Annotated in this window: 46 protein-coding genes (2 of these 46 only partly in view); 19 read left to right on the forward strand and 27 right to left on the reverse strand. The window is 72.4% G+C overall.

Features of this window, described 5'->3' with window-relative positions; all coding sequences use genetic code 11:
- Positions 1-258: the 3' portion of a chitinase gene (locus FHX40_RS08780; RefSeq protein ID WP_142259146.1), read on the forward strand. Its footprint begins 1,353 nt before the window's first position; the window shows 258 of its 1,611 coding nt (coding positions 1,354-1,611); its start codon lies off the left edge, out of view; the stop codon is at positions 256-258.
- A gap of 83 nt (positions 259-341) precedes the next feature.
- On the opposite strand, the gene FHX40_RS08785 is transcribed toward FHX40_RS08780, so the two are convergent.
- On the reverse strand, positions 342-809 hold the full coding sequence (locus FHX40_RS08785; protein ID WP_142259147.1) for a flavodoxin family protein: 468 nt from the start codon (positions 807-809) through the stop codon (positions 342-344).
- A gap of 210 nt (positions 810-1,019) precedes the next feature.
- Between FHX40_RS08785 and FHX40_RS08790 the strand changes: the two genes are divergently transcribed.
- Positions 1,020-1,469, forward strand: a complete 450-nt coding sequence (locus tag FHX40_RS08790; RefSeq protein ID WP_142259148.1) for a lamin tail domain-containing protein — start codon at positions 1,020-1,022, stop codon at positions 1,467-1,469.
- Between the two features lie 205 nt (positions 1,470-1,674).
- Positions 1,675-2,421, forward strand: a complete 747-nt coding sequence (locus tag FHX40_RS08795; protein WP_142259149.1) for a maleylpyruvate isomerase family mycothiol-dependent enzyme — start codon at positions 1,675-1,677, stop codon at positions 2,419-2,421.
- Between the two features lie 12 nt (positions 2,422-2,433).
- Here the strand turns inward: FHX40_RS08795 and FHX40_RS08800 are convergent, their stop codons facing one another.
- Both FHX40_RS08800 and cyaB read right to left on the reverse strand, forming a co-directional pair.
- Entirely contained in the window at positions 2,434-3,195 is a 762-nt protein-coding gene (locus FHX40_RS08800; protein WP_170198774.1) for a glycoside hydrolase family 25 protein, read from the reverse strand.
- Positions 3,196-3,744: 549 nt separating this feature from the next.
- On the reverse strand, positions 3,745-4,299 hold the full coding sequence (gene cyaB / locus FHX40_RS08805; RefSeq protein ID WP_229789132.1) for a class IV adenylate cyclase: 555 nt from the start codon (positions 4,297-4,299) through the stop codon (positions 3,745-3,747).
- Positions 4,300-5,214: 915 nt separating this feature from the next.
- On the opposite strand from cyaB, the gene FHX40_RS08810 reads away from it, so the two are divergent.
- From FHX40_RS08810 to FHX40_RS08840, 7 genes are all read left to right on the forward strand, one after another.
- Positions 5,215-5,499, forward strand: a complete 285-nt coding sequence (locus tag FHX40_RS08810) for a hypothetical protein (protein WP_211350215.1) — start codon at positions 5,215-5,217, stop codon at positions 5,497-5,499.
- 480 nt (positions 5,500-5,979) lie between these two features.
- Complete coding sequence (locus FHX40_RS08815) at positions 5,980-6,702, forward strand: ABC transporter ATP-binding protein (RefSeq protein ID WP_229789131.1); 723 nt, start codon at positions 5,980-5,982, stop codon at positions 6,700-6,702.
- Entirely contained in the window at positions 6,699-7,601 is a 903-nt protein-coding gene (locus FHX40_RS08820) for an ABC transporter ATP-binding protein (protein WP_142259153.1), read from the forward strand. Before FHX40_RS08815 ends, FHX40_RS08820 begins: the two co-directional genes overlap by 4 nt.
- Positions 7,598-8,488: a branched-chain amino acid ABC transporter permease gene (locus tag FHX40_RS08825; RefSeq protein WP_142259154.1), complete on the forward strand. Its 891-nt coding sequence runs from the start codon at positions 7,598-7,600 to the stop codon at positions 8,486-8,488. The genes FHX40_RS08820 and FHX40_RS08825 overlap by 4 nt, the downstream gene beginning before the upstream one ends.
- Positions 8,488-9,615: a branched-chain amino acid ABC transporter permease gene (locus tag FHX40_RS08830; RefSeq protein ID WP_142259155.1), complete on the forward strand. Its 1,128-nt coding sequence runs from the start codon at positions 8,488-8,490 to the stop codon at positions 9,613-9,615. The genes FHX40_RS08825 and FHX40_RS08830 overlap by 1 nt, the downstream gene beginning before the upstream one ends.
- 80 nt (positions 9,616-9,695) lie before the next feature.
- On the forward strand, positions 9,696-10,967 hold the full coding sequence (locus tag FHX40_RS08835; RefSeq protein WP_142259156.1) for an ABC transporter substrate-binding protein: 1,272 nt from the start codon (positions 9,696-9,698) through the stop codon (positions 10,965-10,967).
- A gap of 310 nt (positions 10,968-11,277) precedes the next feature.
- Positions 11,278-11,481 carry a hypothetical protein gene (locus tag FHX40_RS08840; RefSeq protein WP_189136282.1) on the forward strand — a complete coding sequence of 68 codons (204 nt, stop codon included), beginning with the start codon at positions 11,278-11,280 and terminating at the stop codon, positions 11,479-11,481.
- 5 nt (positions 11,482-11,486) lie between these two features.
- Here FHX40_RS08840 and FHX40_RS08845 read toward each other — a convergent pair whose 3' ends face one another.
- From FHX40_RS08845 to FHX40_RS08880, 8 genes are all read right to left on the reverse strand, one after another.
- Entirely contained in the window at positions 11,487-12,308 is an 822-nt protein-coding gene (locus FHX40_RS08845; protein ID WP_170198775.1) for an MMPL family transporter, read from the reverse strand.
- Positions 12,309-12,416: 108 nt separating this feature from the next.
- Entirely contained in the window at positions 12,417-13,067 is a 651-nt protein-coding gene (locus FHX40_RS08850) for a response regulator (RefSeq protein ID WP_142259158.1), read from the reverse strand.
- Positions 13,064-14,158, reverse strand: coding sequence for a sensor histidine kinase (locus tag FHX40_RS08855; RefSeq protein WP_142259159.1), 1,095 nt, complete (start codon positions 14,156-14,158; stop codon positions 13,064-13,066). Before FHX40_RS08855 ends, FHX40_RS08850 begins: the two co-directional genes overlap by 4 nt.
- A gap of 232 nt (positions 14,159-14,390) precedes the next feature.
- Positions 14,391-14,963, reverse strand: a complete 573-nt coding sequence (locus tag FHX40_RS08860; protein ID WP_211350216.1) for a bactofilin family protein — start codon at positions 14,961-14,963, stop codon at positions 14,391-14,393.
- 844 nt (positions 14,964-15,807) lie between these two features.
- Complete coding sequence (locus FHX40_RS08865; protein ID WP_142259160.1) at positions 15,808-16,191, reverse strand: CBS domain-containing protein; 384 nt, start codon at positions 16,189-16,191, stop codon at positions 15,808-15,810.
- A 169-nt stretch (positions 16,192-16,360) separates the two neighbouring features.
- Positions 16,361-17,353 (reverse strand): BtrH N-terminal domain-containing protein, encoded by a 993-nt coding sequence (locus FHX40_RS08870; RefSeq protein WP_142259161.1) that lies wholly within the window; start codon positions 17,351-17,353, stop codon positions 16,361-16,363.
- A 347-nt stretch (positions 17,354-17,700) separates the two neighbouring features.
- Positions 17,701-18,279: a dihydrofolate reductase family protein gene (locus FHX40_RS08875; protein WP_142259162.1), complete on the reverse strand. Its 579-nt coding sequence runs from the start codon at positions 18,277-18,279 to the stop codon at positions 17,701-17,703.
- A gap of 107 nt (positions 18,280-18,386) precedes the next feature.
- Positions 18,387-19,622 (reverse strand): serine hydrolase domain-containing protein, encoded by a 1,236-nt coding sequence (locus FHX40_RS08880; protein ID WP_229789130.1) that lies wholly within the window; start codon positions 19,620-19,622, stop codon positions 18,387-18,389.
- Between the two features lie 507 nt (positions 19,623-20,129).
- On the opposite strand from FHX40_RS08880, the gene FHX40_RS08885 reads away from it, so the two are divergent.
- Positions 20,130-20,456: a hypothetical protein gene (locus tag FHX40_RS08885; protein WP_142259163.1), complete on the forward strand. Its 327-nt coding sequence runs from the start codon at positions 20,130-20,132 to the stop codon at positions 20,454-20,456.
- 6 nt (positions 20,457-20,462) lie between these two features.
- On the opposite strand, the gene FHX40_RS08890 is transcribed toward FHX40_RS08885, so the two are convergent.
- The 6 genes from FHX40_RS08890 to FHX40_RS08915 all read right to left on the reverse strand — a co-directional run bounded on the left by FHX40_RS08890 (position 20,463) and on the right by FHX40_RS08915 (position 27,146).
- Complete coding sequence (locus tag FHX40_RS08890; protein ID WP_142259164.1) at positions 20,463-21,038, reverse strand: GNAT family N-acetyltransferase; 576 nt, start codon at positions 21,036-21,038, stop codon at positions 20,463-20,465.
- 309 nt (positions 21,039-21,347) lie between these two features.
- Positions 21,348-22,862: an aldehyde dehydrogenase gene (locus tag FHX40_RS08895; protein WP_142259165.1), complete on the reverse strand. Its 1,515-nt coding sequence runs from the start codon at positions 22,860-22,862 to the stop codon at positions 21,348-21,350.
- A 37-nt stretch (positions 22,863-22,899) separates the two neighbouring features.
- On the reverse strand, positions 22,900-24,285 hold the full coding sequence (locus FHX40_RS08900) for an MFS transporter (RefSeq protein WP_142259166.1): 1,386 nt from the start codon (positions 24,283-24,285) through the stop codon (positions 22,900-22,902).
- A gap of 5 nt (positions 24,286-24,290) precedes the next feature.
- A complete protein-coding gene (gene hisD, locus FHX40_RS08905) occupies positions 24,291-25,565 on the reverse strand; it encodes a histidinol dehydrogenase (RefSeq protein ID WP_142259167.1) in 1,275 nt (424 codons plus the stop codon).
- Between the two features lie 88 nt (positions 25,566-25,653).
- Entirely contained in the window at positions 25,654-26,343 is a 690-nt protein-coding gene (locus tag FHX40_RS08910; protein ID WP_142259168.1) for a cyclase family protein, read from the reverse strand.
- An 11-nt stretch (positions 26,344-26,354) separates the two neighbouring features.
- Positions 26,355-27,146 (reverse strand): SDR family NAD(P)-dependent oxidoreductase, encoded by a 792-nt coding sequence (locus tag FHX40_RS08915; protein ID WP_142259169.1) that lies wholly within the window; start codon positions 27,144-27,146, stop codon positions 26,355-26,357.
- Positions 27,147-27,308: 162 nt separating this feature from the next.
- On the opposite strand from FHX40_RS08915, the gene FHX40_RS08920 reads away from it, so the two are divergent.
- Positions 27,309-28,943: a PucR family transcriptional regulator gene (locus FHX40_RS08920; RefSeq protein WP_142259170.1), complete on the forward strand. Its 1,635-nt coding sequence runs from the start codon at positions 27,309-27,311 to the stop codon at positions 28,941-28,943.
- Here FHX40_RS08920 and FHX40_RS08925 read toward each other — a convergent pair.
- A complete protein-coding gene (locus FHX40_RS08925) occupies positions 28,918-29,910 on the reverse strand; it encodes an amidohydrolase family protein (RefSeq protein WP_142259171.1) in 993 nt (330 codons plus the stop codon). The two genes, FHX40_RS08920 and FHX40_RS08925, sit on opposite strands and share 26 nt — an antisense overlap.
- Before the next feature lie 629 nt (positions 29,911-30,539).
- Here FHX40_RS08925 and FHX40_RS08930 point away from each other — a divergent pair.
- Positions 30,540-31,523: a DUF2804 domain-containing protein gene (locus tag FHX40_RS08930; protein ID WP_142259172.1), complete on the forward strand. Its 984-nt coding sequence runs from the start codon at positions 30,540-30,542 to the stop codon at positions 31,521-31,523.
- A 55-nt stretch (positions 31,524-31,578) separates the two neighbouring features.
- Here FHX40_RS08930 and FHX40_RS08935 read toward each other — a convergent pair whose 3' ends face one another.
- A complete protein-coding gene (locus FHX40_RS08935) occupies positions 31,579-32,778 on the reverse strand; it encodes an MFS transporter (protein ID WP_142259173.1) in 1,200 nt (399 codons plus the stop codon).
- Between the two features lie 1,196 nt (positions 32,779-33,974).
- Here FHX40_RS08935 and FHX40_RS08940 point away from each other — a divergent pair.
- From FHX40_RS08940 to FHX40_RS08955, 4 genes are all read left to right on the forward strand, one after another.
- Positions 33,975-35,612, forward strand: coding sequence for a flavin-containing monooxygenase (locus FHX40_RS08940; protein WP_142259174.1), 1,638 nt, complete (start codon positions 33,975-33,977; stop codon positions 35,610-35,612).
- Positions 35,613-35,706: 94 nt separating this feature from the next.
- Positions 35,707-36,657, forward strand: coding sequence for an alpha/beta hydrolase (locus FHX40_RS08945; RefSeq protein ID WP_142259175.1), 951 nt, complete (start codon positions 35,707-35,709; stop codon positions 36,655-36,657).
- Positions 36,658-36,993: 336 nt separating this feature from the next.
- Positions 36,994-37,668: a GntR family transcriptional regulator gene (locus FHX40_RS08950; RefSeq protein WP_142259176.1), complete on the forward strand. Its 675-nt coding sequence runs from the start codon at positions 36,994-36,996 to the stop codon at positions 37,666-37,668.
- 768 nt (positions 37,669-38,436) lie between these two features.
- Positions 38,437-39,177 (forward strand): CPBP family intramembrane glutamic endopeptidase, encoded by a 741-nt coding sequence (locus tag FHX40_RS08955; RefSeq protein ID WP_229789129.1) that lies wholly within the window; start codon positions 38,437-38,439, stop codon positions 39,175-39,177.
- A gap of 165 nt (positions 39,178-39,342) precedes the next feature.
- Here FHX40_RS08955 and FHX40_RS08960 read toward each other — a convergent pair whose 3' ends face one another.
- From FHX40_RS08960 to FHX40_RS08975, 4 genes are all read right to left on the reverse strand, one after another.
- Complete coding sequence (locus FHX40_RS08960) at positions 39,343-44,097, reverse strand: AAA domain-containing protein (RefSeq protein WP_142259177.1); 4,755 nt, start codon at positions 44,095-44,097, stop codon at positions 39,343-39,345.
- 325 nt (positions 44,098-44,422) lie between these two features.
- A complete protein-coding gene (locus tag FHX40_RS08965; protein ID WP_170198776.1) occupies positions 44,423-47,731 on the reverse strand; it encodes an AAA domain-containing protein in 3,309 nt (1,102 codons plus the stop codon).
- A gap of 215 nt (positions 47,732-47,946) precedes the next feature.
- Positions 47,947-48,573 (reverse strand): NAD(P)-dependent oxidoreductase, encoded by a 627-nt coding sequence (locus tag FHX40_RS08970; protein ID WP_170198777.1) that lies wholly within the window; start codon positions 48,571-48,573, stop codon positions 47,947-47,949.
- A gap of 30 nt (positions 48,574-48,603) precedes the next feature.
- On the reverse strand, positions 48,604-49,872 hold the full coding sequence (locus tag FHX40_RS08975; protein WP_142259180.1) for an FAD-dependent oxidoreductase: 1,269 nt from the start codon (positions 49,870-49,872) through the stop codon (positions 48,604-48,606).
- Between the two features lie 94 nt (positions 49,873-49,966).
- Between FHX40_RS08975 and FHX40_RS08980 the strand changes: the two genes are divergently transcribed.
- A complete protein-coding gene (locus tag FHX40_RS08980) occupies positions 49,967-50,470 on the forward strand; it encodes a MarR family winged helix-turn-helix transcriptional regulator (RefSeq protein ID WP_170198778.1) in 504 nt (167 codons plus the stop codon).
- Between the two features lie 315 nt (positions 50,471-50,785).
- Positions 50,786-51,730, forward strand: coding sequence for a threonine/serine dehydratase (locus tag FHX40_RS08985; RefSeq protein WP_142259182.1), 945 nt, complete (start codon positions 50,786-50,788; stop codon positions 51,728-51,730).
- 331 nt (positions 51,731-52,061) lie between these two features.
- Here the strand turns inward: FHX40_RS08985 and FHX40_RS08990 are convergent, their stop codons facing one another.
- The 4 genes from FHX40_RS08990 to FHX40_RS09005 form a co-directional block, all read right to left on the reverse strand.
- The gene (locus FHX40_RS08990) at positions 52,062-54,353 is read right to left on the reverse strand and encodes an outer membrane protein assembly factor BamB family protein (protein ID WP_142259183.1); all 2,292 of its coding nucleotides are present in this window, start codon (positions 54,351-54,353) and stop codon (positions 52,062-52,064) included.
- A 214-nt stretch (positions 54,354-54,567) separates the two neighbouring features.
- The gene (locus tag FHX40_RS08995) at positions 54,568-55,590 is read right to left on the reverse strand and encodes an LLM class flavin-dependent oxidoreductase (protein ID WP_142259184.1); all 1,023 of its coding nucleotides are present in this window, start codon (positions 55,588-55,590) and stop codon (positions 54,568-54,570) included.
- Between the two features lie 242 nt (positions 55,591-55,832).
- The gene (locus tag FHX40_RS09000; RefSeq protein ID WP_142261647.1) at positions 55,833-56,312 is read right to left on the reverse strand and encodes a hypothetical protein; all 480 of its coding nucleotides are present in this window, start codon (positions 56,310-56,312) and stop codon (positions 55,833-55,835) included.
- 372 nt (positions 56,313-56,684) lie between these two features.
- Positions 56,685-57,671, reverse strand: partial view of a hypothetical protein gene (locus tag FHX40_RS09005; RefSeq protein ID WP_142259185.1) — the 3' portion only. It continues 147 nt past the right edge of the window; 987 of the gene's 1,134 nt are visible here — the last part of the coding sequence; the start codon falls outside the window, past its right edge; the stop codon is at positions 56,685-56,687.

Raw genomic sequence — 57,671 nt, forward strand, 5'->3', positions numbered from 1 at the left:
AACGTGTTCCCGCCGCTGCGGCAGGACCAGGTCGCCATCGGCCTGCCCGCCGCGCCGTACGCGGGCAACGGCTTCACCACGGTGGCGGAGGTCCAGAAGGCCGTCACGTGCCTGGTGAAGGGCACCGGCTGCGGAGGCTACCGGCCGCGCGGCGTCTACCCGAACCTGCGCGGCCTGATGGCCTGGTCGATCAACTGGGACCGGTTCAACTCGTACGAGTTCTCCCGCGGCCATCGCCGTTTCCTCGACGGGCTCTGACCCGCCGAGCCCCGGGCGGATCGCCGGCCCAAGCCTCCCTGCCCGGCGATCCGCCCGGCCTTTTCCGCCCGCGGACGCGGCGATCACGCGGGGCTGATCGTGGCGGCGACCGTGGCGCCGAGCTCCCAGCACGCCTCCAGGTCGTCCTTGCCGGGCGTGCCCAGCACGACCACCGGCTCGCGCACGCGCTCCCAGCCGAGCCCGGTGGCGATCGACTCCACCGCGCGGACCGCGCCGGTCGCGTCGTTGTTGCCGTGCACGTACAGCCCGTACGGCAGGCGCCGGGTCTCCTCCAGACACGGGTAGTAGATCGTGTCGAAGAAGTGCTTGAGCGCGCCGCTCATGTAGCCGATGTTCGCGGGCGTGCCGAGGACGATGCCGTGGGCCTCGAGCACGTCGACCGGCCCGGCGCGCAGCGCGGCGCGCGTGACCACCTCCACACCCTCGATCTCGTCGGTGGTGGCGCCCCGCCGTACCGCCTCGAAGAGCTCCTGGAGCGTGGGCGAGGGCGTGTGGTGCACGATCAACAGTCGCCGAACGTTACCCGCCACGCCGCCGATCCTCTCACGCCGGGCGGCGGGAGGACCGCGGCCGGTGGCCGTGGCGGCGCGGGCGGCGCCGGGGGAGCCGGCGGCCACGGATACCGGATCGATACGCGAACGCTGATCGGCCGGATCATGCCGTGAATACGATCAATCCGGTCATATCCCCCAAATGTTCGGAGTGGCTCTGTGCGTATCCGATGCCTGCTGACGGCAGCGATGCTGACCGCCGGCGTGGTCGTCGTCTCTTCGCCCGCTCACGCGGCGGCGCCGGCCGTCCGCATCATCAAGATCTACTACGACTCGCCGGGCTCGCCGGACTACGGCGGGAACCGCAGCCTGAACGGCGAGTACATCCAGCTCAGGAACATGACGCGGAAGGCGATCAACCTGAAGGGGTGGACCGTCCGGGACGACACGAAGCGGAAGGACCACATCTACACCTTCAAGAACTTCATCCTGAAGCCCGGCAAGATCGTCACGCTGCGGACCGGCAAGGGCAAGGACACCTCCACCACGGTCTACTGGGGCAGGAGCGGGGGGACCTTCGCCTACATCTGGAACCAGGTGCGGGACACCGCGTACCTGCGCGACCCCTCCGGCAGGCTCGTGGACAAGTGCTCGTACAACTCGGCCCGGCACGACTACAAGATCTGCTGGCCGCGCTGACCTACCCGGCCCCGGCGGATTCCGGCCGGGGCCCTATTTCTTGTACGGCATTTCTTGTACGGCGGAGCCGGGCCGGGTGACCTGCGCCGTTGCAGGGCCGCGCGTGTCGGCGACCGCCCGCCGCCCGGGTGGCGGTGCGCCGAGTTGTCCACAGGTCGCGAGTCGCTCACGTGTGCGGGGAAGCGGCCGGTGAGATGATCCCCTTATGGACCACACCGCCGCCCTGCTAGAGCAGACCGAACTGTTCGGGGAGACCGTCCGGGACGCCGACTGGTCGGCGCCGGTGCCGACCTGCCCCGGCTGGACCGTCACACAGCTGTTCCGGCACCTCGGCCGCGGCCACCGCTGGGCGGCCCAGATCATCACCGACCGGGTGGACCGGATGCTCGACCCGCGCGAGGTCCGCGACGGCAAGCCGCCGAGCGACATCGAGGGCGCCATCGAGTGGCTGCACGCCGGCGCGCGCGCCGTGATCGACGCGGTCGCCGGCGCCGGTCCGGAGACCCCGGTGTGGACGTTCCTCGGCCCGCGCCCCGCCGCCTGGTGGATCCGCCGCAGGCTGCACGAGGCGACCGTGCACCGCGCGGACGCCGCGCTCGCCCTCAACGCGCCGTACGAGCTCGAGCCGGAGGTGGCCGCGGACGGGGTGAGCGAGTGGCTCGACCTGGTCGCCGCCCGGGCGACGGGGGAGACGTCCCCGCTGGAGCCCGGCGTCACCCTCCACCTGCACGCCACCGAGGACCTTGGACCGACCGGCGAGTGGATGATCCACGGTGACCCCGACGGCGTGCGCTGGGAGCACGGCCACGGCAAGGGCACCGCGGCCGCGCGCGGCCGGGCGTCCGACCTGCTGCTCACCCTGGTACGCCGCCGCACCGCCGCCGAGGCGGGGGTGCGGCTCTTCGGCGAGGAGAAGGTCTGGGCGGACTGGCTGAGCCGTACGCCGTACTGACGGCCTTCCGGGTCAGCGGCCGGGGCGGCCGAGGGCGCGGAGCCGGTCCGGGGAGAGCGCCGAGACGTTCTGGTCGATGGGCGTCTCGGAGTACTGGTGGATCGCCCAGCTCGTCCAGTCGGCGGGCGGGGTGACGGTGCCCTTGGGCTTGCTGTAGTGGGCGACCCAGAGCGGGTACTCGCCGAGACCCTTGAGGTTGGTGTCGGCGAACGCCCAGCCGCTGTAGATCATCGGCTTGATCCCGGTCTTCGCCCGCACGTGCGCGAGCCAGGCCTTCGCCCAGGCGTTGACCTCCTCGGGGCTCTTGCCGTCGGTGACCTCTAGGTCGAGGACGAGCAGGTCGCCGGCCTTGGCGGGGTGGGCGTTCACCATGGCGAGGAAGTGCTCGGCCTCGGCGATCGGGTCGTTGGCCGGGTGCGCGAAGTGGTAGGCGCCGCGCACGATGCCCTTCTTCGCCAGCTCCGCCCAGTGGCGGGCGAAGGTGGCGTCCCGGAAGTCGGTGCCCTCGGTCGCCTTGATGATGCCGAACTGGGCCGGGCTCGCCTGCCAGTCGTGGTCGGGCTGATGGTTGGAGATGTCTTCGCCGTAGATGAGTCGCGTCGTCTGCTGCTGCGCCGCTGCGTGCGTCCGGCCGTGGTCGGCGGGGGCGGCAAGGACCTCGCCGGCGAACCCCGCGACGACGGTGGTGGTCGCGAGGGCCGCGCTCGCCAGGGCGTACGAGGCGGCCTTACCGGGATGGCGCAGGCGGTCACGGAGAGCGGTGGCGAACGACATACGAGATGGGCTCCTTGGTCGGGTGCAGTGTCCGCCGGGGCCCGGCCGGGCGCCGGGCACGATGGTGCCCCGGGCATGGCGTGGAATGGCCGGCCGGTCGTCGGCCGGAGCGGGACCCCGGCTCCGCGAGACGCGGAGGACGGTCATGCGCCGCTTGCGCAAGGGCAAGGACGAGGAGGGGCATGACCGATCGATCAGATGGCAAGCGCCGCGTCATGAATCGGTCAAACGTGCGCTGCGACTTCAAAGGTACGCACACGACCTCAAAGGTCACAAGTGGGTAACGTGCATGTCCTGTCGGTGCGCCCGCTGAAAGGCCGCGCATCCCCTGTCCCAGGGGGATTCAGTGGGGGGTAGATCTTTCCGCCGCTGTGCCGGAAGGCGTGATCGCGACCACATCCATGGAGATCCGGCCGGGACGGTTGTATACGGGCATGCGCCACTGCCCATGAGACGCGGAAGCGGGGATCAATCGATCGCGCCGCGATCCGGCTTCACCTCGATCTGGCCCTCCTGTGAGGCCTGCGGAGCTGCGATCGGCTGGTCGGCTCAAGCCGAGGTCGTCGCGGCGTACACCAGGGAGTCGTAGGTATCGGTGATGCGCTCCAGGTCCACCCCGAGTGAGAGCGCGAAGGAATCGAGTCGTTGCTGTACGACAACACCGGACTCCCCGGCACGCGCCGTCCGTTCAAGCTCGAGGAACACCCCGAGGTGCTCGATCTCATCGACGCAGATGGACGTGCCGTTCAGCGTCCCGGTTCGCCGCGTCTTCACGACGCGAACGGTCGGGCGGAAGCCCATCGCGATGACAGCCTGATGCATCTGTTCCCGGTCGGCGACCTCCGTCTCGTGTTCCAGGCAGGCCATTTCGTTGTCGAGTGGCTTTTTCACGGTAAACAGGTGCCTGCCCTCCTGGGTGCGCAGACGGGCGAAGACCACTCCGATCTTGCTGTGGCCGTGGCTCCAGCCCGCCTGTGCATACGCTTGGTCGTCCTGCCGTACCGGGGTTGACAAGGTCACACCGCGCCGGCTCAGCGCGGCTTCCAGCGCCGCCAGGTCTTTCACGCGGTATTTGACCTCGACTTCCTGTGCCTCATGAGACACCTGTCCGCCTCCCGGATATCCCCTTGGGCAAGGCAGCTTATCGACACCATGAACGGCCATTGATGTCGTTTCGCTGGAATCCACATGGAGGCCGTGGCGAAGAACCACGTCCGAGCATTCATAGGGAGGACGTGGACAATAGATCACCTTTTTGCGAAAAGGCACCGTTCCCGTGCTTTGCAGCGTGGTGGACGCGTGCAGTGGTCGTCGCGGTCGATCGCATGCGATCGGATCGCCACCCTTCCCCAGGGCTGCTCCCCTGGGTGCGCTGCCGAGACCGGTGACGAGTACGGCCGACACCCCCGCTATGGCTTCTGGGCTGCTCCGTTGACCCGCTCCCGATCGACGTGCCCGCAGACGCCCCTCGGCGGCAGGCCGGGAGCGAGGGCCGACCGGGTACCCGGCAGCCGACGACACCGTGACGCGCGCGTCCGGCCCTTCACCCGCCGACGGCGGTGCCGAGGGGTGGCTTGTGCTGAGGCGAGGTCATCAGGCCCGCAGCGGGGAGCCCCGGGCATCGGCGGGCCCTGGGCCGTACCGGCGATCCCGCGATGAAACGTAGGGTCCGCCGCATGACGCCACATCACGACACCGACGGAGGTAGCGGCTCGTCGCGATGGCGACCCGGCGCATCGGCCGCCGGGTGGTGCCGGTCTCGGGCCCACGGCGCCCCGTCCCGTTGGCGGGTGGTCACGTGACGGTGGCCCGACGCCGGTCCTTTCCGGTGTCCGGCGGCGCGCAGGCGACCGCGGCCACGCCGCGGCCCGGCGCCCATACGTATTTATGTATACGCTAGGACGTCCAGCCATTCCGGCGCCGACGCCTGCCCGGCGCATAGGCGCCTCGGGTGTCCGGCCGGACCGTCCGCGTCACGCCGGAGCGGGAGGGCGGAGCATGCCGCGAGGGGAGCCGAGGGTGGCCGCGTCGGGGGAGTGGCGCGACGAGCGGAGCGGGGAACGGCTTCCCGCGGGGGAGGCGCACGCCTGGCAGCCGGGCGCGAACCAGACGCTGTGCGGGCTGCCGCTGAGCCGGGCCGGGCTGCACCGGTTTCACCACGTGGTGTGGCCGGACGTGTTCCCCGAGTCCGGCGGGGCGGCGGAGCGGGTACGCCGGGTCTGCCGCAGGTGCCTGGCGGCCTCGGGGCGGCGGTCGGCGCGCGGGTGGAGCAGGCCGTGGGTCAGGCGGTCGCCCCGCCCCTGAAGGCCCGCCTCCGGCCCGGGCCGTACCGCGCACTGGCGCGCGATATGGCCGGACATGTCCGACACTGTTCCATTACGGTCTGATGACGGTTCCGTCGCCAACACCACTGCCGTGAGGCGAAAACCCCACTTGACCTGATACGCCGGAGGAATGCAAGATCATCCCGACTCCAGGCTGGTCGGTGGTTGGCCAAACGTCCGGTCAAGAGTGACATCCTTGTATCAAACCGGTCGGCCACCGCCGAACTGACGACAAGTCTCACCTGCGTCATTTGTCGTAGGTGAGGGGCTGCACATTGTCCTGTCCGCGCGGTCATTCGGCCGTCGTCGGGTGCGGCGTGACTTGGGTAACGTCGCCGACACGCCTTGTCGAACCAGCCTAGCGAGGAGTCTTTTTGTGACAGGTGGGGAAACCGGGTCCCAGTCATCCGAGGGGCTCGTCGTCCGAGATCTCACGGTCCGGTACGGACCTGCCATCACTGTGCTGAGATCCATCGACGTCGAGGTCCGTCCCCGCACCGTGGTCGCGTTCTTGGGCGTGAACGGTGCAGGCAAGACGACTCTGACCCGAGCGGTGACCGGCATGCTGTCCTTCCACGGCGGTTCGGTGATCTCCGGGGACATCAGGTGGAAGGGACGCTCGATCGTCGGCCTCAACCCCCGGCGCATCGTGCGTGCCGGCATCAGCCAGGTGTTGGAGGGGCGGCGGATCTTCGCCGAGCTCACCGTGGACCAGAATCTGTCCGTCGGTGGCATTACCAAGCGCAATGACAACGCCCTCAAGGAGCGGCGCGACTGGATTTACGACATGTTCCCGCGGCTGCGCGAGCGCCAGAACCAGATGGCCGGCTATCTGTCCGGTGGTGAGCAGCAGATGCTCGCGATCGGACGCGCGCTCATGCAGTCGCCCGAACTGCTCGTGCTGGACGAGCCCTCCCTGGGTCTCGCGCCGAGCATCGTCGAGCACATCCGGGACACGATCGCCGGCATCCGCGAGGCCGGGACGAGCGTCCTGCTCATCGAGCAGAACGCCACCATGGCGCTCTCCGTCGCCGACTACGGATACATCCTCTCGCACGGAACCGTGACGAAAGAGGGACCGGCCAAGGAACTGCTCGCCGATCCGCACATCCAGTCCTTCTACCTCGGCCTGGACGAGGACACCGGCGAGCTCGACGCCGTCAAGCACGGAGCGACCGCATGACCACCGGCAAGCCGCTGCTCGCGGTTCGTAACGTCAAGCTCACCTTCGGTGGCATCACCGCGATCAAGGACGTGTCGTTCGAGGTCGAGAAGGGTGAGTTCTTCGCCATCATCGGCCCCAACGGGGCGGGCAAGACCTCGATGCTCAACGTGCTGAACGGGGTGTACAAGCCCACGTCCGGCACCGTCGAGTTCGAGGGCCAGCCCCTGCTCGGCCGCAAGCCGGCCGACATCGCCCGCCTCGGCATCGCCCGCACGTTCCAGAACCTCGCGCTGTTCGAGGAGATGACGGTCCTCGACAACGTGGTGCTGGGCCGCCACCACTTCATGAAGGCGGGCGTGCTCAGCGGCATGCTCTGGTTCGGCCGGGCCCGCCGCGAGGAGTACGAGGCCCGGCGCGACTGCATGCCGCTGATCGAGCTGATGGGCCTCTCCGACATCCGGAACGAGCTCGTCCGGGACCTGCCGTACGGCGTGAAGAAGCGCATCGAGCTGGCCCGGGCGCTCGCGATGCGGCCCAAGCTGCTCCTGCTCGACGAGCCGGTGGCCGGCATGAACGGGCCGGAGACCGCGGAGCTCGCGAGCTGGGTGCTCAACGCCAAGCGCGAGCTCGACCTGACGATCATTATGATCGAGCACGACATGGCGCTGGTGACCAAGGTCGCTGACAGGGTGCTGGTACTCGACTTCGGCGAGGTCATCTGCTGCGACAAGCCCTCCGTCGCGGTCAACGACCCCCGCGTCATCCGCGCCTACATCGGCGGCACCGACGAGAAGGTCATCAACCAGGCGACGGCGGGTCTCAAGGAAGGGTCGGCCTCCACGGACACGACGGAGAAGTCGGCCTCCGACGCCAAGAAGGAGTCGGTCTCCACCGCCACCTCGGAGGACGCCTCATGACGGAGAACCTGCAGATCCTCGCGGGCGGCATCTCGCTCGGCTGCGTGTTCGCGCTGCTCGCCCTCGGCTTCGTGATCGTGTCGAAGGCGACCGGCGTGTTCAACCTCGCCCAGGGCGGGTTCGTGGTCTGGGGCGCGTACTCGACGTACTTCCTCCACCAGCAGGTGGGCCTGCCGTTCTACGTGGCGGCGGTGCTGTCGATCCTGTTCGTCGCGCTCGTCGCGGCCGTGATGGAGGCCGTCGCCGTCCACAAGGTGGCGAGCAAGAACCTGTACACCCCGATCCTCGTCACCTTCGGCCTGCTGATGATGATGCCCCCGGTGGTGTCGGCGTTCTGGGGCACGGGCCAGCTCACCATCGGTGACCCGTGGGGCCTCAAGGTGATCCGCATCGGCGAGGTCGCCATCACCGAGCGGAACGTCGCGGTGATCGTGGTGACGCTCATCGTGGTCGCCGTGTTCGGCCTCTTCTTCCGGTACACCCGGCTCGGCCTCGCCATGCAGGCGACCGCGCTCGACCCCGAGGCCGCCCTCGCCCAGGGCGTGAGCGACAAGCTCGTGCACCGGCTCTCCTGGGCGATCGCGGGTGCGCTCGGCGCGTTCGGCGGCATCATGCTCGCCACCGCCGGCGGTGTCGGTCTCGGCCCCGGCCTGGAGGAGTACGCGCTGCTCGCCCTGCCGGTGATCATCCTCGGCGGCATCGAGTCCCCGCTCGGCGCCGTGGTCGGCGGCCTGATCGTCGGCATCATCCAGCAGTTCGCCGTGGTGTACGCGGCCGAGGACTTCGGGGTCGGCTTCGAGGAGGTCGTGCCCTACCTGCTTATGATCGCAGTCATGCTCGTGCGTCCCCAGGGCCTCTTCGGGACCAGGAAGGTCAGGCGAATCTGATGGCGGTCGACGTCTCCCCCGGTGTCGCCGAGAAGAACTCCGCGAGCAAGCACGCGGCGCCCAAGCTGCGCCTGGTGAACAGCCGCGCCGGCCGGATCGGCGTCGCCGTGTTCATCGTCCTCATCGTGGCGTTCCCCCTCAACTTCGGCGACACGTACTGGCTGGGTGTGCTGAACTCGGCGGGCATCGCCGCGATCGCCGCCATGGGCCTGAACGTCCTCACCGGCTACGCCGGTCAGCTCTCCCTCGGCCACGCGGCGTTCGTGAGCATCGGTGCCTTCACCGCCCAGTACGTGGGCGGCCAGCTCGGCCTGCCGATGATCGTGTGGCTGCCGGCCGCGGGCATCGCCGCCGCGGTCGTCGGCGCGGCGGTGGCGCCGTTCGCGCTCCGGCTGCACGGGCCGTACCTGGCGATCGTGTCGCTCGCCCTGGTCGCGATCGTCGTCTGGGTGGCCCGGAACATCCCGTCGATCACCGGCGGTAACGAGGGAACCTTCGTCACCGCGGAGGCCACGCTCGGGCCGATCAACTTCGCGGAGCTCTCCATCGGCCCGCTCTCGTTCGTGCGCGAGCAGGGCATGTTCATCCTCATCTGGTCGATGGTGGGGCTGTTCCTGCTGCTCACGGCGAACGTGATGCGTACCCGCGCGGGCCGGGCGATGCAGGCGGTCCGGGACCACGACATCGCCGCCGAGGTGCTCGGCGTGCGCATGATGCGGACCCAGGCCAACGCCTTCGTCCTGTCCACCTTCATCGCGGGCGTCGCCGGCGGCCTGCTCGCGGTGAACCTCGAGTACATCCGGCCGGACGAGTTCGGCGTCCACCTGTCGGTGGAGTACCTGGCGATCATCGTCATCGGCGGCCTGGCGTCGCTGTGGGGCCCGGTCCTCGGCGCCCTCTTCGTGACCATGGTGCCGGTGATCGTCGACATCTTCTCGGACTCCCTGCCGTTCATCCAGCACGGCGGAACGGACGGGATGAGCACCACCGACATGAGCCTGCTGCTCTACGGCCTCCTGATCGTCATCTTCCTGCTCGCCGAGCCCAAGGGCCTGGTCGCCGTGATCCGGCGGATCCGGGACCGGGTTCGGCCGCCCCGCAAGGCCGCGGTGAACTCACCCGCCTAGGCCGACGGGGCACCTCATGTGGCACCATCTTCCCCGCGTCTAACCCTCCCTTGGGCGTACCACCGAGAGGAAAAAACACGATGAAGTTCCCCAATAAGAGAGCAGGTGTCTCCGTTGCCGCCCTGCTTCTCAGCGCCGCCCTCACGGCGACCGGCTGCGCGGCCCAGAACAGCGGTGGCGGCAGCGGTGGCAGCGGTGAGCTGAAGGCCGGTCCGGGCTTCGACGCGAAGACCAACACCATCACGGTCGGCAACATCCTCGCGCTCAGCGGCCCGATCGCCGCGACCGCCCGTGAGCAGCTCGCCGGCCAGCAGGCGTGGTACGACAAGATCAACGCGGCCGGCGGTATCGCGGGCAAGTACAAGATCAACCTGATCACCGCGGACAACGCGTACGAGGCGCAGAAGGCCGTCCAGGCCTACAACGAGATCAAGGACAAGGTCGCCCTGCTGTCCGGCGTGCTGGGCACCCCGTCGGTGAAGGCGCTGATCCCGATCGCCAACCGCGACAAGATGGTCGTCATCCCCAGCGCCCAGGACGCCAGCATCAAGGACGAGCCGCAGCTCCTGCCCACGTTCTCCACCTACCAGTCGGAGGTGGCGAACGGCGTGTCCTACCTCGTCAACAAGGACCCCGACCTCAAGAAGGCCAAGTTCTGCGTCCTCGGGTACAACAACCAGTGGGGTGAGGACATCAACGAGGGTCTGACCTACATCACCTCCAAGTGGGGCGCCAAGGTCGAGACCTTCGCCAAGTACGGTCCGACCGACACCCAGCTCACCGCGCAGATGCAGCAGCTGAAGTCGGCCGGCTGCGAGATCATCGGCTTCAGCGGCGCGGCGAACAACGTGCCCGCCGTGGTCTCCGCGGCCACCCAGCTCGACTACAAGCCGAAGTGGGTCATGGGGTTCATGGCGAACGCCACCGCGTTCTCCGAGTCGCCGATCGCCGACTACCTCAAGGAGAACATGATCTTCACCGGCCCCGGCGGTGACCTGAAGGGCGACGAGAACCAGACCCTCAAGGAGCTGCGGGAGTCGAAGGCCCTCAACGGCGCCGAGCTCACCGTTCAGCACATCTACGGCCACATCCAGGCGATCGCGGTCACCACGCTTCTGGAGAAGGCCATCCAGAACGGTGACATCACCCGCGAGGGCCTGACCAAGGCGCTGTCCGAGCTGGAGAAGGTCAGCTTCAACGGCATCAACGGTGACGTCATCCTCACCCCGGGCAACCGTACGCTGCCGCACTCCACGACCATCTACGAGTACGACAAGGAGTACTCGCCGTACGGCCTGAAGGCGGTCGAGAGCAACTTCACCGCCCCCGAGGGCATCGACCCCAAGTTCTGATCCACCGCACCGACAGCGGCTGAACCGCGGTCCCGTGCCGGGCGACCGGCGCGGGACCGCGTTCCCTTTTCGCCCGGTTTTCCGGGCGAACGCCTGGCGGTGCTGGGAGACGTGTCGGTACGGGCGCGGGTCAGGCGTGCTGGCCTGCGGCGGTGCGGGCCGCGGTGACCACGACGGTGGTGTAGGGCACGGTGAACCGGCCGCCCAGTGTGTCGATCGCCGCGCCGACGGACTCGAGGATCAGGGCCAGGGACTCGGCCGGCAGCCGGGTGAGGATGCCGGCGTTCCCCTGCTGGCCGAGGCGGTGAACATGACCGCCGCCTATCTCGCCGCCGAGCGCGAGCTCGGCCGCGTCACCGCCGAGGCCGACCTCGACACGCTCGCCACCGCCCTGGTCGGCGCCGTGCACCTGCTGTTCGCCGACCGCACCGGCGCCCCGCCGGCACCGGAGGCGGTGGAACGCACGGTGGCCACGGTGCTGTCCGGGGCCCTCGCGCAGCGGCCGCTGTTCTGACCCGCTCAGGCGGCGCGCGGCCGGGACGGCCACCAGGCGCGGGGGCCGACGTCGAGCAGGAGCGCGGGCACGAGCACGGCCCGGACGAGGAAGGTGTCGAGCAGGACGCCGAGCGCGACGAGCACGCCGAACTGCACGGCCCACACGAGCGGCAGCACGGTCAGCGCCGAGAACGTCGCCGCCAGCACGAGCCCGGCGCCGGTGATCACCGATCCGGTGAGCGCGAGCCCGCCCAGGACGCCGTCGGCGTGACGGCCGGTCCGGTCGATCTCCTCGCGGATGCGGCTCGCGAGGAAGATGTTGTAGTCGACCCCGAGGGCGACGAGGAAGACGAAGCCGAGCAGGATCGCGTCGTGGCCGAGCGCGGGAAAGCCGAGCAGGTGGCGTGAGACGAGCCAGGTCAGCCCGAGCGCCGCGCCGTACGAGACCACCACGGTGGCAACGAGCAGCAGCGGGGCGATGAGCGACCGGAGCAGGACCACGAGTACGGCCAGGGTGACGAGCAGCGCGAGCGGCACCACCCGCAGCAGGTCGCGGCGGTGCGCCTCGGCCGTGTCGACGGCGGTGGCGGTGGGGCCGCCGACGAGCGTGCCCGGGGTGCCGGCGAGGGCGGCGCGCAGCCGTACCACCGTGCGCTCGGCCGCGGCGCTGTCCGGTGCGTCGGCGAGCAGGACACGGATCCTCGCCCGGCCACCGGCCTCGACGGGCGGCTGCACCCGGGACACCCCCGCGGTGGCGCGGGCGATCGCCGCCGCCTTCTCCCGGTCCGGCCAGGCCGTGATCACGTCGACGGGGGCGGAGGCGCCGCCGGGATAGTGGGCCGACACGAGGCGCTGCCCGACGGCGGACTCCGGCGGGGAGGTGTACGCCTCAGCGCCGGGGATGCCCAGGCGGGCGGTGGCGAGGGAGAGGCACAGCGCGCCGAGGAGGCCGGCTCAGCGCACCAGGCCGGACTGGTAGGCGATCACCACGAGCTGCGCCCGGTCCCGGGCGCCGAGCTTCGTCATCGCCCGGCTGACGTGGGTGCGCACGGTCGCCGGGCTCACCACCAGGTGGCGGGCGATCTCGTCGTTCGACATGCCCCTGCCGACGAGGCCGAGGATCTCCACCTCGCGGGCGGTCAGCGCGTCGAGCCGGTGCCGTGCCGACGCCGGGGCCGGGCGGCCCGCGAACTCCTGGATCACCCGCCGGGTCACGGAGGGCGACATCAGCGAGCCGCCCTCCACGGCGACCCGGATCGCGCGCAGCACGTCGGCGGGGTCCCCGTCCTTGACCAGGAAGCCGCTCGCGCCCTCGCGCAGCGCCTCGAAGATGTACTCGTCGATCTCGAACGTGGTGAGCATGATGACGCGGGTGTCCCGCAGCGCCGGGTCGGCGGTGATCTCGCGCAGCGCGGCGAGCCCGTCCATGCGCGGCATGCGGACGTCCATCAGCACCACGTCCGGCCGCTTGGCGCGCGCCAGCCGTACCGCCTCCTGGCCGTCGGCCGCCTCCCCGGCCACCTCGAGGCCCTCCTCGCTCTCGATCAGCACCCGCAGCCCGATCCGGACCAGTGCCTGGTCGTCGGCGATCAGTACCCGAATCACCCGTCAGCCCTCTCGTCGCCGTGCCCGCGTCGTCGGGTGGGCAGCCAGGCCCGTACGGCGAAGCCGCCGCCGGGCTCCGGCCCGCAGTGGAACCGGCCGTGCAGCGCCTCGACCCGCTCCCGCATGCCGATGATCCCGTTGCCGGGCTCGCCCGGGGTGGTGCGCCCGTCGTCGACCACGCTCACCGCGACCTCGTCGGGTGTGTAGTCGAGGCGCACCGTCGCCGAGGCGCCCCCGGCGTGGCGCAGCACGTTGGTGAGCGCCTCCTGCACGATGCGGTGGATCGCGTGGGCGGTCGCGGCGCCGACGTGGGACGGCTCGCCGGTGACGATCAGCTCGACGGGGTGGCCCGCCGCGCTGAGCGAGGCGACGAGGTCCTTGACCGCGTCGAGGTCCGCTCCCGGGCGCCGGTCCCGGATCACGTCGAGGGTACGGCGGAGCTCGTCGAGCGCCTGCCTGCCGGTCTCGCGGATCGCGGTGAGCGCCTCGATCGCCTGGCTCGGGTCGCGGTCGGCGACGTGCAGGGCGATGCCGGCGCGCATGCTGATCACGCTCAGACTGTGCCCGAGCACGTCGTGGATCTCACGGGCGATGGCGAGCCGTTCCTCGTGCGCCCGGGCGCGGGCGCGTTCGGCCGCGGCCTCGGCCTCGGCCGCGCGGCGGCGGCGCTGCAGCAGCGTCACCGCGGCCGTGCCGTACGCGGTCAGGGCGGCGGCGAACCAGGCGAAGCCGACCAGGAACGGGCTCGCCTCCGCCGGTACGGGGCCGATCAGGTCGGAGGCGAGCAGCGCGGCGCCGGTCAGCGCGGCCGCCGCCGCGCCGGCGGGCAGGCCGTACCGGAGGGTGAGGTGGAACAGGCAGAGGAGGGGCGCGAGCAGGACGGGGCCGGGGGCGTGCCCGCGTGCCAGCATGACCGCGGCGCAGGCCAGGGTGATCGCGAAGGCCGTACCCGGGCGGGCCCGCCACAGGGCGAGGGCGAGCCCGGCGACGACGAGGAGGCCGTAGGCGATCGCGTCGAGTGCCCGGTACGGCGGCATGCGGTTCAGGGTGGCGACGTGGGTGCCCGCGACGAAGAGCGGAGCGGCCGCCACGCCGATCAGGAGGTCACGTCCCGGAAGCCTGAGACTGGCCACAAGGCCCACCCTAGGCGTGGGGGAGCGGCGCGGTCGTCAGCGCGGCGACGTATTCGGTACCGCGATCCGCGTACATCGGGCCGCGGCGTTCCGTCCGGAAGCGCATGCGCGGTGGGCGAATGCGGCCCGGCGCGCCGAGGGCGGGCGCCGCCCGGTGGCGCCGCCCGCCCAGGAGCGTCGCGTCATGACCTCAGAAGCGCCGGCACTGGTCTTCCTTGTTGCCCTGCACCCGGTTGCCGCCGCCGACCGGCCTGGGGCGGTTCTCCTTGCACTGCAGGTTGCCCTTGACCCGGTTGCGGTAGATCGCCGCGCCGCCGCCCTTGTTCTCGAACACCTGGATGTTGCCGCCCACCCGGTTGCGGTCCACGCGCAGGCCGCCCCGGTTGGCCTCGAGCTGGATGTCGCCGTTGACGCGCGAGGAGAGCACCGCGGCCGACCGCCCCTGCTTCACCTGCACGCTGCCGATCACCACCGAGCCGCCGGCCACCGTGACCGAGCGGGCCCCCTCCGCCTGCACGTTGCCCTTCACCCGCACCCCGCGGGCGACGAGCACCGCGCCGTCCTCCACCTTGATGTTGCCCTTCACCCGGGTGCCGAGCAGCGCGCACCGCGCCCCGTCCGGCACCCGCACGTTGTCCAGCGTCACCGCCCGGATCGTGCCCCGGCACACCCGCTCGTCCGCGAACGCCGGGCTCGCCACCACCAGCCCGCCCACAACGGCCCCGAGCACCGCTCCGCCCGCGACCACCTTGATCATCCGCATCGCATTTCCCTCCCTCGCAGCGGCCGTGCCGTACGGCCGGACGATGCGAGCCTCTCGGGCGGCGGTGAGGATCCGGTGAGGCACGTATTAGAGCGTTCTCATCGAACCCGCCCCGCACCGGTGCGCGACCGCCGTCACGGGCCCGTCCGGGCCGGCTGTGCTCCGCCGGCACGATCGAGGGCCGCGCCCGGTAGCTGTGATCTACGTTGTAAAGGTCGCCACCGAAATGAGCAAACGCCCTCATATCGGGCAAACCCCACTGTCGCCTCCCTCTCAACGACCACAGGGGGACGCGGATGACGTCGGCGGGCGGCGGATCGAATTGACCTCAACCATGCTTGAGGTTCTAGCCTGCTTACGTCCGTTGTCATGGCGGATGGGGCGTACGTCGAAGGCGGTGGCCGAGCTACGGCTCGGCCACCGTCGGCCGCTTTCTCATGCCCGGGTTCGGGCTCGTTTCTCGGGGAGCACGAGGTCGCGCCACCGGCCTCCCGACCGAGCCGGCGGTACTCGTCGAACCGGGGCCGGGCGACGTCCAGACGCTCCTGTCCCCGATCGGCGGACCGTGTCCGGCTCAGCCGAGACGTATGCCCGCGAGATCGTTGGGGGTCCCATCTCCCTTTCGGCACTGGCTCCCGCTGCGGCGCCGTCTTTTCGGATGGCGTTGAGGCCACCGTCGAAGGGCGCGGGCCGTCGGTCCCGGTAAGCCATCGGGCACGGCGCGGATAACTCACCGAGGGGGCTCGCTCCAGCCCCACCCGCCGCCGTGTGGGGGCCCGATTCCGAGCCTGCGACGGCTGTTCAACGCGCTGTGCGGGGGTTCGGTATCGGCCCCATCGCGCGGTCAGGTAGCCCAGGTCTCCAGGGCCAGCAGGTCGCGCATGGACACCATGCCGACCATGCGCCCGTCCTCCTCGACGGGGAGGTGGCGGATGCCCTCGTCGAGCATGCGCTTGGCGACGTCCCGCGAGTCCTCGTCGGGGTGCGCGGTCTTGATCGTGGTCGAGGCGTAGGCGGCGGCGGTCATCGCCGCCGGGTCGCCCGGCTCCTGGGGGTCGGCGAGGGCCGCCACGAGGTCGCGTTCGGTGATGATGCCGATGACCCGGTCGCCGTCGAGGACGGCGAGGGAGCCGACGTTCTTCTCGATCATCCGCTGCGCGACCTCGGTCAGCCGGTCGTCCGCGTCGCAGCCGAAGACCTCCGGCCGGTACACGTTTCCGATACGCATGGCTCCCCATCCGGTTAGCTCGATCCCTCGCCTACGGTTATTCCGCGTCGCCGGCCCGTCACACCGGTAGGGCGGGTTATCCCTGGCCATGCCGTACAAATCTGGCGATCGGGGCTAACCATGGCGCAGGCTCCAGAGTGACTCCGGACGGCTCATTCCGGGTGAGGCGTCAGCGGTCCCCGCAGGCGCTCAGGGCGCGCATCGCCTCGGCCTCGATGCGGGAGATGTCCTCCAGTACGGCGCCGGCCCGGTCGAGGAGGGCCGGGTCGCCGGTCTCGCCCGCCTTGGCGATCAGAGCGGCGGTCTGCGTCCAGAGCTCGGCGGCCTCGCCGTACCGGGTGTGGCCGGTACGCAGGGCGGGGTCGTCGAGCCACTGGGTGCACTCGGCGAGGAAGTCGCGGTAGATGTTGCGGAACAGCGCGCCACCGGTGCCGCCCTGCTCCATGAGGCGGGCGGCCTGTGGCAGGTCCTCGTGCGGCCGGTCGGTACGGCGCAGCCAGCCGCGTACCTCCCGGGCGGCCTTGGCGATGCCGCGGTGGCCGAGGTTCGCGATGGGGGCGGTGAGGAACGCGTCGGCGCAGGACCTGATCGCGGACACGATGTGGTCCCGGGTCACCTGCACCGGGCCGGGCGCGGTGATGGTGAAGGACCGGTTCCGGGCCGTCATCGGGCCTCGCTCGGCCCGCGCCCTGGCGAGGCTCGCCAGCGAGGTGCGCAAGGCCTCGCCCTGCTGGGCGGTGTCCACCAGGTAGGCGTACTCGTCGTCGTAGCCGTACATCGCGACCATGTGGCCGCCGAAGTGCACCCGCGAGGTGAAGTACTCCAGGTGGTAGCTGTCGAGCTGGAGGCCGACCGGGCGCCCGGCGTCGATCTGGGCCACCACGTTCTGCCACGCCTTGCGCTCCGAGGCGGTCTCCGCCACCTGCAGGGTCAGCCCCAGCCGGGCGGCGAGGTTCCTGGTCAGCTCGAAGGGCCTGACCCGGCCCCCGAGGAACGGGAAGGCCATGTTCCTGCCGTCCCAGTAGATGAACGACAGGCCCGCGCCGAGCCCGAACAGCATCGGCTCGGACAGGTCGATGCCCTCGTGCCGCAGCAGCACGCCCAGCGTGGTCGTCTCACAGTGCCGCATGCCGCGGGGTTCGATGCCCTCCACCACCGTCATCGTCCGTCCCTCCGATGTGCCTCGTCTCGGCCGCCGACCGGCCCACGATGCCGGTCGGACACCGGGTCGCTCTCGTGTCGCGGTGGCCAGGATGGACCCTCACACCGTGGCAGAGTCCAGCCCGCACGAGGACACATCGGACGGCCCGGCGGCCGTCCCACGAGGGGACGTCGCATCCGCCGCGTGGGACGACGCCGAAGCGGACCGGGCGCCGCACTCTCCGGGCCGGCGCCGTCGTCGTGGATGCGCGAGCCCGTGGCGTCGTGTTGGTCCACGAAGCCCCGGCCTGCCCGGAGAGGTACGGCGGGTACCCGGTCACCCGGACCCAAAGGATGTCCGAGTGCTCGTTACGCGCCCGCCGCGGCGGTCTGGGCCGGGCCGTACACGAGGTACACCACCCCGGTGGTGAACGGCTTGGCGCTGATCAGCCGCAGCGGGATCGGCGGCTCGCCCTCGTCGAACAGGCGCATGCCCTTGCGCACGGCGACCGGGTGGACCAGCAGGTGCAGCTCGTCGAGCAGCCCGGCGGCGAGCAGCTGCCGGACGACGGAGACCGAGCCGCTCATCGCGATGTCCCCTTCGCCCGGCTCGTTCTTCAGGGCGGCGACCGCCTCGATCAGGTCACCCTGCAGCCGTTCGGAGTTCCGCCAGGTGAAGGTGAGGTCCTGGCGGGTGACCACGATCTTCCGCATGTCGCCGAGCACCTTGGCGAACTCGGCGTCCTCGCCACCCTCGGCCTCGCGCTGCGGCCACGCCCCGGCGAAGGTCTCGTAGGTCCGGCGCCCGAGCAGCAGGGTGTCCGCCGAGGTGAGCTGCGCGTCGACGGCCGCTCCCATCTCGTCGTTGAAGTACGGCATGTGCCATTCCTGCGGTTCCCCGACCACGCCGTCGAGCGAGATGAACAGGCCCGCGGTGAGCTTTCGCATGTATGGCTCCTTGTCGATGAGTGATCTGGATGTCACTTCCTCTGACCGGCGAGGGAGCGGAAACTCATCGCGGGATACGGGGCGAATTTCGCAAGAAGTTTCGGCCGTCAGTCGACGAGGGCGCTGTAGACGAGCCGGCGCAGCTGCGCGCGGGTCGGGTACGTTCCCGCCCCCGCCAGCCGGGAGCCGCCGCGCAGCGGCAGCGACTGGGTCATGAACACGACGGTCAGATCCTCCACCGGGTCGACCGAGAACATCGTGCCGGCCGCACCGCCCCAGTAGTACTCGCCGGCGCCCGCCACGCTGAGCGACTTCACCGGGTCGAGCACGACGGCGAACCCGAGGCCGAAGCCGACGCCGCGCAGGTCCGTCTGGGTGAAGGCGCTCGTCGACAGCGTGGCGAGGTCGGCGTCGAGGTGGTTGGCGGTCATCAGCCGCAGCGTCCGGGGGGAGAGGATGCGGACGCCGTCGAGCTCGCCGCCGCCCGCGAGCATCAGGGTGAACCGCACGTAGTCCGAGATCGTCGACAGCATGCCCCCGCCCGCGGACAGCACCGACGGCGGGGTGAGCGCCCGGTCGCCGACGGTGTCGTCCCGTACCGCGAGGCCGGTCTCGGGGTCCGAGACGTAGAGCGCGGCGAGCCGTTCCTTGCGGCCGTCGTCGGCGTACCAGACGGTGTCGCGCATGCCGAGCGGCCCGGTGACGCGCTCGGCGATCGCCACGTCGAGGCTCTGCCCGGTCCAGATCTCGATGAGCCGCCCGAGCACGTCGGTGGAGACGCCGTAGCCCCAGGAGCTGCCCGGCTGGAACAGCAGCGGCAGCCGGGCGAGGTCGGCGCAGACGGACGCCAGGGTCGGGCCCTCGGGAAAGCCGAAGCCGTAGCCGGCCCGCCGGTACAGGGCGTCGACCACGCCGGCGTGCTGGAATCCGGCGGTGAGACCGGAGGTGTGGGTGAGCAGGTGCCACACCCGGATCGGCTCGGCCGCCGGGACGGTCACCACGTCGTCGACCGGGCCCTCGGCGTACACCCGGACGTCGGCGAACTCGGGCAGCCAGCGGCTGATGGGGTCGGTGAGCTCGAACGCGCCCTCCTCCCACAGCGTCATCGCGGCCACCGTGGCGATCGGCTTCGTCATCGAGTAGATACGCCAGATCGTGTCGTCGGTGACCGGGAGCCCGGCCTCGCGGTCGCGGTGGCCGTACGCGGAGAGGTGGACGATTCGCCCGTGCCGGGTGATGGCGAGCTGCCACCCGGCGAGCCGTCCCTCGTCGACGTGACATGCCAGCTGGCGGTCGATGCGGTCGAGCCGCGTGCGGTCGAAACCCATGATCGTGTCGGTCACAGTGCGCCTGCCCCCGTCGGTCGTTCCAGGCGGTACCCGGGCGGAGTCGATCTTGCCTCCGGCATTATCCGTCACTCGGGCGGTGCCGCCGCACCGGCCGGCGCCGGCAGGGGCACCGGTGCGACGGCGGCCGCCGGGATGGCGAGGGGCGCTCTTCAGGCCGAGCGGCTCGATCGCCGCCTGATTGCTGCGGCGTCGGTACGGCTCAGCCGGACCGGCCCAGGCGGGCGCCGGGTGCCTCACCCGGCCGGAGCCGCCGGTGGGCCTTGCCCGCTTGGCGCAGGTCGCGGAGGGTCCAGGTGCGGCCGGCCGGGTCGAGGGGGCGGGTGGCCTCGGTGAAGACTCGGCGGCGCGGCGGTAGGAGAGGCGGCCCTTCCCGGTCACCGGGCAGACGTCGGCGGGCGGGGCCGAGCGGGAGGCGCGGCGTTCGGTGAGGAACAGCGGGCCCGCGGTGCGGCCGACCAGGAGCTCCCGCCGGCCGCCCTCGCCTTCACCGCGCCGGTCGCCGTGATCACGGCCGCCGCCCTGGCCGCGGGCGTGGGCTCGGCCGTGTCCCAGGCGCTGTACGCCACCACGAACCAGCAGCACATCCCGCCGGAGGCGCTCGGCCGGGTGCTGTCGGTGGCGAGCGTGGGCGCGTTCGCGTTCGGCCCGATCGGGCCGGCCGGCGCGGGCCCGGTCGCCGCCGCGGCGGGCATCCCCGCCGTGCTCGGCGCGGCCACGGCGATCCAGGTCGCCATGTGCCTCGCGGTGCTCGCCGTACCGGCGGTGCGCCGCCTCACCCCGCCGGCGCCGCAGCGGCCCGCGGACGAGGTGGCCGAGGGCGCGCGGTGAGGCCGGTCAGCCGTCGCGTGGCCCGGCGCCGGGCCATGGGCCGGGGGTGCCGCCCTCGACCCGCACCGCCTCGACCTTGGTGTCGTAGATGCGGAAGCCGCGGGCCTGGTAGTTGGCGAGGGCCACCGGGCTGTCGAGCGAGCAGGTGTGCAGCCAGACCCGCCGGGTCGGGGCGAGGCCGGGCCAGCGTTCGGCGAGGTCCCAGGCGCGCAGCGTGCCGACGGTGAGCAGGTGGCCGCCGATGCCCTGCCCGATCGCGTACGGCAGCAGCCCGAAGTAGGCGATCTCGACGTCGCCGGTGCCGTCGCCCGCGCTGAGCTCGACGTACCCGGCGGGGGTGCCGCGCAGCCAGGCCACCCAGGTCTCGGTGCCGGGGCGGTCGAGCCACTCCTTCCACTGCCGCCAGCTCCACGGCAGCCGGTCGGTCCACCGCCAGTCGCCGCCGACCGCGGTGTAGAGGAAGCGGCTGAACTCGGGGCTGGGGATCTCGGCGCGGACGATCCGCACGTCCTGCGCCGGGGGCCGCGCGGGCCGCAGGTCGTCCGGGTGGGTCTGTTCCAGGTACCAGGTGGTCACGTCCATGGTCCGCCCATCCAACCACGCCGCCCGGGCCGTGCCGAGGGCCGGATGCGCCGAAGCGGAGGCCGGCGCCCGGTCCGGCCCGGCGGCCCGCCGGGGTACGGCCGGGCGGGCGTGGCGGCAGGCGGCCCCGGACCTGCGCGGGGCGGCCGCGCGACCGGTCCCGCCGCCCCCGTGAGGCGGGCCCGGCCGCGCGGCGCAGGGGAAGGGGTGGTGGTGAAAAGAGGCGGAAGGGGCGGGTGGAAGCGGGGCGGGCGGCCGATGGACGGGCCCGCCCGCCCCGCGCCGGGGGAGGCCGAGCTCAGCGAGAGCTCAGGAGTAGCGGATCACCTCGTCGGTGCCGAACCAGTCGAACCGGCCCGTGCCGTGGTTGAGGATGATGCTGCGGGTCTGGGTCCACTGGTGGTAGGCCTCCCTGCCGTTCTCCCGGCCCAGCCCGCTCGCGCCCCGGCCGCCCCAGGGCGAGGCCGGGTCGAGCCGGTGGTGGTCGTTGACCCACACGGTGCCGACGTTGAGCCGGTTGACCACCCGCAGCGCGCGGCCCACGTCGCGGGTCCACACGCTCGCGGCCAGGCCGTACGGCGAGTCGTTGGCGAGCTCGATCGCGTGCGCCTCGTCGTCGAACGGCTTGACCAGGGTGACCGGGCCGAAGATCTCCTCCCGCCAGGCGATGCCGGTGGTCTCCACGTCGGCGAGCACGGTCGGCAGGTAGAAGTAGCCGTTCCCGAGCGCCGGGTCGTCGGGCGTGCCGCCGCCGCACAGCACGGTCGCCCCCTCGGCCCTGGCCTTCTCCACCAGCGTCACCACCCGCTCCAGCTGCCGGGCCGAGGCGACCGGGCCGACCTGGGTGCGCTGGTCGAGCGGGTCGCCGAGCCGCAGCGTCCGCACCCGGGTGACGAGCCGGTCGACGAACTCGTCGTACACCCCGCGCTGGACGAGCAGCCGCGCGCCCTGCACGCAGGTCTGCCCGGCGGCGATGTACGCGGCGAACATCGCCCCGGCCACCGCCTGGTCCAGGTCGGCGTCGTCGAACACCACCACGGGCGCCTTGCCGCCCAGCTCGGCGCTGAGCGGGATGAGCCGGTCCGCGATCGCGCGGGCCACCGCCCGGCCGGTGGGCGTGCCGCCGGTGACGTCCACCTTGGCGATCAGGGGGTGCTGCACGAGCGCGGCGCCCGCCACCGGGCCCTGGCCCGGCACCACGTTGAGCACGCCGGGCGGCAGTCCCGCCTCGTGCAGCAACCGGGCGAGGATGTGCGGGGTGATCGGCGCCACCTCGGAGGTCTTGAGCACCACCGAGTTCCCCGCCGCGAGCGCGGCGGCGAGCTTCTTCAGCGCCACGTGCAGCGGGTGGTTCCACGGGGTGATCAGCGCGCCGACGCCGAGCGGCACCCGCTGCACCACGTTCATGTGGTCGGTGTCGACGTCGGGCAGCGTGCCCTCCTCGGTCTGCGCGAGCGCGCCGAAGTACTCCAGCCACTCCGGCTGGCGGCGGAGCTGGGCGGTCATCTCGCGGATCGGGCGGCCGGTCTGCCGGCACTCGATCGGGATGAGCTCGGGCAGCGCGTCGGCGAGCAGCCCGGCGGCACGCTGCAGCACGCGGGCCCGGTCCCGGCCGCGCAGCCGCGACCAGCGGCCGTCCTCGAAGGCGGCGTGCGCGGACCGCACGGCCTCCTCCACGTCCGCGGGCTGGGCGTCGGCCACCTGGCAGATCACCGAGCGGTCGTAGGGGTTCTCCACGTCGAAGGTCGCACCGCCCTGCGCCGGGCGCTCGGTGCCGTCGACGAGCACGCCGTACGGCGGGGCGGTGACGCTGCTGTCGGTCATGGCTGGCTCCTGTTCGGGAAGGTCGGCGTACGCGGGATCAGGCGGTGCCGGCCGGAGGGACGAGCCCGGGAGCGGAGCCGCGGGCCGGCAGGGGAGCGGGGGTGCTCGCCTCCTCCTCGTAGAGGAAGCGGCCGCGGCTCTCCGGGCTGAGGAGGACACCGAGGAACGCGATGACGGTGGCACCGGACACGGCCACCACCGCCAGGCCGGTGTTGCCGCCGAAGTACACGGTGGCGATGGTCCCGGCCACCAGCGGACCCGGGACGGTGAGGAACCGGCCCGCAGAGTTGGTGACGGCGATCGCGGTCGCGCGCACCGCCGGCCCGAACAGCTCGGGGAAGTACACGCTCGGGCCGGCCAGCACGCCGAGCACCCCGAACCCGACCAGCGGCAGCAGCCACAGGTAGGTGGTGTAGGAGTGCTCGAACGGGTACAGCACGCCCAGGCCGATCGCGGAGCAGAGGAAGCTCACCAGGAACGCGCCGCGGCGGCCGATCCAGTCGGCGATGAACCCCCAGCTCGCGTACCCGGCCACGCCGCCCAGGTTGAGCAGCGCGGTGGCGAGCGCCACCCGGCCGACCGCGTCGGTGCCGGTGACGCCCTCGCGGGCGAGGACCTGACGGATGATGTCGGGGGTCCAGGTGGTGACCGACCAGAACGCCAGCAGCACGCCCGTGAAGATCATGGAGCAGACGACGGTGCGGGACAGCAGCGGCGGGGTGAGCACCCGGGCCAGCACGAACCGGTCCTCGGCGGTGCGGATCCCGGCCGCCTTCCGGGCCCGGCGCCGCTCGGCGATCTCCACCATCGCCTGCGGCTCGTGCAGCACCCGCCGCACGAAGATCCCGGCGAACGCGGGCAGGATGGCCGCGGCGATCGTCACGCGCCAGCCGTACCCGCCGAGCAGGCCGTAGGTGAGCGAGGCGAGGAAGAAACCGGCGGCGAAGCCGGACATCATCACGCTGATCGCCTTGCCGCGGTACCTGCCGCTCCACGTCTCGGCGATCAGCGCCGCGCCCACCGGGACCTCCACTCCGGAGCCGAGGCCGGCGAGGAAACGCAGCGTCGCGAGCTGCCAGTACTCCTGGACCAGGGCGGTGGCGGCGGTGCAGACCGCGTACAGCAGGATGCAGGCGCTCAGCACCCGCACCCGGCCGTGGTAGTCGGCGAGCGTGCCGAAGATGATCGCGCCGATCGCCCAGCCGGCGAGGAACAGGCTGATGGCGAGCCCGGCGTGCACGCCGATCGCGGTGGGGGTGGCGGCCGGGCCGAGCAGCTCGGTGACGGCCGGGCCGACGATGAGCGCGTACAGGCTGGTGTCGTAGCCCTCCAGCCCCCACCCGAGGGTGGTGCCGATGAGCACGAGCCACTGGTAGCGGGTGATGGAGCGCAGGCCTGCGCCGTGGGGGGTGCCGGTCGTCATGGCGCTCACCCGACCGTGACGGACGCGGACGACCGGACGGTCGCGGTACGGGCGTGCGCGACCATGCCCTCGGCGAGCGACTCGGTCGCGCAGTGCTCGGCGAGCTCGCGGGAGGCGGCCGGGGTGGCGTACTGGTAGGTGACGGTCTTGAGGTACTTGCCGACCCACTGGCCGCCGGTGAACCGGGCGGCGCGCAGGGTGGGCAGCACGTGGTTGGGGCCGGCCACCTTGTCGCCGTAGGCCACGGTGGTCTCCGGGCCGACGAACAGCGAGCCGTAGTTGCGCAGCAGGTGGATCATCCGCTGCGGCTCGCGCACGTGCACCTCGACGTGCTCCAGCGCGTAGTCGTCGCACACCTTGATCAGCTCGTCCTCGTCGGCCACCACGACCACCTCCCCGCCGGCCTCCCACGCGGCGCGGGCCACCTCCTCGGTGGACACCGCGCGCAGGTGCTCGTCCAGCTGCGCGAGCACGTCCCGGGCGAGCCGCTCGGAGGTGGTGATGAGCACGCCGCGGGAGCGCGGGTCGTGCTCGAGCTGGCCGACCAGGTCGCAGGCGACGAGGAACGGGTCGGCGGTGTCGTCGGCGATGATCCCGATCTCGGTGGGCCCGGCGAGCAGGTCGATGCCGACCCGGCCGAACACCTGCCGCTTGGCCTCCACGACGTACGCGTTGCCCGGGCCGACCACCATGTCGACCGCCGCCAGGCCGGGCAGTACGCCGAAGGCCATCGCGGCGATCGCCTGCACGCCGCCGAGCGCGTACACCGCGTCCGCGCCCGCGAGGTGCGCGGCGTACAGCACGGCCGGGTGCACGCGGCCGTCCCTGGGCGGGGTGCACACCACGACGCGGTCCACGCCCGCCACCCGGGCCGGGACCACGTTCATGTAGGTGGAGGCGATCAGCGTGTACCGGCCGCCGGGCACGTACGCGCCCACCGACTCCACCGGGACGTGGCGGTGGCCCAGGGTGAGGCCGGGCAGCGTCTCCACCTCCAGGTCGAGCAGGGTACGGCGCTGGTGCTCGGCGAAGCCGCGCACCTGCTCCACCGCGAACCGGAGCGATCGCTTGAGCTTCTCATCGAGTTCGTTCCCGGCCGAGCGGACGACCGAGTCGGGGACGCGGAAATCGTCGGGATCCCAGCCGTCGAAACGCCGGGAATACTCGCGGACCGCCGCTTCCCCGCGCCGCTCGATATCGGCGAGGATTTCACGGACGCGGGAACTGATCTCGGAGAGGTTCTCCGCCCGCCCCGGTGCGGGTTCCTTGAGACGGTACATGGTGTCTCCTGGCGATTATCGGGATTTTCCTGCCGAGGCGATCAGGCATTCCTGTCGATATCTCAGAGATCGATGGCGTTGCCGGGTGTCAGGGAAGGATGGCGACGGCGCGGGTGGGGCCGCCGTGGCCGCCGCGGATCTTCAGCGGGAAGCCGACGAAGGTGAAGCGCCTGCCGACCAGGAGGTGGAGGTTGGTGAGGTTCTCGTAGTGGGTGATGTGGTGGGCCCGGCACATCATGTGGCACGGGTAGGTCTTGCTCGCCGGGTTGTCGGGCGTGGGGCTGTCCACGCCGAACGTCTTGACCCGGCGGTCCACGATCCACTTGCTGCCGGACTCGCCAAGGCCCGGGAAGTCGGTCAGGTAGCGGCGCTCGTCCGCGTACCGGCGGTGCGTGCCGGTGTACAGCAGCAGGATGTCCCCGGGCCGCACCGGCTCGCCGCCCGCCGCCTCGGCGGCGTCCAGGTGCTCGGCGGTGATGTCGGTGCGCGGCGGCACGTGCGACACGTCGAGGCAGACCGCCGGGCCGTAGAACAGGTCGAGCGGCATCCGGTCGATGGTGAGCGCCTCGGGATCGGGGTCGAGGTGGGAGAACGAGTCCACGTGGGTGGGCCCGTTGTCGTTGATCATCACGCCCTTGGTCTGGAACGAGAAGCCGCCCACGAACCGCTCGGCGGTCTCCTCGTGGGTGGCGTGGTCGAACACCACGGTCTTGAGGTGGCCCGGGTAGACCTGCATCCCCTCGTAGATCTCCTGGGACAGGTCGACAAGCTGGGGCATGAGGGGACCTCCTAGTACATGACCAGCCCGGCGGAGACGTTGACGTCCTCTCCGGTGATCGCCGCCGCCCCGTCCCCGGCGAGGAACGCCACCACGGCGGCCACGTCGGCGGGCCGTACCAGCCGGCCGAGCGGCGTGGCGTCGAGCATCTCGGCGCGGGCCTGCTCGGCGGTGATGCCGCGGGCCGCCGCCTGGGCGGCGAAGACGCGCTCGATGCGCTCGCCCGCCACGGGGCCGGGGGAGACGAGGTTGACGCGCACGCCGTACGGCCCGGCCTCGACCGCGAGCGTGCGGACCAGCCCGATCAGCGCGGTCTTGCTCGCCGCGTAGGACGTGCGGCCCCACAGCGGGCGCTTGCCGGTCATCGAGCCGACGAACACGATCGAGCCGGACCGGCGGGCGATCATGTGGGGCAGCACCGCGCGGGCGCACAGCGCCGCGCCGATCAGGTTGGTCTCGATCGCCTGCCGCCACCGCTCCGGCGGCGTCTCCCACAGCGGGGCGGTGGGCCCGGCGATGCCGGAGTTGGCGACCAGCACGTCGATCCGCCCGTACGCGCGGAGCGTGCGCCCGACCGCCTCGTCGATCGCGTCCGGCTCGCGCACGTCGCAGACGGCGGTGAGCACCCGCCGCCCCGACGGGTCGAGCGCGGCCGCGGCGTCCTTCAGGGCGGTGGCGTCCCGGCCGAGGACGGCCACCCGGGCGCCGGAGGCGAGCAGGGCCCGGGCGATCTCCAGGCCGATCCCGCGGCCTCCGCCGGTGACCATGGCGACGCGGTCGCGTGCGTCCCGAGCAGCCTCCACGACACGCTCCTTGATCGCGGGAACAAGCGTCTGAGCTGCGGCTTCATCTGCGTGTAACCGCGCTGTGTCGAGTCACGATAACCCGGGGGACGCGGCCGCATCTTCCGCGTGAAAGAGGAATTCCACTCCTGATTCTCCGTGAATCCGAGTAATGTCGGAGGCATGTCGGCGGCGCAGAGCGGGCTGGCGTTGCTCGTCGACGAGCTCGGCGAGCAGATCCGGGTCGTGGTGCCCCCGCCGGAGCCGGGCGGGCGGGTCGGCACCGTGGTCGCGTGGGAGCCCTCCGTCACCGGCAGGCTCGTGCCCGGCGCCCTCGTGCTCGGCATCAACCTCACCGAGCCCGCCGAGATCCGGCAGGTCCTGGTCCGGGCCGGCGAGGCGGGATGCGCCGCGGTACTGCTGCGCGACCCGGGCGGCGCCGTGGCCGAGCTGGCCGACGTGGCGCAGGAGGCGCGGGTCGGCCTGCTCCTGCTCGGGCCCGCCGTCCCCTGGACGCTGGTGCTGCGGCTCGCCGACGACGTGGTCCGCGGCCGGTCGGGGGACGCCGAGGGCGGGGAGGTGCCGCTCGGCGACCTGTTCGCGCTCGCCGACGCGATCGCCGCGATGGTCGGCGGGCCGGCCACGCTGGAGGACGCCGACTTCCGCGTGCTCGCGTACTCGCGGTTCGTCGGCCACATGGACCCGGGGCGTGCCCGGGCGATCCTGGGCCGCCGCATGCCCGCCGAGTGGGCCGAGTACCTGGGGCGCATCGGCGCCCTGGAACGGCTGCGCACCACCGGCGAGGTCGTGGACGTCACCGGCGGCCCGCACAACGCCAACCGGCGCCTGATCGTGTCCGTGCGCGACGGCGGGCGGCTGCTCGGCATCATCTGGATCGCCGAGGTGGACCGCCCGCTGCCGGACACCGCGGCCGACGCGCTCCGCCGGGCGGCCGAGCTCGCCGTACCGCACTACCGGCGGCACCTGGAGATGCTCACCGCGCGGCGACGCCGCCGCCAGGAGCTGGTCCGCGCCATCCTCGACGGGCAGGGGCCGGTACGGCGGTACGCCGACGAGCTCGACCTGCCCCGCGGCGGCCGGCTGGCGGTGCTGGCGTTCACCGTGGCGACCGAGGCCGACCTGGCGGCGGAGGCCTGGGAACGCATCGTCGACCACGTCGCCCTCACCACCGAGGCGTGGCGGTGGACCGCGGTGGTGACCCGCATCGGGCGCACCGTGTTCGTCATCGCGCACCTGCCGCGCGCCTCCGATCCGGAGGCGGTGGTCCGGCTGGGCCGCGACATCGTGGCGCACGCGCCCGCCGTCACCGGGCAGCGGCTGTACGGCGCGGCGAGCACCCCGTGCACCGGCGTGCAGCCGGTGGCCGCGCGCCGTGTCGAGGCCGAGCTGGCGCTGGCGGTCTGCGGGGAACACGCCGGGTTCGTCCGGTACGACGAGGTCCGCGCCCAGGTGATCCTGCACGAGGTCACCGCGCTGCTGCGCGACCGGCCCGAGCTGCGGCTCCCCGGACTGGAGCGGCTGTACGCCGAGGACGAGCGCCGCGGGACCCTGACGCCCACGCTCCGCGCCTACCTGGACAGCGGAGGGAACGTCGCGGAGGCCGCGAACCGCCTGGGCGTACACCCCACGACGCTGCGGTACCGCCTCGACCGCATCCGGTCCCTCACCGGGCTGGAACCGGACGATCCCGACACCCGGCTCGCCTGCGCGCTGCTGCTCCGCCTCGCCGCCCCTCCCGAGGGCGCCTCCCGGCCGAGGGGTGCCGATCCGGTCAGTGGGCGGCGCCGAGGCCGATGAACGCGCGGGCGTTCGCCTCCAGCACGGCCGGATCGAGCCCGTTGCCGGTCGCGAAGCGCACCGGGTCCCGGTCGGCCATGTCGAACGGGTAGTCGCTGCCGCAGACCAGCCGGTCCGGGTGGGCCTTGGCGATGAGCAGCCGCAACGCGTCCGGATCGTGGGTCAGCGTGTCCACGTAGAGGGAGCGGAATCCCTCGGAGGGCGGCTTCGCGGTGGCGGCGCGCACGTCGCGGCGGTGCCGCCAGCCGTGGTCCCAGCGGCCGAGCAGCCCGGGCGCGCATCCACCGCCGTGGACGAAGCAGATGCGCAGGTCCGGAAGCTCGTCCACGACCCCGCCGAGGACGACCGAGGCGATGGCGGTGGCCGTCTCGACCGGGTTGCCGAGCAGGTTGGGCAGGTAGTGGCCGGACCACTCGGGCCGGGGGAGCTGCATGGGGTGCACCAGCACGGCCAGGTCGCACTCGGCGGCGCCGCGCAGCAGCTCACGCGGTGTCCCGGCGTCGTACGACCGGCCGCCGATGATCGGCGGTACGGCGAAGCCGACGATGCCGTCGAGCGCGGCGAGCTCCCGCATGCAGGCCCGTGCGGCGCCGGCGTCGTCGAGCCGCACCAGCCCGAGGCCGAGGAAGCGGCCGTCGCCCTCCCGGACGACCTGCGCCAGCTTCGCGTTGAACGTGCGGATGTAGTCGTCCGCCTCGGCGCCCCCGCCGATGGGGAAGGCGAAGGGCGGCGGCGACAGCACCCGCACCCCGATACCGGCCCGGTCACCGTCCGCCAGGATCTCCTTCGGGTCGCTCAGCGAGCCGGGCGTGATCGAGAGCGGGAGGTCGCCGAGGTACAGCTCGCCGTTGCGGGCGCGCATCGGCGGCAGCGGCGAACCGGGCGGCAGGCCGTACAGCTCCTCGGGCAGCCAGTGCGCGTGCACGTCGATGACGCCGCTCGCCACCCGGATCCGCTGCGCGGTCACGCGCGCTCACCCGCCCTCGAGGCGCGCACGCCTCCCGGCTCGCATGCCGCGGGTACGCACGCGGCGGTCGCGCACGCCCGGCGGCCGGGCCGTCCGGTCGCGGTGATCGTCATGAACGCTCTCCTCTCCTGTCTCGCCGGTCCCCTCGCGCGAGACGCGGTGTGAACCGGTACGGGGAAAACGTGCCGCCTTTCCGCGTCAGGCGACCGTGACGGAGATCCGCTCGCCATCGGGCGGGCCGTTTTACCCGCCCAAACCATTGGGTCGCATAGGGTACCTGGAAATAGTTATTTGTGTACAGATGGAATGAGGCAGAGCCAATACGGTGGTGGCTGCTTCTTATTCGTCCGGATATGCCGGTGTTCCGCTACGGATAGTGGCGTGGGCGGCGCTTCGGTAATGCCTGCTGTTGGGCGTGCCGTTCGCGCAACCGCGTAAGGGAGGAATGCGCGTCCGGTGCGGGCCGGTTCGCGTGGGCGGAGCCGTTGTCGGCGATGTCGTCCGGCCCGGCATGCAGGGTCCCCGCCACGCTGCGGGGGTGGCGGGGACACCGCAGGGACTTGCGGTGGAATCGGACGCTTGATGCGATGCTGGGCGGAAGCACCCCCCGAAGCGAAGGACGTGTCGCGATGGCCGCCGCTGAGCGCGAGATCACCTCACCCGTCGACCTGTGCCTGCCGGACGGACGCCTCAACCCGGCCGCGGTCGGGTGGACCCGCCGCCCGCTGCACCGGGCCAACCTGCGCGGCTGGGGGCGGTGCAAGCGGTGGGAGTACTGGGGGATCGTCACGCCGACCCACATCGTCGGGCTCGTGGCCTCGTCGCTCGACTACGCGGGCCTGTACGGGGTGTACGTGCTCGACCGGGCCACCGGCGAGGAGATCGCCAAGGACGCGGTCGTGCCGTTCGCCCGCGGGGCCGCCTTCCCCGAGCGCAGCGGGGTGGGGGTGGCCCGGGTGCGCGGCGGCGGGGTGGCGATCGAGCTCGCCCAGGACCCCGACGGCACCTCGATCCGCGCGAGCGCCCCGGGCGTCGACGTGGACGTGCGGGTACCGCTGCCGGACGGCCACGAGTCGCTCGGGGTGGTGGTGCCGTGGGGGCCGAACCGGTTTCAGTACACGGTCAAGGACCTCGGCCGGCCCGTGCACGGGCGGCTGCGCCTGGGGGAGAAGGAGATCGTCGTCGACGAGGCCTCCTCGTTCGCCGTGCTCGACCACGGCCGCGGCAAGTGGCCGTACTCGGTGACCTGGAACTGGGCGGCGGGCTGCGCCCCGGGCCGCGCGATCCAGCTCGGCGGCAAGTGGACCGACGGCACCGGCTCGACGGAGAACGCCCTGTTCCTCGACGGCCGGCTGCACAAGATCGGCGACGAGCTGGAGTGGTCGTACGACCGCACCGACTGGCTGCGGCCGTGGCGGATCACCGGCCCGCGCGTCGAGGTGGAGTTCCACCCGTTCCACGAGCGCAAAGCCCGCACCGAGCTCGGCATCGTGGCCAACGAGACCCACCAGTGCTTCGGCCGTTTCACCGGCCGGGCACGCGCCGACGACGGCACCTGGGTGGACCTCGACGGCCTGGTCGGCTGGGCGGAGGAGGCCCGCAACCGCTGGTAGCGACGACGGCCCGGCCGTGCGGTACGGCTCGCGCGGGCACCCGGCCCGGGGCGGGTCAGCGGTAGCGGCGGGTGAGGGCGAGGTAGCCGAGGCCGAGCACCGCCACGCCGGAGCAGGCGGCCAGCGCGACCGGCACGCTGCTCTCCAGCACGAACCCGCCGAACCCGGTGCCCAGCGCGATGCCGAGGTACAGGGCCGAGGAGTTCAGCCCGATCACCACCGACGCCTCCTGCGGCACCGCGGAGATCAGCCGCACCTGCTGGGCCGTGGTCTGGGACCAGCCGCACACCCCCCAGGCCACCATCAGCAGGGCGGTCAGCGGCAGCCAGTGCACGCCCGCACCGGCCACCAGCGCGGCTCCGGCCATGGTCACCGCGATCGCGGTGAACGAGACGGCCAGCACCCGGATCGGGCCGTACCGGTCGACCGCCGCGCCCGAGACCAGGTTGCCGAGCACCGCGCCCGTGCCGTACAGGGCGAGCAGCCACATCTCGGCGTCGTCGCCGGCGCCGAGCGCGTGCATGACCGGGATCGCGTAGGGGTACAGCCCGTAGCCCGCGGTCAGCGCGAGGACCGTGAGCGGCAGTACGGCCAGCACGCCGGGGTGGCGCAGCGCCCGCAGCCGCCGGGCGAGCGGGACCCGCGGCTGGCCGGGCAGCCGCGGCATGACCGCGAACACCGCGACCGCGCACAGCGCGGTGAGCGCGGTGACCAGGCCGATCGCGGTGCGCCAGTCGAGCAGCCGGTCGGCGAGGTTGCCCAGCGGCACGCCCAGCGCCGTCGCGATGGTGAGCCCGCCGATCACCACGGCGAACGCCCGGCCGCGCTGGGCGGGCGGGACCAGGTCGGCGGCGACCGCGGCGGCGGCCGGGGTGTACGTGGCGGCGCCGACCGAGGCCAGCACGCGGGCCGCCATCAGCGCCAGGTAGCTCGGGGCGAGCGCCGCGGCCGTGTCGGCGAGGGCGAGCAGCAGCAGCGAGCCCACCAGCAGGGCGCGGCGCGGGATCCGGGCGGTGACGGTGGCGAGCAGCGGCGCGAGCAGCGCGTAGGAGATCGCGAAGACGGCGGTGACCTGCCCGGCGACCGCGTGCGACACCTGCAGGGTGTCCGCCACCGACGGCAGGAACCCGGCCATGGCGGTGGCGTCGGTGCCGACCGCGAAGGTCCCCAGCGCCAGGATGAGGGTGGAGCCGAGCCCGCGCCTCGCGGCTCCGGTGGCCGGGGCCTCCTGCGACGTCGTGGGAAGCGTGGTCAACGTGCCCTTCCCTTTCTCGGCCCGCCCGCGCGTGACGGCGTGGCGGTTGCGGGGCGCTGTCGGGTACGGACCGCCTCTTCGGCCCGGCGGGTACGGCGGGCGGCCGCTGTCCCGTCAGGAGGCGGAGCGCACGCTCAAATTCTCGAGCGCGGTTCTGGACGAGTTCTCTTATATCAACAAACCGCCCAGACGGCGCACACCCGGGTCCGGGGTGAGGTGAGTCTGGCCCGATCGTCGTGGGCCCGCTCGCCCGAGGGCTCCCGGCCGACGCCGGGGAGTGGTGGTGAGCATGCCGGGCCCCAGGGGCAGAGGGGGTTCGCGGGCGTCGGGTGCGGTCCCCGGGCGGCCGGCGGGTCACCCGCGCCGGGCGTGACCGGGCGGGTACGGCACGGCGTTCGCCCGCCACGGCCCGGCGTCGCGGTGCGGGTCGGCCGGATCCGCCGCCCGCGCGCCGGCGGCCGTGCCGTACGGCGGAGCGTCACGCCCGGCGATGATCGGCTGTGAGCGGGCTCACATTGATGTGCGGAAGGTTGTTGACTCAATGCAGGATGCATTTTATGTTTGGTGCACTTCAGATGGACGTGTACCTTTTGTCCACCTGAGAGCGCGAGGTGACGCATATGGCGTTCGACGGTGTGACCACCGCATCGGCGGGAATCGCGACGACCGGTGGCGGAGAGCCGCGGAGGGCGCGCCGCCGGGCGGGCACCCGGAACGCCGACGAAACGCCCGGCGCCCTCGACGCCCACGCGCCCTGACACGAGCCCGGAACCACTGATCCGGCTCACCCGGTGACGGCGCCCGCGACCGGCGCCGGCATCCTCGCCCGAGTCGATCCCACGGCCTTCCGTTTCTTCCTTATTTGGTCATTGCGGGTGTCCGGCCCCGGCCGAAACGCTCGGTGACATATCGCCTCCCACCCCTGTTTCGTGAGGGCGTCCCGCGTCCTCGCGCTCGACCAAGCAAGCGTTCGCTTGTCATTCTTCCCGCCGCACAACCGCCCATATCGCCCGTCCGCGTCCCCCGTACCGGGTGGCGGCACCGTCCGGCCACCGCGGCCGAGCCGTACCCGTCCCGGCCCGCGAGGCGATGACGCACGCCCTCATCCCGGGCGCCGTGCTCCGCACGTCCGCGAGCACGGACGCCGTGACCGCGCATATCCGTCCCCACCGCGTCTCGCACCACCAGGAGGGCCCATGTCCGTCTCCACCACCGACCACCGGTCCGACCCGCGCACCCCGCCGTCCGAGGTCGACGTCGTCGTGGTCGGCGCCGGATTCTCCGGCATGTACCTGCTGCACCGGCTCCGGGGGATGAACCTGTCGGCGATCGTGATCGAGGCCGCCGACGACGTGGGCGGCACCTGGTACTGGAACCGCTACCCGGGCGCCCGCGTCGACGTCGAGAGCCTCGCCTACTCCTACTCGTTCTCCGAGGAGCTGGAGCAGGAGTACGAGTGGGAGGAGCGGTACCCGACCCAGCCGGAGATCCTCCGGTACGCACGGCACGTCGCCGACCGCTTCGACCTGCGCCGCGACATCTACTTCCGCACCCGGGTCACCGCCGCCTCGTTCGACGAGGACGCCGCCACCTGGACGGTGCGCACCGACCACGGCGACGCGGTCACCGCGCGCTTCCTCGTCATGGCCACCGGCTGCCTGTCCGCCGCGAAGATGCCGGAGATCCCCGGCGTCAACCGGTTCCGCGGCGCCACCTACCACACCGCGCACTGGCCGCACGAGGGCGTCGACTTCACCGGCATGCGCGTCGGCGTCATCGGCACCGGCTCCTCCGGCGTACAGTCGATCCCCGTCATCGCCGAGCAGGCCGCCGAGCTCGTCGTCTTCCAGCGCACCCCCGCCTACAGCTTCCCGGCCCGCAACCGCCGCCTGCGCCCCGACGAGGTCGCCCAGATGAAGGCGAACTACCGGGCGTTCCGCCAGGCCCAGCGGGAGTCCGCGTTCGGCCTGCCCACCCCGATACCCACCAAGTCCGCCCTCGAGGTCTCCGAGGAGGAACGCAACGCCACGTACGAGGCGGCCTGGGAGGCGGGCAGCCTGGTGGCGGTCCTCACCGCGTACAACGACCTGCTCACCAGCAAGGAGGCGAACGACACCGCCAAGCGGTTCGTGCACAACAAGATCCGGCAGATCGTCAAGGACCCGCAGACCGCCGAGGACCTCTGCCCGGACTACCCGGTCGGCACCAAGCGGCCCTGCCTCGACACCGGCTACTACGAGACCTACAACCGGGAGAACGTGCGCCTGGTCAACCTGCGGCGTACCCCGATCGAGGAGATCACCGAGCGGGGCATCCGCACCACCGACCGCGAGTACGAGTTCGACGCGATCGTGTACGCGACCGGCTTCGACGCGATGACCGGCGCGCTCACCAACGTCGACATCCGCGGCCGCGGCGGCCTGACCATCAAGGAGGCCTGGTACGCCGGCCCGCGCACGTACCTGGGCATCGCCTCCGCCGGCTTCCCGAACCTGTTCATGATCACCGGCCCGGGCAGCCCGTCCGTGCTCTCCAACATGATCGTCTCGATCGAGCAGCACGTCGACTGGGTGATCGACGCGATCGCCCACCTCGACCGCAACGGGCTGCGCACCATGGAGCCCACCGTCGAGGCCCAGGACGCCTGGGTCGACCACGTCAACCAGGTCGCCGCCGCCACCCTCTACCCGCAGGCGAACTCCTGGTACATGGGCGCGAACGTGCCCGGCAAGCCGCGGGTGTTCATGCCGTACGCCGGGGGCGTGGGCGCCTACCGGCAGAAGTGCGACGAGGTCGCGGCCCGCGGCTACGAGGGCTTCGTGCTCTCCCCCTGACCGTCTCCGCGCCGGCCCGTGCGCCGGGCGGGCCGGCGTCCCTACGGCCACCGTCCCCATCCCCACCACCATCCCATCACCCAGTGGAGGGTTCATGTCCCGTCGCGATCTGATCGACCCGGAGAGCCGCGTCCCGCTCGACGCCCTGCTCGAGGCGATGCCCGGCGGCTTCAACTCGATCCCCGACATCGTCCAGCGCCGCGAGACCGTCGCGAACATGCTCGCCGGCATGGAGGTGCCGGAGAACCCCAACGTCTCCAAGGAGGACCGCACCGTCCCCGGCCCCGCCGGGGAGCCCGACATCACCGTGCGGATCTACCGGCCGGTCAACGCGTCGGGCACGCTGCCCGGCATCTACTTCATCCACGGCGGCGGCATGATCCTCGGCAGCGTGGCGGGCGAGGACCCCACCGCGACCATGCTCTGCGACCAGATCGGCGCCGTGGTCGTCTCCGTCGAGTACCGCCTCGCCCCGGAGAACCCGTACCCGGCCCAGGTGGAGGACTGCTACGCGGGCCTGGTGTGGATGGCGAAGCACGCCGACGAGCTCGGCTTCGACCCGGAGCGGCTGGCGATCTACGGCGCCAGCGCGGGCGGCGGGCTCACCATCGCCACCGCGCTGCTCGCCCGGGACCGCGGCGGCCCGGCGCTGCGGTTCATCATGCCGATCTACCCGATGATCGACGACCGGAACGAGACGCCGTCGAGCCACGAGATCACCGACGTCGGCATCTGGGACCGCGCCGGCAACATCGAGGCCTGGGGCTGGTACCTCGGCGGCAAGGAGCCCGACGGGTACGCCGCGCCCGCGCGCTGCGAGGACCTGAGCGGCCTGCCGCCGGCGTTCATCGACGTCGGCACCGTCGACCTGTTCCGGGACGAGGACATCGCGTTCGCGCAGCGGCTCATGCAGGCCGGCGTGCCGGTCGAGCTGCACGTCCACCCCGGCGCCTACCACGCGTCGGAGACGTTCGCGCCCGACGCGGCGCTGTCCAAGCGGATCTGGGGGCTGCGCCTCGACGCGCTCAAGCGGGCGCTCGCCTGAGTCGAGCGCAGGCTCCGGCGCCGCGGGCGGGGCATGGGGCTCCCTCCGCCCGCGGCGCCGCGGCGGCCGTACGGCACGGCCGCCGCACCGGCCGCCACTGCGGGCCGAGACAGCGGGCCGCCGGACCGCCCGTGTGCCGCGGGCGATCCGGCGGCCCGTTCCGCATGCCCGCGCGGCGCCCGGAGCCTCGGCGGCGGGCCGGCCGGCCGTACCACGATGATCGGCGCGCACGCCCGAACCGGGACCATCGGGTGACGTGGGACGGCATGATGGCAGCGTGACCACAGTGCGGCCGGTGCCGGTCGAGCGATCGAACATGGCGGTGACGGTTTCCCGATGAGCGAGAGCAGGGAGAACTCCTTCGCGCTTCCCCCGACACGCAAGGAAGCGGTCCTGCGCCAACTCCGCGGCGAGATCATCAGCGGCCGGCTCAAGCCCGGCGCGGTGATCAAGGACGCGGAGATCGCGGCCCGGCTCGGGGTGAGCATCACGCCCGTGCGCGAGGCGATCGCCCAGCTCGCCGCCGAGGGCCTCATCGACATCTCGCCCAACCGCACCCGCCAGGTCACCCAGGTGACCCAGAAGAGCGCCCTGGAGCTCGTCGACGTGATGATGGTGCTCGCCTGCGCGGGCTTCGAGTGGGGCGTCGACAACCTCACCGAGCACCACCTCGCCACGCTGCGCCGCAAGCTCGACGAGTTCGCCGAGCACCTGCGCCGCGGCGACGCCACGGCCGCCGGTGCCGCCGGGGCCGACTTCAGCACCGTGGTCATCATGGCGAGCGGCAACCGCGAGCTGCAGACCCACGTCGACCTCGTGGTCACCCGCACGCTGCGGCTCCTCGCCCTCACCCCCGAGAGCGAGGTCTGGAACGTCTGGCTCAACGGCTACCGCGAGACCCTGGAACTCCTGGAGCGCGGCGACCGCTCCGGCGCCGTCGAGCGCTACCGCCGGATCTACCGCGACTACCGCACACTGCTGGAGACCCTGCTCTTCCGCGACGAGGCCTGACCTCGGCAGACGGGCACGGCCACCGGGTGGCCCGCGGCCGCGGTCGTGACCCCGAGCGGCAATGTCACCTGCGGCGGCGGACCAGGCGCGCCGTCGCCGCCGAGCACACCCCGGCCGGCCGGTGGACCGTGAACGAGCGGTCGGCACGCGCCCGTTCTTTGGCGGTTGCCGCGGTTCTCCCGTAACGGAGCCGTCCGCGATACCGCGGGAGGGATGCCCGGCGCGTTCACGTCATCGGACGCCGTGCCGTACGCGCCGGAAGCGGCCAGACGCCTCACCACCAGGAGGAGGAGGGGACGCCGTGCCGTACGCGCCGGAAGCGGCCGTTCACGCCACCGGCCCGCGGCGGGGCCCGCGCCGCAGGGCCGCGTGACGGGTCGCCCGAAGCGCACCGGGGGACCGGGCGCCCACCCATCCAACGTCACCCGCTCCAGGTATGCCCGGCCCGCCGCGTGATCGCCCGTGGCGAACCGGGGCTCGCCTCGGTCGCCCGCGACGTGATGCCGGGCGGTGCCGCCTGCCTGCGAGCGGGCGCGCCTGACGCGGCGGGGCGGTGCGACGCGGCCGGGGCCGGCGACGGTTGAGGGCCGGCCAGGTCGGGTCGGTGCGCCGGCCGACCGGCAGGGCGTGTACCAACGGCCGCGCGGCGATGGGGCTTCGGGCGTAGGCGCAGCGTGTGCCCCCTACATAGGTTCGCCCACCATATAGGTTGCATAACTACATATCTCGCTCTACGCTCTAGGTAGCGCAGCGGCGAAAGGAGCGAGCGTGATCTTCGCGGTGCTTTTCACGGGCTTGGTGATCTATCTCGCGGCGGTGAGCCCCTGGTGGGGGACCCGCTCCTACCGGAAGCTGGAGCGGGAGCGCAGCCGCCCGCTGTTCATCCGGATGATGTCCCTGTGGGTCGGCGAGCTGTGGGCGCTGGCCGCCGTGTCCCTCCTGCTCGTCGCCCTCTCCCCGGACCTCGACCTGGCACGGATCGGCCTGGCCGTCCCCGAGGATGGGGTGGTGTTCGCCGGGATGCTCATCGGGATGATCGTCGTGGCGGTCGCCTTCGGCGCCCTGGCCTTCGTCATGGAGAAGAAGAAGGGCGTCGTCGTCGGCCCCGGCCGGGAGGTGTTCTCCGCGCTGATGCCCCGTGATCGCACCGAGCGGTGGTACGCCGCCGCGCTGGCGGTCACCGCCGGGGTGTGCGAGGAGATCGTCTTCCGCGGCCTGCTCATCGCCGTGGGCGTCCACGTGCTCGGCCTGCCCCTCCCGGTCGCCGCCGGCCTGGCCCTGGCGCTGTTCGCCATCGGGCACCTCTACCAGGGGCCGCGTGGCATGATCGCGGTGACCCTGTTCGGGCTCGCGTTCACCATGCTCTACCTGCGGACCGGCAGCCTGATCCCGGTGATCCTGCTGCACGCCATGGCCGACCTCCGCGCGTTTCTCCTCAACCCGGCGACGCGCGCCGGCGACACGGCGCAGGCCGGCGCGGCGCAGGGGGTGGGCGCGGGCTCGCGATGACCGGCACACCCTGTGGCGAATGAACGGCCCGGCCCGCCGTGCTCACCGGCCTGCGGGCGGGCCGGAGAACCCGGAGCGCACCGGACCGCAACGGCGCACGGCGAACCCGCCGCAACGAACATCGCGGCCGACCCGGCACATCGGGTCGGCCGCGATGGCGTTATGTCAGTCCGTGGAATGCGCCCGCTGGTAGGCCCGGATGACCTCCTCGGGCAGCCGGCCCCGGTCGGCGACCGTGTAGCCGTTCCGGCGGGCCCACTCGCGGATACCGGCGGCGGGCCCCGCCTTGGCGGCCGCCCTGCCCGGAGCCGACGCGGCCCCGGCGGCCCCAGCGGCCGACCGGGAGGCGACCGGTGCCGGCGCGAAGCCGTCCGCCTCCTCGTCGACCGGGACGATCTCCTCGACATCGTCGTCCTCGCCGAGGCCGTCCCATCCGTCCTCGGCGGAAAGCGGTACCGCGCTCCAGGCGGCACCCGCCTCGTTCCCGTCCTCGACCGGCACTTCGCCCGGGTGGATGCCGCGGCGCTCCAGCTCCTCCCACAGCGGCGCGAGCGCGGCGTCCGGATCGAAGAAGAACTCGCTTTCCCGGACGCGCCAGAACCGCCACCCCGCGCGCTTGAGCTCCCGCTCCCGGGCGAGATCGGCCTCGAGCCGCTCGGGCCCGTGCCAGTGATCACCGTCGCACTCGACGGCGAGCCGTCCCCGGGCGCCGCTCACGACGAGGTCGATCCGGCGCCCGTTCACCTCGAACTGCGGCACCACGTGGTAGCCGCGCTCCCGGATGCGGAGGAACACCCGCTGCTCGAAGAGCGAGTCGAACGCCGGATGCGGCGTGTCGGGCGTGACGTCCTTCGGCATCGCCCCGCCGAGCGCCACGGGCGGGTTGAGCATGTAGGTGAGCAGCGACCGCCGCAGGCATGCGGGGGAGAGCAGGTCGGGGCTGACCGAGTGGAACAGCCACATCTGGTCCCTGGCGCGGGACGCGGCGACGTTGTACCGCCGCTGCCATTCGGTGCTCGTCACCGCCGGCCGCTTCTCGGCGATCACCATGGAGAGGAACACCACGTCCCGCTCGTCGCCCTGGAAGTCCGGCGGGGTGCCCACCCGCAGCCGCCGCCGCTCCCACTCCTTCGGGTCGAGCTTCTCCAGCAGCATGTTGTGGATGAGCTTGCCCTGCTCGGTGCCCTGCAGCACGACCACGCCGAACGTCTTGCCGTCGTAGGCCGGATCCCCGATGCACTTGAGGATCCGTTCGACGATCTTCTCCGCCTCGACGGGGTTGCGCAGCCGGGTGTAGGAGCCCTCGGTGTACGCCCCTTCGACGTGGACGACCTGGACCGGATCCAGCCGGTCGGCGCCGAACTGCCGCAGCGGCACGAGCGGCTCGTCGGAGTAGAACTGCCGGGACGAGAACTCGATGATCTCCGGCATGCACCGGAAGTGCTCCCGCAGCCGCAGCAGCCCGCCGAACCGGGTGCGCAGCAGGTCGAACAGGCTCGACTTCGGCGTGAAGGCGTCGCGCAGGTAGGGAGGCATGTCCGGCAGGTACGTGGCGAGCTTGTTGAAGATCGGCTCCAGCTCGCCGTGGCTCACCACCGACGGGGCGCACTGCTTGTCGTCACCGACCACGATGACCCGCGGCGCCAGCCACAGCAGGAACAGCGCGTCGATGCTCGCCTGGCTCGCCTCGTCCACGATCACCACGTCGAACGAGTCGCGGTCCGGCGGGATCGTCTCGAGCACCTGCTGGATCGGCATGATCCACGCCGGGACGGCGTCGAGCGCCTTCGACATCGCCTGCCGGGCCAGCTTCCGGTACCGCTCCGCGTACTTGCCGGTGCCCTTGCCCAGCGCGGTCATGTGCTGCTCGTACGAGCGCAGCGCCAGGGTCTGCTCGGCGGTCATCCGGCGCAGCGCGGCATCCCAGGCCTGGGCCGCGGCGAGCTCGGCGGTGATCCGCATGACGCGGGCGGTCGCCGCCTCCAGCTCGGCCTCGAGCCGCTGCTCCAGCCCGGGCTGCCGCTGCTCGTCGAAGAAGGTGTACGCCTTCGCCCACGCCCACGCCCGCTCCCACGTGGACCGGTGCCGCTTCCACTTCTCCCGGTCGGCGAGCACGTCGAGCAGGTCCGGATGGGCGGCCCGGATCCGGGCGGCGAGCTCGTCGCAGCGCCGCTGCCGGGCCAGCTCCTGGTGGGCGGTGCTGAGCGCGGTGAGGCAGAGCCGGTAGGTGACCGCGTCCCGGGTGGCGACCGCGTGGATCGCCTCCCGCAGCTCGGGCGCGGGCGTGCCGGTCTCGGCCTGCCGCTCGAGGGACTCCCGCAGCTCCTCCAGGGCCGCCGTGGCCTGCTCGGCCTCGAGCCGCAGCCGCACCGCTCGCAGCGCGGTGGCGTACGCGGTCCACTCCGGCAGGGTGCGCATCGGGACGTGCACGCCGAGCTTGGCGAGCTCCCCGGCGGTGGTCACCACGGCCTCGCGGATGCGGCGCACCACGGCGAGCCGCTGGTACGCGTCCGTGATGCTCGACGCGATCTCGTCCAGCGACAGGTCGGCGGCGAACTCCACGCCGACCGTCCGCCAGCCGCGGCGCAGCTGCTCGACGATCTGCCGCGCCTCCAGGTCGTCGATGAGGATCGACAGCAGCTCGGCGTTGTCCGGCACGATCCCGTCGACCGACACCTGCTTCAGGTACGGCTCGGCCTGCCGCTGTACGGCCGGGCGCAGCAGGCCGCGCTTGAGCCGGTTGCCCGCGGCGAAGTGGTCGCGCAGCGCCCGCATCGCCTTCAGATAGTCGCCCGTCTCGGCGGGGCCGTCGAGCCGCGGGTGCACGACGGGGCGGAAGTTGATCCGCCGGACCGCCTCCTGCAGCGCGGTGAGCCGCTCGGCGAGCCCGTCGAGCCGCTCCCACAGCGTGGTGTCCCGTCCGGCGAGCAGGTCGGCGAGGGCGCGGGCGGTCCACTCGTCCTCGCCCCGGGCGGCGTCGGCGCCGGCGAGGCCGAGCCGGTGCAGGTCGCCGTCGACGGCGCGTGCGACGTTCTCGAGCCAGGTGAGCTGCGCGGTGTCGAGCACCTCGAGCCGGGCGGAGATATCGGTCCCCGCCTCGTCGGCGATGGACCGGGCGGCGCGCTCCTCGTCGATCAGCGTCTGTACCCGCTCGGCGGACGGCAGCGTGGCGACGTCCGGGATGTGCTGGCCCGGCCGCGCCCGGCGCTGCGGGGTCTCCTCGGCGAGCAGCTCGGCGAGCTCGTCCGCCTCGCCGATGCCGACCGGCGGCTCGGCGGGCGCGTCCGGCGGCATCGGCGTCGGCATCCACGAGCACGCCGGTTCCTCCTGCCTGAGCCGCCGGGAGATCTCCGCGAGCGTGCCCCGGTAGCCGGGGGCGATAGCGGGGTGCACGTAGGTCTCCGACTCGCGCAGCGCCCGGATCCGCTCGGAGAGCCGGGCCACCTCACGGCGGGCCTCGTCGAGCCGCTTGCGCGTGGCGGCGATCTGCTCGGCCTGCAGCGCCGGATCGTAGGTGGCGAACCTCGCCGACAGCGCCTTGACCCCGCCCTCCAGCTCCGCCGAGCCGCCCCGGCCGAGGTCGGTCATGGAGATGCACAGGTCGGCGATCTCCTTGGGCAGCTTGTCCCGCAGCACCCGCAGCGCCTGCGCCTTCTGGCTGGTGACGAGCACCCGCTTGCCCTCGGCGAGCAGCGCCGCCAGCAGGTTGGCGATGCTGTGGGTCTTGCCGGTGCCCGGCGGGCCCTGCACGACCACCCCGTTGTCCTGGGCGAGCCGGGTCATGATGAGCCGCTGCTCGGGGTTGGCGGGCAGCGGGAAGAGCGGTTCGCCCGCGGAGGCGGTGGCGTCGCCGCCGTCCCGCTCGCCGAGGAAGGCCATGCGCTCGTCCCGGTCGAGGGGCTCGACGAGCTGGGCGAGCCCGAGCGGCGCGTGCGCGTCCGCCCCGGTCAGCGCGTCGAGCATGGCGTCGTAGTAGCCGAGCAGCGCGCCCTGGTCACGCTTGCGCAGCACGAGCGCGGGCGCGAGCCGTACCTGCGGGGTGGTGCCCGCCCGCTGCGCGGGGGCCCAGTCGTCCAGGTACGCCGCGTGCGGCTCGACGCCGCGGTCGCACCAGGTCCGCAGCAGCTCGGCCCCGGAGGCGCCGAGGCAGGCGATGTCGTCCTGCCGGGCCCGCTCGCGGAGCCGGTCGGTGCGCGAGGGGGAGAACTCCGGCAGGTCCCCCAGCAGCTCCCGGTCCTGCAGGATGGGGGCGGTGTCGTCGAGGATCACGTCGACGCGCTCGGTGTCGGGATCGACCTGGACGTGGACCCGGGTGACGAGCAGGTGGTTGCGGATCCGGGTGCCGTCGGGTGTGGTCCAGGCGAGCAGGCCGGTGGCGAGCACGAGCTCCCACTCGTCGTCGGCCTGGGAGAGCCGGCCCGCGATCGTGAACAGGTCGCGATGCCACTCCCGCTGCCGGAGGTGCCTGCGTTCCCGCTCGGCCCAGGCGCGCCAGTCGTCGAGCCAGAGTTCGTACAGTTCCCGGACGTCCGGCCGGTCCTCGAGCGTCTCGTACCGCCAGTCCCCCACGTCGTTCTCGTGGATCACCCGAATGCGGTTGGGACCGGTCGCGGCGAGCTTCGGGGCGTCCAGCCGGGGGTTTTCCACCTCCCGGGGGTTGAGCCATCCCTCGAGTTCCTCCGGGAGAGGCGGGGGCGGGACGGAACGCACGAAGTCGATGGAGAAGAGGATGCCGCCGAGCGTGGCGTCGGGCTTGACCTTGATGTCCTCGGGCAGGTCCGCGAGCCAGAGCACCTTCTCGTAGTCGGCGACGTCGCGTACGGGGGTGCGCCGCGCGGAGGCCAGGTCCCGGAGGAACTCCACCAGCCGGGTGGTGCTGCTGATCAGCTTGGGGTCGCGGGCTCGTGAAGCCACGCTCATCTGTTCGTCCTCCTTGGCGGCGGTTCGGGGGCAGGCGAAGGAGTGCGATGCGCTCGCTTGACCACCGGCGGTGGTGGCGTGTGGTATGGCCCCGAGCCACGGGACCATTCGGGGCGCAAGAAGCCGCCCACCGGCGCCATCGTCGCGCGCCCCGGGGACGAGGGGCGCGTACCGTGGGGCTACGATTCACGCCTACGGTCTGCCGTGCCGGTGTGCCCACGCCACGGCCGCAAGCCGAGCGAGTGCGGCAAGTATGGCACTCTGTGAATGTCTAACACAAGTCAACTTCTGGTGTTGGGAAGTTTCAAAACCGGCAGGATCGGAGTCACCGTACGGCCCGACCGGCGGAGCGGACGCGATCGCCGTTCCGGTCAAACCGGACCACCATCGTCCAGGCTCTGCCGCCGTTCCGGCCGGGGCACGCCCTGTTGTAGCAGCGCCAGTACCACCCCTTGGCCTCGGTGCGCCGCAGGTCCACCGTGTTCAGGCCGCAGCGCTCGCATCGCGGCGGCCGGCCGAACACCTCGGCGTGCTCGTGCTCGAGCAGCTTGCGGGCGAAGTGGCGGCCGTGCACCGTGATCATCACCTCGCGGGTCCTGCTCTGGGAGAGCGTGTTCAGGCTGCCCAGCATGACCAGGCGCTCGTCGATCACCACGATCTTCTGGTGCATCTCGTGCACCTGGACCACGTTGGGGACGACCTCGCGGAGCTCCGCCAGGGCCTCGGCGAACCGCTCCTTCTGTTGGAGGGTGTCACTGGGATCGCGGACGAAGACCGTCACCCGCACGCCGCGGGCCACCGCCTCCCGCAGTGCGGGCAGGATGCCGTACACGCGCTTGGCCACCCAGGGGGACCACAGCCAGATGGACGACCGTGCCTCCGCGATGCGGGAGGCGAAGGTCTCGTAGAAGGAGCGCTCGTCGTCGATGGTGGAGATCTCCACGTGGCGTGCGAGCACCTCGGCCAGCCGGGACCCGACGGGCCCCAGGTCCACCGGCAATCCGGCGGGTGCCGCGATCAGGTGCGAGGCGGGGAACAGGCGTATCCGCCGCTCCTTGAGCAGGTCGCGGACGTGCCCCAGCGCGCTGCGAGGCGGCGCGTTCTCGACGCGCTCGCGGCTGCCGATGATGTAGAGCCGGTGCTGCGTCCGGGTGACGGCGACGTTGAACAGGCGCAGCCCTTCCCGCTCGAAGCGGCCGGCGCCCGGCCGCGCCGACGCCTTCGCCATCCACATGCCGTCGCCGTCCCGGCCTTCGACCATGTCGAACACGACGACCGGGAACTCGCGGCCCTGGAAGCGGTGGGCGGTGCCGACCTCGGCCGGATCCCGCCCGCTGCCCTCGATGTCGCGCAGGGCCTCCAGCGTCGCCTCGGCCTGGTCACGGTAGGGGGTGACGACGCCGGTCACCTCGTGGTCGTCGTGGTGGAGGTCGATGAGCACCCGGGACAGCAGGACGCCGGCGGGCCACCATCCGCGGCTCTTCCCGGTGCGGCGCACCTGGGCGAGCTCGTGCAGCCCGTCGGTGTCGACGAACACGATCTCCGGATCGTCCGCGGCGGGCGGGCGCACCCCGGCACCCGCCCGCAGCAGCCCGCCGTACGCGAGCCGGTTCGCCAGCTCCATCACCTGCGGACCGAAGCGGTGCTGGGTGTCCATGACCAGGCAGCCGGACCTGGCCATCGCCTCCTCGGCCGAGGTGATGCCGCAGTGCTCGTACACGTCCGGAACGAGCCAGCGCCTGACGTCCGGGCGGGGGTGCTCCGTGATCTCGGGAGGGATCACCGCGCCGAGCTGCATGAAGTCCCCCAGCAGGACCGCGCAGCGATCCGCCTTGGCGGTGGCGAGCAGCAGCTCGGGCAGCGTGGCGGCCCCGGCCTCGTCGATCAGCACCACGTCGTACGGCCCGGCGAGCACCGCCTTCGTGGTGCGGAACCTGGCCAGCGTGGTGGCGACGAGCCGCGCCTCCTTGATGATCTCGCTCTGGGCGTCCTTGGCGAGGCGGTCGTACTCCTCCTGGATCTCGCCGTATTGCTTCTCCAGCTCGGCGCGGCGGGGAGCGGTGTCGGCGACCTTCCGGCGCAGGCTCTCGGCCTCGGCGTGCAGCGCGGGCCAGCCGTTCCGCTCGCACTCGCCGACCAGCTCCGCCGCCTTCCGCGTCGCCTCGTGCTCGCGCCGCAGCGACTCCAGGCGGTCCAGCCGCGCCATCTGCTCGGCCTGGAGCGAGGCGAGCCGGTCGGCGGCCTGCCGGGCCGCGTCCTCGCGGCGTTCGATCTCCGCGAGGGGGAACGGGACGGACGCCTCGATCTCCTCGATGCGCCGCTCGTTGTGCCGCCGGACCTGTTCCGCCGTGGCCCTCGCGGCCGTGGCCCGGTCGCGCAGGGCGTCGCGCTCGCGCCCGGCCTCGGCGAGCCGGGCCGCGAGGTCGGCCGCCTTGCGCCGGTTCCACATCCGCACCCTGCCGGACCGCGTGCGCAGCGCGGCGAGCCCGTCCTCGAGCAGTGCGCACATCTCCTCGGCGCGTGACACCCGCCGTTCCGCCTCGGCGGCGGCCCGCTCGGCCTCATCACACTCCCGCCGCAGCGCCGCGATGCGCTCCCAGTTGCGCCGCCACGGCCGCGCCTCGGCGGCCTCGGCCTCGGCCGTCTCCGCCTGCCGCCCGGCGTCGACGAGCGCCGTCGCCGCGTCCGCCGCCTCCCGATCGCACCGGGCGAGCTCCTCGGCGATCTCCGCGGGGGAGAGCCCCGGGGTCCGCAGCCGGGCGGCCGCGGCCCGGTACGCCTCGGCGTCGAAGCCGTCGATCCGGGCCTCAACGTGGCGGAGCCGCTCCTCGTCCTCGCGGAGCCGTACCAGCTCCCGCTCGACGTCCCGGCGCCGCTCCTCGACGTCCCGCAGCCGGGACCGAACGATCAGCGGCAGGGAGACGTTCGGGTCCTGGGCGACCTCGCGGAGCTGCGGCGGGCCCACGCGGACGATCCGCCCGGGCCGGGGGCGGTATTCCCTGAGCACGCCGAGCAGGGCGTTGTCCACGGCGATGTTGGTGCTCGAGGCCAGCAGGACGCGCCGGCCCTCCTTGATCAGGTCCGCGATGGCGGCCCGGAGCATGCGCGTCTTGCCGGTTCCCGGCGGTCCCCACACCAGCCACACGCCCCTGCCGAAGCAGGCCCGGTAGGCCTCGGCCTGCGGCGGGAGAAGCCCTGGTGGCGTCGGGACCTGACCCGGCCTGCCGCCGATCTCGCCGCGGGCGAGCAGGTTGGCGAGGCCGCCGTCGGTGAGCCCGGCGATGCCGTCGCGCAGCGCGGTGAGCAGGAACGTGGGCGGCTGCCGCAGGATCCACACGTGCGGGTCGTCCGGGTTGGCGAACTCGGCGACCCGTACGCGCAGCAGCGGGCCTTCGACCGTCGCCTCCATCACGGTGAAGCCGCTGCGCAGGCTGCCCTCGTCCGCGTCGGCCAGCCGCAGCTCGTTGAGCTGGTCGGCGCTCAGCTCCGAGCCCCGGATGTCGACCACGAACACGCCGGGCTCACCGGTCGCCCGCGCGGCCCCGACCCGCCGCCACCGAGCGTTGTGCGCGGCTCCTCCCGCCAGCGCGATCCACTCGTCGAGCGCGGTGGCGACCTCGTCCCGCCAGTCCACGTGGCTCCTTTCGCCCGCAGAGCACAGCGCGGGCGACATCGGGACCCCGCTCCGCCGACTCGCCCGGGGAGATGGTAGCCGCGCGGGAAACCCGTGATCGCCGACTTTGCGGCCGCTCGCATGGCACCGTACGGGAACCGTCACCTCGCGGTGACAGCCGCCGGAATGCCCGCGGTGCGATCGGAACCCGTTATCCGGCCCTGCGGGGCGGCGTCTCAGCGCACCGGGACAGGTCCGGACAGGTTGACCGCGCGTCGGGCGAAGCGAGGGTCGGCCGCGATGTCGAGCAGCGCGGCCGCGGTGTCGGCCCTGGTCATCGGCCGCGGGCGGCCCAGCAGGTCCGTGGTGATCTGCAGTGGGCCTTGCGCCGGTTTGTCGGTGAGCCGGTTGAGGCGGGCGATGGTCCAGTCGAGCGGGCTGTCGAGCAGCTCGCGTTCCATGGCACGGGCATCCGCGTAGGCGTCCCGGAACAGCATGCGAAGGATGGCCAGCGGCAGCCGCGGCCGGACGCCGACGATCGGGTACGCGCTGGTCACGACCAGCCGCCGGACCCCTGCCCGTGCCATCGCCGCGGTGACGACGCGGATCACCTCGGCGGCCTGGTGGGGCCCGCGGCGGGACGCGGCGGCCACGATCGCGATGACCGCGTCCGCCCCGCGCACCGCCGTCGCCACGGCCTCGGGGTCCCGCCCGTCGCCTGCGACGACGCCGGCGAGCCGGGACCGCTCGGTGAGCGCGTCCGGGCGGCGGGTGAACGCCGTGACCCGGTGGTCGCGGCGGAGCGCCTGGTCGACGACGTGCCGGCCGGTACGGCCGGTCGATCCGATGACGGTCAGATTCACGATGCCTCCCGTGATCCGTGGCCGGTTCGCTCAGCGCGAGAACCCGCCGGTGAGCCGGAGCATGGCGTGGGAGCCGCGCAACATCGCCTTGACCAGGGCGAACGCCAGGGGGTTCGCCGTGACGGACATCCGCAGCGTGCTCATCGAGGCCCGCACCGCGGCGAAGCCGTACCGGCGCATCCGCCTCTCGTAGTCGGCGACGGCCGGGAGCAGGTCGCGGCCCGGCCAGGCGGCGGCGAGGTTGCGGGCCAGCAGGCTCGCGTCCCGGAGGGCGATGTTGGCGCCGACGCCGCGGGACGGCGGCATGCTGTGGATCGCGTCGCCGATCACGGTGACGTTGGTGGTCGGCCATGGCTTCACCGCGGCGGCGGTGCGGATCGTCAGCGTCGTCACCGTGGCCGGGTCGGTCATCGCCACGAGCCGTTGCAGCCGATCGTCCCAGCCCCTGGTGGCCTCGAGGGCGAGGCGGTACGGCACGGCCCCGCGCTCGCCGCCGGACGTCCCGGCCAGCCCCAGCGCCTGGGGCCATCCGGTGAGCGCCCACACCAGGTAGTCGCCCCGGTCGGGCGGCAGCATGCGTTCGGGCAGCCGTGCGCCGTCGTCCGGTTCCTCCTGCTCGTGCAGCGCGAGGAACATGTTGATCCCGTCGGGGGCCAGCACCATGACGGGGCCGCGGCCGAGCCGCTCCGGGAGGAGCGCCCGGACGCCGGAGGTGAGCGGCAGGCGTCCGCCGATGCTGACCACGCCGGTGTCGATCCGCTCCGCGTGCGGCAGCAGCTGTGCGCGGACCCGCGAGCGGCCGCCCTCGGCGCCGACGAGCACCCTGCCGGAGGCCTCGGTGCCGTCGGCGAAGTACGCGGCCACCTGCCGCCCGTCCGTCTCGTACCGGACGAGTTCCTTGCCGAACCGCACGTGCTCCTCGATCCCGTCGAGCAGCACCTGGCGCAGCGTGTACCGGTTGAGCGAGCGGTGCGCCGCCACCGGGTCGGGTCTCGCGCCGGGCCGTACCACGTCCACGGACATCAGCGTCCGGAGCCGTTCGGTGAGGAAGGCGAACGCGAGCGGCGGCCTGCCGCAGGCGGCGCGCAGCAGCTCGAACCGGTCCGGCGGCAGGCAGTCGTGCAGCGCCCGGCTGCCCTCCGGATCGATGTGCAGGCGGTAGCCCTCGCGGAACTCCTCCGGGGACGACGCCCGCTCGAAGACGGTCACCTCGATCCCGGCCCGGCGCAACCCCTGCGCCAGGCACAGCCCGCCGATCCCGCCTCCCGCGATCAGAACCCGTGACGGTATAGCGGCCATGACACTCCTTGCCTAAGAAGTTTGCTAAAGATTTTAGCTAAATGCCTAACACGATCCGGCTAGGATGTCCACTCGGAAAGGAGGCGAGGCCGCCGTGACGAACCCTGACCAGCGGCTACTGATGGAGGTCGGCCGGGAGGTCGGCGGCCGCTTCAGCACCGCCGTCGTCCTCTTCCACTCCGCGGTCGCCGCCCGCGTCGGCCTCAACGTCACGGACTACAAGTGCGCCGACATCCTCTTCCGCACCGGCCCCACCCACCCCGGTCACCTCGCCGAGCTGACCGGCATGTCGACCGCCGCCACCGCCCAGGTCCTCGCCCGCCTCGAACGCGCCGGCCTCATCCGCCGCGAGCCCGACCCCACCGACCGCCGCCGCACGGTCGTCCACCCCATCACCGACAGCGACACCTACCGCGAGCTCTCCCGGATCTTCGCCGACTTCGGCAGCCGCGTCGCCGCCGTCATGAGCCGCTACGACGAGGCCACCCTGCGCGTCATCGCCGACTTCGTCGCCGACATGACCGAGACCCTCGAGACGGAGGCCGTCCGACTGCGCACCCGCACCGTCCACCAGGGCCCGGCCACGCCTCGCCGGTGACAGGTCTTCCGGCGGATCCGGCTCCCCGAAGCCTCGACCGGTCGCCGTCAGAACGCCCGGTCACGGCGTGGTTCACCACCATCGCCTCGTCTCGCCTTCGATCGTGCCTCCGGACGATGACGAAGATCACACGATGGGCCGTCCCTCGACCTGCGCTCCTCCCGGTTCGGCACCCCTTGCACGACGGTCGTGGAGGCGGTGGACGGGATCGCCACGCCACCGTACGGCGCGAGTGCCACAGGTACTCTTGATCCCTCGACATCGTGTCGGCCATGACCGGGCCCCGTGGGCGCCGCCGTACGGAACGAGCAGGTGATGGATCTTTCACTGACGGACGTCCTCGAAGCCGCCGAGCGCATCCGCGGCCGGGTACGGAGGACACCCGTCCTCGAGCTGGAGCACGAGGACCTGTTCCGCGGCGGCCCGGTGTGGCTCAAGCTCGAGCAGCTGCAGCACACCGGATCGTTCAAGCCGCGCGGCGCGTTCAACCGGATCCTCAAGGCGGCCGAGGAGAGCGGGGTCCCCGAGGCCGGAGTCGTGGCCGCGTCCGGGGGAAACGCCGGCATGGGCGTCGCGTACGCCGCGAACCGCGTCGGAGTCCGGGCGCGGGTCTTCGTTCCCGAGACAGCCCCGCGGGTGAAGGTCGAGAAGCTGCGCAAGCTCGGCGCGGAGGTCGTGCAGGTCGGGCGCATCTACAACGACGCGTACCAGGTGGCGGTGGCGGAGGGCGAGCGGACCGGCGCGCTCTTCTGTCACGCCTACGACCAGCCCGAGATCTGTGCCGGGCAGGGCACGCTGGGCCTCGAGCTGCTCGAACAGGTCGAGGACGTCGACACGGTGCTGGTGGCGGTGGGCGGTGGCGGGCTGCTCGCCGGCGTCGCGACCGCTCTCCACGGTCGCGCCCGTGTGGTGGCGGTCGAGCCCGAACACGCCCCCACCCTGCATGCGGCCCTCGCCAAGGGCGGCCCGGTCGAGGTCCCGGTCTCCGGCGTCGCCGCCGACTCCCTGGGCGCCACCGTCATCGGCGAGATCGCCTACAAGGTGGCCGTCCGCACCGGGGTCGAGTCCGTCCTCGTCGGTGAGGATGCGATCCGCGAGGCCCGCAGGTTCCTGTGGGACACCTGCCGCCTGGCCGTCGAGCACGGCACCGCCTCGGCCCTCGCCGCCCTCCTCACCGGCGCCTACAAACCGCGACCGGACGAGCGCATCGCCGTCGTCATCTGCGGCGCCAACACCGATCCGACGGACCTGGCGGCCTGACCGGCATGGCCCCTCGCCGTGCGTTCCCGGCGGCGCGGTCCGTGCACCGGAACCGCCGCGGTGTGAGCCGTGCGGGACGGCATTCGCGAGCCTCGGAACGCCCTCCTCGGCCGACTCTCGGCCGCCCGGACGCGGCCGCATCGTCGCCGCTCTGAACGACCTCGTCGCCAGGCAACAGGACCACGCCGAGCCGGATGGCGCTGCCGGCCTGCACCGGTGCCGATCCGGAGCATCCGGGATCCGGCCGCCGGGAAGCCCTCGACCGGGCGACGCTCAGCTCGACGGCCGTTGGCCGGAGTGGCAATGGGCGAGCGGGGAGGTTCGGCGGGCCTCAGGATCCACCGGTACGGCCGGGCGCAGGGCCGGTGGTGAGCGCGTACACGTTGCCGTCGCGGCTGCCGACATACACCATGCCGTCGGCGACCGCGGGCGAGGATCTGACGTCGTCCCCGGCGGCGAAGGACCAGTTCTTCCGGCCGGTGACGGCATCGATGGCGTGCACCCTGCCGCCGTCGCCGCCCACGTAGACCACCCCGTCGACGACGGTGGGCGTCGCGCTGTCCCCGCGACCCGTGGTGAGCGCCCACTGCTTCCGGCCGGTGGCGGCGTCAAGCGCGTACACCTTGCCGTCGCCGGCGCCCACGTACACCGTGTCGTCGGCGGCCGTGAGCGATGGCCCGACCGGCTGCCCGGTGGGGAAGGTCCAGCGTTCCCGGCCGGTGGCCGCGTCGAGGGCGTACACCTTGCCGTCGCCACCGCCCACATATATGAACGGTCCGTCGCCGAGCGCGGGCGACGAGCCGACGTAGTCGGAGATGCCGGCGGACCAGCGTTCGCGGCCGGTGGCCGCCTCGATGGCGTACACGCCGCCCTTGCCGTTGCCCACGTAGACCACCCCGTCGGCGACCGCGGGCGACGAGCCGATCCAGGAGCCCGTGGGGAAGGACCAGCGCCTCCGCCCGGTGGCGGCGTCGAGGGCGTACACGTTGCCGTCGCCGGTGCCGACGTACAGCACACCGTCGACGACCGCAGGTGACGCGACGACCCCGCGCGTGGCGTAGGTCCACCGCTTGCGCCCGGTTGCGGCGTCGAGGGCGTACACCTTGCGGTCGCCGCTGCCCACGTAGACGACGCCGTCGGCGACCGCGGGCGACGAGCCGGGCCCCTCCCCGGTCGGGAAGGACCAGCGTTCCCGGCCGGTTGCCGCGTCGATGGCGAACACCTTGCCGTCGTCGCCACCCACGTAGACGACACCGTCCGCGACCGCGGGCGACGAGTCGATCGCGGTGCCCGCGCGATAGGACCAGCGAAGGTCCCCCGGAGTGGGGCCGAGCCGCGCCGTCGGCCCGCTGGGTCCGTTCGTTTCGGGGGCGCCCCCGAAGATACGCCAGGCGGCGACGCCGGTCGCGGCGGCGGCTCCGACCCCGGCGAGGCCGAGCAGGAGCGCGCGCCGTGACGTCCGCGACGGCAGGGTGTCCACCGCGGTGCGGGCGCGCACCCCGCGACCGGGATCACCTCCGTCGGACGGGTACGGCAGGCCGTGGGCACCGTGGCCATCGGCCGGGTGGCCGACCGCACCGCGCTCCTGGGCACGGCCTCCCCTGGGCGATGGCCCCACGACTCCGGGGGAGGCACCGGTCAGTAATCCCGGGCTCTCGGCCGGCCCCGGACGGGATGGCGTTCCCGCCGGGCCAGGGACGGGCTCGGCGGGGTCGGGCAGGGGAGTGGCGGCACGGTCGCGTACGGCCTGTCCCACCCTGGCGGGCATCCAGGCGGACTCGGCGAAGAACTCGACGATCCTGCCCTTCGCCGTGATCCTCCCGGCCAGCTCGTCCAGCAGGGCCGACGCGGTCGGCCGGTACTCGGGCCGCTTGTCCAGGCACCGCGCCACCACCGAGCGCAACGTCGGCGGAAGCCTCGACAGATCGGGCTCCTGGTGCACGACCCGGTACACCAGCGCCGGCAACGAACCGGCCCCGAACGGCCCCGTGCCGGTCGCGGCGAACGTCAGAACCGCCCCGAGACTGAACACGTCACTGGCGGGCCCCACCGGATCCCCGACCAGCTGCTCGGGGGACATGAACGCCGGGGTCCCCACGGTGACCCCCGTCTGGGTCAGCCTGCTCGCCTCGACCTGCACCGAGATCCCGAAGTCGATGACCCGGGGCCCGTCGGCGGACAGCAGCACGTTCGAAGGCTTCATGTCCCGGTGCACGACGCCCGCCGCGTGGATCGACTCCAGCGCCTCGGCCAGCCCTGCCCCGAGCGCCAGCACCGACGCCTCCGGCCAGGGCCCGTACTCGTCCACCGCCTCGTCCAAAGGCACACCCGGCACGTACGCCGTGGCCAGCCACGGCGGCGACGCGTGCGGGTCGGCGGCCACCACCTCCACGGCGAAGAACCCGCTCACCGTGCGGGCCACCTCCACCTCGCGGGTGAACCGCCGCCGGAACTCGTGATCCCCGGCCAGGTCCGGCCGTACCACCTTCACGGCCACCGCGCGCCCGGTCTTCGACCGTCCCAGGTAGACGCGGCCCATGCCGCCCTCACCCAGCCGCGCCACGATCCGGAAGGGGCCCACGTGCTGCGGATCATCAGCGCGCAGCGTCCCGAAAGCCCCCATCGCCACCCCCGCTTCCCGGCCCCAGGCGTACGTGATCAGCACCCATGTATACGCGAAACAGCCGTGGTGCGCGGTGAAGCCTCACAAACTGCTTCGAAGGGCCTGAATCAGGATCACGGGATCGAGCTGCTCGGGCGGTCCGCCCACCCGGGTGTGGCGACGGCACGATCCCGGACGGTGCCGAGGTCGGTGGCGGTGCCGTACCGCGCAGCCGTCAGCGCCAGCCGAGTTCGGGGGCGACGTACTTCAGGACCGACGAGATCACGTGGGCGTTGTACTCGACGCCGAGCTGGTTGGGCACCGTCAGCAGCAGCGTGTCCGCCGCGGCGATCGCCTCGTCGGCGGCCAGTTCCTTGACGAGCACGTCGGGCTCGGCGGCGTAGGTGCGGCCGAATATGGCCCGGGTGTTCTCGTCGATGAAGCCGATCTGGTCGGTGCTGCGGCGCTCGTGGCCGAAGTACGCGCGGTCGGTGTCGTTGACGATCGGGAAGATGGAGCGGCTCACCGAGACGCGCGGCTCGCCCTCGTGCCCGGCATCCTTCCACGCCTCCCGGTAGACCGCGATCTGCTCGGCCTGCTGGACGTGGAACGGCTTGCCGCTCTCGTCGTTCTTGAGCGTGGAGCTCATCAGGTGCATGCCCAGCTCGGCGGCCCACTTCGCGGTGGCGTTCGAGCCGGAACCCCACCAGATCCGCTTCCGCAGCCCTTCGGAGTGCGGCTCCAGCCGCAGCAGCCCCGGCGGGTTGGGAAACATCGGCCGCGGGTTCGGCTGGGCGAAGCCCTCGCCCTCCAGCAGCTTGAGGAAGACCTCGGTGTGCCGCCGCGCCATGTCCGCGTCGGTCTCGCCCTCGGCCGGCGCGTAGCCGAAGTACCGCCAGCCGTCGATCACCTGCTCGGGCGAGCCGCGGCTGATGCCGAGCTGGAGCCTGCCGCCCGCGATGAGGTCGGCCGCACCGGCGTCCTCGACCATGTAGAAGGGGTTCTCGTACCGCATGTCGATGACGGCGGTGCCGATCTCGATCCGGCTCGTGCGCGCGCCGATGGCCGCGAGAAGCGGGAACGGGCTCGCGAGCTGCCGGGCGAAGTGGTGGACGCGGAAGAAGGCGCCGTCGGCGCCGAGCTCCTCGGCGGCCACCGCCAGCTCGATCGACTGCAGCAGCGAGTCGGATGCGCTGCGCACCTTCGAGTATGGCGACGGCGACCAGTGCCCGAAGCTCAGAAACCCGATCTTCTTCATACGAATTTCAACCTTCCTCGCATCAAAGACATTCCGCGAGGGTCGAATCGTACAAGGGTCACAAACGGGTGCGGATCCTGTCGCGCGCCGCGGCCCGGCCTCGCCGTTGGCCGGCGGCGAGCGCCGAGCCCGGAGGCGGTCGGTCGGCCGCAGCCCGGCCATCACACGAACCCTCGGGTGGGCGTGATGGGTCACGTGATGGCCGGAACCGCGTACGGCGAGGCCCGGAAGGGTGACCGGTGTTACCTCACGCAGTCCCGGTTCTTGAGCGCGAGGAAGATCGCGCCGACCTTGCCGTTGTAGACCTCGAAGCGGTACTCGGCCTTCTTGTTGCGCGGTGCCGTGACCGAGTAGACGTTGGGCGCCTTCTTCGACAGGCGCGGGTAGGCCGCCTTCAGCCGCTTGAAGCTCGACCCGATCCCGATGCCTTCCGGAGTCTTCATACCCTTCTGGCCGTTGATGGCCACGACGCCCTTCTCATCCGAGATGACGAGGTGCCAGTCCCACGTGACCTTCGGGAACTTCTTGAAATGCCAGTGGGTGCACGGGTTCCTGACCGACCCGATCGGGACGATGGCACCGGTCGCCCTGGCCTTCTTCAGGGACATCCCGAGCTTCACCGACCCGTACCCGTACGGCCCCAGCGCCGGTTTGGCCTGCGCGGCCGCGGGGACGGCGCCGCCGGCCAGCAACGAGGCGGCAAGGAGGGATGCTCCGATCACTGCTCGCATAATGCTCACTTCCTGATGACGAATGACGGCCATAAGGCCGGATTTGCGTTACGACACCCGCGAGCCCCGCCCGCCGTGCGCCCGTGCCGGGACGGGCACGCGCCGGGTCCCGGACCGCTCGCGTGTGCCGGGTCTTGTGCATGCTCAGCGCCGCGCGGGAGGGCCGCAGGAACCACCCGGCGTGCCGACGCCTGGCGCGGGCGTGCGCGCGGCGGCACGGCGCGGCGGCCGGCCGGGCCCCGCCCTCACCATCGTTCGCGCTCGTTCCGCGCAGAGCCCGATCGCCCGGAAGGCCCCGCGATCGACCTTGCCGAAGGGCTCACACCACGGATCGCGCACGCATCGAGGTCGGCGAGCCCCATGTCAGATCTCGCTCGCCTTCCGGGTGGCCAGCCCCTCCTTTTTCGCGATGCGGTTCCACTGCCGGACGAAGAACCGTTTCGCCTTCTCGGCCCTCGCCGAGGCGGCCTCGGCGGCCTCGAGGTGGTACTGGGACCCGACCCCGCCGACGCAGTTGCCCGCGCGGAACCGTTCCGCCCACTGCGAGTACTCGCCGCTCGCCCGCAGGGAGTACTCCATCGCCTCGCGGAGGTTGAACATCATCGCGTCACCCCCCTCCAAGGCGTCGACGGCGAGGCGGTCGGACAGCGTGTCCTGCACCTCGCGGACCTGGAAGGAACGCTCCGCCCAGACCTCGTCCAAGGCGGCGATGGCCTCGTCGAGATCGCGGCAGCGCCGTACCAGGTCGACCGCCTTACGGAGTTTGGCGTTGGTCTTCGCGCTGGCCTCGAGGAATGCGTCCATGGCCAGCGCTTGGGCCCGCGCCGACGAAACCGGTGCGGACTCGGCGGCCTCCCTCTCCCCGGCGGGGAAGCGGAAGGACTCCAGCACGAGGTCGACGGCGGCGCGCGGGACCCGGGACGCCCGGATCAACGTACTGGACTCGGACAGGTACCACGTCTGCGCCTCGAACTGCACGTCATCCGTGCACTGGATCAGGTGCCTGCGATGCTCCACCGACTGATCGCGGAGGCGCTCCACCGTCTTTCTCAGGAGATGCGCTTCGCCACCCCTGCAGCCGAACGCCGGCGGCAGGCTGAGACCGCCGTCGAGGCCCGCCGTCCCGTGGTCGGTGTAATCGTGCAGGATCTCGATGCCGCCCTTGGCGCAGCTCTTGCGCCCCGCCGGCCGGACGCACACCGAGGGGTGCAAGGCGTCGGGCCCGGAGACGGTGACCTTCCACTTGGCGGGGCGGAGGAACGTCGCCCCCTCCGGTGTCCTGGTCGGCGTGCCGGAGGCGCCGGCGGAGGGGGTCGCGGAGGGGGAACGGGCCGGTGACGCCGTACGGCT

Origin of the sequence: Thermopolyspora flexuosa, assembly GCF_006716785.1 — a bacterium.
Lineage (GTDB): Bacteria > Actinomycetota > Actinomycetes > Streptosporangiales > Streptosporangiaceae > Thermopolyspora > Thermopolyspora flexuosa.

Bases quoted from the DNA above. Each gene is read 5' to 3' on its own strand.
- FHX40_RS08865 (WP_142259160.1), bottom strand. From the start codon at position 16,191: ATGCGTATCGGAAACGTGTACCGGCCGGAGGTCTTCGGCTGCGACGCG.
- FHX40_RS08800 (WP_170198774.1), bottom strand. From the start codon at position 3,195: ATGTCGTTCGCCACCGCTCTCCGTGACCGCCTGCGCCATCCCGGTAAG.
- FHX40_RS08830 (WP_142259155.1), top strand. From the start codon at position 8,488: ATGGCGGTCGACGTCTCCCCCGGTGTCGCCGAGAAGAACTCCGCGAGC.
- FHX40_RS08875 (WP_142259162.1), bottom strand. From the start codon at position 18,279: ATGCGAAAGCTCACCGCGGGCCTGTTCATCTCGCTCGACGGCGTGGTC.
- FHX40_RS08895 (WP_142259165.1), bottom strand. From the start codon at position 22,862: ATGACCGACAGCAGCGTCACCGCCCCGCCGTACGGCGTGCTCGTCGAC.
- FHX40_RS08820 (WP_142259153.1), top strand. From the start codon at position 6,699: ATGACCACCGGCAAGCCGCTGCTCGCGGTTCGTAACGTCAAGCTCACC.
- FHX40_RS08940 (WP_142259174.1), top strand. From the start codon at position 33,975: ATGTCCGTCTCCACCACCGACCACCGGTCCGACCCGCGCACCCCGCCG.
- FHX40_RS08860 (WP_211350216.1), bottom strand. From the start codon at position 14,963: ATGCGGATGATCAAGGTGGTCGCGGGCGGAGCGGTGCTCGGGGCCGTT.
- FHX40_RS08825 (WP_142259154.1), top strand. From the start codon at position 7,598: ATGACGGAGAACCTGCAGATCCTCGCGGGCGGCATCTCGCTCGGCTGC.
- FHX40_RS08910 (WP_142259168.1), bottom strand. From the start codon at position 26,343: ATGCCCCAGCTTGTCGACCTGTCCCAGGAGATCTACGAGGGGATGCAG.
- FHX40_RS08790 (WP_142259148.1), top strand. From the start codon at position 1,020: ATGCTGACCGCCGGCGTGGTCGTCGTCTCTTCGCCCGCTCACGCGGCG.
- FHX40_RS08920 (WP_142259170.1), top strand. From the start codon at position 27,309: ATGTCGGCGGCGCAGAGCGGGCTGGCGTTGCTCGTCGACGAGCTCGGC.
- FHX40_RS08890 (WP_142259164.1), bottom strand. From the start codon at position 21,038: ATGGACGTGACCACCTGGTACCTGGAACAGACCCACCCGGACGACCTG.
- FHX40_RS08990 (WP_142259183.1), bottom strand. From the start codon at position 54,353: ATGGGGGCTTTCGGGACGCTGCGCGCTGATGATCCGCAGCACGTGGGC.
- FHX40_RS08835 (WP_142259156.1), top strand. From the start codon at position 9,696: ATGAAGTTCCCCAATAAGAGAGCAGGTGTCTCCGTTGCCGCCCTGCTT.
- FHX40_RS08960 (WP_142259177.1), bottom strand. From the start codon at position 44,097: ATGAGCGTGGCTTCACGAGCCCGCGACCCCAAGCTGATCAGCAGCACC.
- FHX40_RS08870 (WP_142259161.1), bottom strand. From the start codon at position 17,353: ATGACGGTGGTGGAGGGCATCGAACCCCGCGGCATGCGGCACTGTGAG.
- FHX40_RS08930 (WP_142259172.1), top strand. From the start codon at position 30,540: ATGGCCGCCGCTGAGCGCGAGATCACCTCACCCGTCGACCTGTGCCTG.
- FHX40_RS08795 (WP_142259149.1), top strand. From the start codon at position 1,675: ATGGACCACACCGCCGCCCTGCTAGAGCAGACCGAACTGTTCGGGGAG.
- FHX40_RS08840 (WP_189136282.1), top strand. From the start codon at position 11,278: ATGACCGCCGCCTATCTCGCCGCCGAGCGCGAGCTCGGCCGCGTCACC.
- FHX40_RS08945 (WP_142259175.1), top strand. From the start codon at position 35,707: ATGTCCCGTCGCGATCTGATCGACCCGGAGAGCCGCGTCCCGCTCGAC.
- FHX40_RS08975 (WP_142259180.1), bottom strand. From the start codon at position 49,872: ATGGCCGCTATACCGTCACGGGTTCTGATCGCGGGAGGCGGGATCGGC.
- FHX40_RS08900 (WP_142259166.1), bottom strand. From the start codon at position 24,285: ATGACGACCGGCACCCCCCACGGCGCAGGCCTGCGCTCCATCACCCGC.
- FHX40_RS08985 (WP_142259182.1), top strand. From the start codon at position 50,786: ATGGATCTTTCACTGACGGACGTCCTCGAAGCCGCCGAGCGCATCCGC.
- FHX40_RS08995 (WP_142259184.1), bottom strand. From the start codon at position 55,590: ATGAAGAAGATCGGGTTTCTGAGCTTCGGGCACTGGTCGCCGTCGCCA.
- FHX40_RS08950 (WP_142259176.1), top strand. From the start codon at position 36,994: ATGAGCGAGAGCAGGGAGAACTCCTTCGCGCTTCCCCCGACACGCAAG.
- hisD (WP_142259167.1), bottom strand. From the start codon at position 25,565: ATGTACCGTCTCAAGGAACCCGCACCGGGGCGGGCGGAGAACCTCTCC.